At 45.9% G+C, this 57671-nt stretch carries 56 protein-coding genes (2 of these 56 only partly in view); 29 read left to right on the forward strand and 27 right to left on the reverse strand.

Annotated elements, in window-relative coordinates; translation table 11 throughout:
- Positions 1-2234, reverse strand: partial view of a methyl-accepting chemotaxis protein gene (locus WH95_RS21590; RefSeq protein WP_052741756.1) — the 5' portion only. Its footprint begins 55 nt before the window's first position; only the first 2234 of its 2289 coding nucleotides appear in the window; its start codon is at positions 2232-2234; the stop codon falls past the left edge of the window.
- A 146-nt stretch (positions 2235-2380) separates the two neighbouring features.
- On the opposite strand from WH95_RS21590, the gene nth reads away from it, so the two are divergent.
- The 4 genes from nth to WH95_RS03445 all read left to right on the forward strand — a co-directional run bounded on the left by nth (position 2381) and on the right by WH95_RS03445 (position 5670).
- The gene (nth, locus tag WH95_RS03430) at positions 2381-3034 is read left to right on the forward strand and encodes an endonuclease III (protein WP_046502874.1); all 654 of its coding nucleotides are present in this window, start codon (positions 2381-2383) and stop codon (positions 3032-3034) included.
- Between the two features lie 150 nt (positions 3035-3184).
- A complete protein-coding gene (locus WH95_RS03435; RefSeq protein WP_046502876.1) occupies positions 3185-3745 on the forward strand; it encodes a LemA family protein in 561 nt (186 codons plus the stop codon).
- Between the two features lie 29 nt (positions 3746-3774).
- Positions 3775-4806 (forward strand): M48 family metallopeptidase, encoded by a 1032-nt coding sequence (locus WH95_RS03440; protein WP_052741757.1) that lies wholly within the window; start codon positions 3775-3777, stop codon positions 4804-4806.
- A 108-nt stretch (positions 4807-4914) separates the two neighbouring features.
- The gene (locus tag WH95_RS03445) at positions 4915-5670 is read left to right on the forward strand and encodes an SDR family NAD(P)-dependent oxidoreductase (protein ID WP_046502878.1); all 756 of its coding nucleotides are present in this window, start codon (positions 4915-4917) and stop codon (positions 5668-5670) included.
- 137 nt (positions 5671-5807) lie between these two features.
- On the opposite strand, the gene WH95_RS03450 is transcribed toward WH95_RS03445, so the two are convergent.
- Positions 5808-6818: a hypothetical protein gene (locus WH95_RS03450; RefSeq protein ID WP_046502879.1), complete on the reverse strand. Its 1011-nt coding sequence runs from the start codon at positions 6816-6818 to the stop codon at positions 5808-5810.
- A 441-nt stretch (positions 6819-7259) separates the two neighbouring features.
- Between WH95_RS03450 and WH95_RS03455 the strand changes: the two genes are divergently transcribed.
- Positions 7260-8651 carry an aldehyde dehydrogenase family protein gene (locus WH95_RS03455; RefSeq protein WP_046502882.1) on the forward strand — a complete coding sequence of 464 codons (1392 nt, stop codon included), beginning with the start codon at positions 7260-7262 and terminating at the stop codon, positions 8649-8651.
- A 46-nt stretch (positions 8652-8697) separates the two neighbouring features.
- Here the strand turns inward: WH95_RS03455 and WH95_RS03460 are convergent, their stop codons facing one another.
- The 7 genes from WH95_RS03460 to WH95_RS03490 all read right to left on the reverse strand — a co-directional run bounded on the left by WH95_RS03460 (position 8698) and on the right by WH95_RS03490 (position 14785).
- Positions 8698-9279 carry a CatB-related O-acetyltransferase gene (locus tag WH95_RS03460; RefSeq protein WP_052741758.1) on the reverse strand — a complete coding sequence of 194 codons (582 nt, stop codon included), beginning with the start codon at positions 9277-9279 and terminating at the stop codon, positions 8698-8700.
- Positions 9270-10199 carry an NAD-dependent epimerase/dehydratase family protein gene (locus WH95_RS03465; protein ID WP_046502884.1) on the reverse strand — a complete coding sequence of 310 codons (930 nt, stop codon included), beginning with the start codon at positions 10197-10199 and terminating at the stop codon, positions 9270-9272. Before WH95_RS03465 ends, WH95_RS03460 begins: the two co-directional genes overlap by 10 nt.
- Positions 10196-10729 (reverse strand): dTDP-4-dehydrorhamnose 3,5-epimerase, encoded by a 534-nt coding sequence (rfbC, locus tag WH95_RS03470; RefSeq protein ID WP_046502887.1) that lies wholly within the window; start codon positions 10727-10729, stop codon positions 10196-10198. The genes WH95_RS03465 and rfbC overlap by 4 nt, the downstream gene beginning before the upstream one ends.
- Positions 10726-11958: a class I SAM-dependent methyltransferase gene (locus WH95_RS03475; protein WP_046502889.1), complete on the reverse strand. Its 1233-nt coding sequence runs from the start codon at positions 11956-11958 to the stop codon at positions 10726-10728. Before WH95_RS03475 ends, rfbC begins: the two co-directional genes overlap by 4 nt.
- A complete protein-coding gene (gene rfbG / locus WH95_RS03480; protein WP_046502892.1) occupies positions 11955-13013 on the reverse strand; it encodes a CDP-glucose 4,6-dehydratase in 1059 nt (352 codons plus the stop codon). The genes WH95_RS03475 and rfbG overlap by 4 nt, the downstream gene beginning before the upstream one ends.
- Before the next feature lie 79 nt (positions 13014-13092).
- Positions 13093-13866, reverse strand: coding sequence for a glucose-1-phosphate cytidylyltransferase (rfbF, locus tag WH95_RS03485; RefSeq protein WP_046502894.1), 774 nt, complete (start codon positions 13864-13866; stop codon positions 13093-13095).
- A gap of 13 nt (positions 13867-13879) precedes the next feature.
- Positions 13880-14785, reverse strand: a complete 906-nt coding sequence (locus WH95_RS03490; protein WP_052741760.1) for a glycosyltransferase family 2 protein — start codon at positions 14783-14785, stop codon at positions 13880-13882.
- A 131-nt stretch (positions 14786-14916) separates the two neighbouring features.
- On the opposite strand from WH95_RS03490, the gene WH95_RS03495 reads away from it, so the two are divergent.
- From WH95_RS03495 to WH95_RS03510, 4 genes are all read left to right on the forward strand, one after another.
- Complete coding sequence (locus WH95_RS03495) at positions 14917-15528, forward strand: hypothetical protein (protein WP_046502896.1); 612 nt, start codon at positions 14917-14919, stop codon at positions 15526-15528.
- Positions 15529-15711: 183 nt separating this feature from the next.
- Entirely contained in the window at positions 15712-15978 is a 267-nt protein-coding gene (locus WH95_RS03500) for a hypothetical protein (protein ID WP_046502899.1), read from the forward strand.
- Positions 15975-17375 (forward strand): methyltransferase domain-containing protein, encoded by a 1401-nt coding sequence (locus WH95_RS03505; protein ID WP_046502901.1) that lies wholly within the window; start codon positions 15975-15977, stop codon positions 17373-17375. Before WH95_RS03500 ends, WH95_RS03505 begins: the two co-directional genes overlap by 4 nt.
- Before the next feature lie 2 nt (positions 17376-17377).
- Complete coding sequence (locus WH95_RS03510; RefSeq protein WP_157845876.1) at positions 17378-18838, forward strand: alkaline phosphatase family protein; 1461 nt, start codon at positions 17378-17380, stop codon at positions 18836-18838.
- A 28-nt stretch (positions 18839-18866) separates the two neighbouring features.
- On the opposite strand, the gene WH95_RS03515 is transcribed toward WH95_RS03510, so the two are convergent.
- Both WH95_RS03515 and putA read right to left on the reverse strand, forming a co-directional pair.
- On the reverse strand, positions 18867-19361 hold the full coding sequence (locus WH95_RS03515; RefSeq protein WP_046502907.1) for a hypothetical protein: 495 nt from the start codon (positions 19359-19361) through the stop codon (positions 18867-18869).
- A 141-nt stretch (positions 19362-19502) separates the two neighbouring features.
- Positions 19503-22640, reverse strand: a complete 3138-nt coding sequence (gene putA, locus WH95_RS03520; RefSeq protein WP_046502909.1) for a bifunctional proline dehydrogenase/L-glutamate gamma-semialdehyde dehydrogenase PutA — start codon at positions 22638-22640, stop codon at positions 19503-19505.
- A 153-nt stretch (positions 22641-22793) separates the two neighbouring features.
- Between putA and WH95_RS03525 the strand changes: the two genes are divergently transcribed.
- Positions 22794-23273, forward strand: a complete 480-nt coding sequence (locus WH95_RS03525; RefSeq protein ID WP_046502911.1) for an Lrp/AsnC ligand binding domain-containing protein — start codon at positions 22794-22796, stop codon at positions 23271-23273.
- A 39-nt stretch (positions 23274-23312) separates the two neighbouring features.
- Entirely contained in the window at positions 23313-23711 is a 399-nt protein-coding gene (locus tag WH95_RS03530; RefSeq protein ID WP_046502913.1) for a PaaI family thioesterase, read from the forward strand.
- Between the two features lie 35 nt (positions 23712-23746).
- Here the strand turns inward: WH95_RS03530 and WH95_RS03535 are convergent, their stop codons facing one another.
- A complete protein-coding gene (locus WH95_RS03535; RefSeq protein WP_157845878.1) occupies positions 23747-24184 on the reverse strand; it encodes a hypothetical protein in 438 nt (145 codons plus the stop codon).
- A gap of 215 nt (positions 24185-24399) precedes the next feature.
- Positions 24400-25215, reverse strand: a complete 816-nt coding sequence (locus tag WH95_RS03540) for an enoyl-CoA hydratase/isomerase family protein (protein ID WP_046502918.1) — start codon at positions 25213-25215, stop codon at positions 24400-24402.
- A 219-nt stretch (positions 25216-25434) separates the two neighbouring features.
- On the opposite strand from WH95_RS03540, the gene WH95_RS03545 reads away from it, so the two are divergent.
- On the forward strand, positions 25435-26106 hold the full coding sequence (locus WH95_RS03545) for an orotate phosphoribosyltransferase (RefSeq protein WP_046502921.1): 672 nt from the start codon (positions 25435-25437) through the stop codon (positions 26104-26106).
- Positions 26107-26171: 65 nt separating this feature from the next.
- Here WH95_RS03545 and WH95_RS03550 read toward each other — a convergent pair whose 3' ends face one another.
- Positions 26172-27089, reverse strand: coding sequence for a LysR family transcriptional regulator (locus WH95_RS03550; RefSeq protein ID WP_046502924.1), 918 nt, complete (start codon positions 27087-27089; stop codon positions 26172-26174).
- Between the two features lie 366 nt (positions 27090-27455).
- Between WH95_RS03550 and WH95_RS03555 the strand changes: the two genes are divergently transcribed.
- From WH95_RS03555 to chrA, 3 genes are all read left to right on the forward strand, one after another.
- On the forward strand, positions 27456-27752 hold the full coding sequence (locus WH95_RS03555) for an ArsR/SmtB family transcription factor (RefSeq protein WP_046502927.1): 297 nt from the start codon (positions 27456-27458) through the stop codon (positions 27750-27752).
- A gap of 107 nt (positions 27753-27859) precedes the next feature.
- A complete protein-coding gene (locus WH95_RS03560; RefSeq protein WP_046502930.1) occupies positions 27860-28894 on the forward strand; it encodes a permease in 1035 nt (344 codons plus the stop codon).
- 160 nt (positions 28895-29054) lie between these two features.
- A complete protein-coding gene (chrA, locus tag WH95_RS03565) occupies positions 29055-30386 on the forward strand; it encodes a chromate efflux transporter (RefSeq protein WP_046503372.1) in 1332 nt (443 codons plus the stop codon).
- Positions 30387-30393: 7 nt separating this feature from the next.
- Here the strand turns inward: chrA and WH95_RS03570 are convergent, their stop codons facing one another.
- Entirely contained in the window at positions 30394-31317 is a 924-nt protein-coding gene (locus WH95_RS03570) for a LysR family transcriptional regulator (RefSeq protein WP_046502933.1), read from the reverse strand.
- A gap of 142 nt (positions 31318-31459) precedes the next feature.
- On the opposite strand from WH95_RS03570, the gene nthA reads away from it, so the two are divergent.
- From nthA to WH95_RS03590, 4 genes are all read left to right on the forward strand, one after another.
- Positions 31460-32104, forward strand: a complete 645-nt coding sequence (gene nthA / locus WH95_RS03575) for a nitrile hydratase subunit alpha (protein WP_046502936.1) — start codon at positions 31460-31462, stop codon at positions 32102-32104.
- Positions 32105-32149: 45 nt separating this feature from the next.
- Positions 32150-32812 (forward strand): nitrile hydratase subunit beta, encoded by a 663-nt coding sequence (nthB, locus tag WH95_RS03580; RefSeq protein ID WP_046502939.1) that lies wholly within the window; start codon positions 32150-32152, stop codon positions 32810-32812.
- Positions 32809-33165, forward strand: coding sequence for a nitrile hydratase accessory protein (locus tag WH95_RS03585; protein ID WP_046502942.1), 357 nt, complete (start codon positions 32809-32811; stop codon positions 33163-33165). The genes nthB and WH95_RS03585 overlap by 4 nt, the downstream gene beginning before the upstream one ends.
- A 160-nt stretch (positions 33166-33325) precedes the next feature.
- On the forward strand, positions 33326-33844 hold the full coding sequence (locus tag WH95_RS03590; protein WP_204247696.1) for a DUF2867 domain-containing protein: 519 nt from the start codon (positions 33326-33328) through the stop codon (positions 33842-33844).
- On the opposite strand, the gene WH95_RS03595 is transcribed toward WH95_RS03590, so the two are convergent.
- Both WH95_RS03595 and WH95_RS03600 read right to left on the reverse strand, forming a co-directional pair.
- The gene (locus WH95_RS03595) at positions 33826-34779 is read right to left on the reverse strand and encodes an AEC family transporter (RefSeq protein ID WP_046502945.1); all 954 of its coding nucleotides are present in this window, start codon (positions 34777-34779) and stop codon (positions 33826-33828) included. The genes WH95_RS03590 and WH95_RS03595 overlap by 19 nt on opposite strands.
- A 141-nt stretch (positions 34780-34920) precedes the next feature.
- Complete coding sequence (locus WH95_RS03600) at positions 34921-36114, reverse strand: response regulator (RefSeq protein ID WP_046502947.1); 1194 nt, start codon at positions 36112-36114, stop codon at positions 34921-34923.
- 247 nt (positions 36115-36361) lie between these two features.
- Between WH95_RS03600 and WH95_RS03605 the strand changes: the two genes are divergently transcribed.
- From WH95_RS03605 to WH95_RS03615, 3 genes are all read left to right on the forward strand, one after another.
- Positions 36362-37768 carry an aspartate aminotransferase family protein gene (locus WH95_RS03605; protein ID WP_046502954.1) on the forward strand — a complete coding sequence of 469 codons (1407 nt, stop codon included), beginning with the start codon at positions 36362-36364 and terminating at the stop codon, positions 37766-37768.
- A 387-nt stretch (positions 37769-38155) separates the two neighbouring features.
- Positions 38156-39367, forward strand: coding sequence for a 5-aminolevulinate synthase (gene hemA / locus WH95_RS03610; RefSeq protein ID WP_046502957.1), 1212 nt, complete (start codon positions 38156-38158; stop codon positions 39365-39367).
- 118 nt (positions 39368-39485) lie between these two features.
- Positions 39486-40031, forward strand: coding sequence for a hypothetical protein (locus tag WH95_RS03615; RefSeq protein WP_046502959.1), 546 nt, complete (start codon positions 39486-39488; stop codon positions 40029-40031).
- A gap of 114 nt (positions 40032-40145) precedes the next feature.
- Here WH95_RS03615 and WH95_RS03620 read toward each other — a convergent pair whose 3' ends face one another.
- Positions 40146-40982 carry a nitrilase-related carbon-nitrogen hydrolase gene (locus WH95_RS03620; RefSeq protein WP_082113960.1) on the reverse strand — a complete coding sequence of 279 codons (837 nt, stop codon included), beginning with the start codon at positions 40980-40982 and terminating at the stop codon, positions 40146-40148.
- 112 nt (positions 40983-41094) lie between these two features.
- On the opposite strand from WH95_RS03620, the gene WH95_RS03625 reads away from it, so the two are divergent.
- Complete coding sequence (locus WH95_RS03625) at positions 41095-41520, forward strand: Lrp/AsnC family transcriptional regulator (RefSeq protein WP_162199373.1); 426 nt, start codon at positions 41095-41097, stop codon at positions 41518-41520.
- 73 nt (positions 41521-41593) lie between these two features.
- On the opposite strand, the gene WH95_RS03630 is transcribed toward WH95_RS03625, so the two are convergent.
- The gene (locus WH95_RS03630) at positions 41594-43765 is read right to left on the reverse strand and encodes a CHASE3 domain-containing protein (RefSeq protein ID WP_162199374.1); all 2172 of its coding nucleotides are present in this window, start codon (positions 43763-43765) and stop codon (positions 41594-41596) included.
- A 373-nt stretch (positions 43766-44138) separates the two neighbouring features.
- Between WH95_RS03630 and WH95_RS03635 the strand changes: the two genes are divergently transcribed.
- Entirely contained in the window at positions 44139-45899 is a 1761-nt protein-coding gene (locus WH95_RS03635) for a methyl-accepting chemotaxis protein (RefSeq protein WP_052741764.1), read from the forward strand.
- Between the two features lie 38 nt (positions 45900-45937).
- On the opposite strand, the gene modC is transcribed toward WH95_RS03635, so the two are convergent.
- The 6 genes from modC to pdxH are packed head-to-tail and all read right to left on the reverse strand — an operon-like array spanning position 45938 to position 51088.
- Positions 45938-47053, reverse strand: a complete 1116-nt coding sequence (gene modC / locus WH95_RS03640) for a molybdenum ABC transporter ATP-binding protein (RefSeq protein WP_046502964.1) — start codon at positions 47051-47053, stop codon at positions 45938-45940.
- Positions 47050-47715 carry a molybdate ABC transporter permease subunit gene (gene modB, locus WH95_RS03645; protein ID WP_046502967.1) on the reverse strand — a complete coding sequence of 222 codons (666 nt, stop codon included), beginning with the start codon at positions 47713-47715 and terminating at the stop codon, positions 47050-47052. The genes modC and modB overlap by 4 nt, the downstream gene beginning before the upstream one ends.
- Positions 47716-47756: 41 nt before the next feature.
- Complete coding sequence (gene modA / locus WH95_RS03650; RefSeq protein WP_218044432.1) at positions 47757-48626, reverse strand: molybdate ABC transporter substrate-binding protein; 870 nt, start codon at positions 48624-48626, stop codon at positions 47757-47759.
- The gene (locus WH95_RS03655) at positions 48623-49405 is read right to left on the reverse strand and encodes an SDR family NAD(P)-dependent oxidoreductase (protein ID WP_046503389.1); all 783 of its coding nucleotides are present in this window, start codon (positions 49403-49405) and stop codon (positions 48623-48625) included. The genes modA and WH95_RS03655 overlap by 4 nt, the downstream gene beginning before the upstream one ends.
- 14 nt (positions 49406-49419) lie before the next feature.
- Positions 49420-50445 (reverse strand): cation diffusion facilitator family transporter, encoded by a 1026-nt coding sequence (locus WH95_RS03660; protein WP_157845879.1) that lies wholly within the window; start codon positions 50443-50445, stop codon positions 49420-49422.
- A gap of 37 nt (positions 50446-50482) precedes the next feature.
- Positions 50483-51088 (reverse strand): pyridoxamine 5'-phosphate oxidase, encoded by a 606-nt coding sequence (gene pdxH, locus WH95_RS03665; protein ID WP_046502970.1) that lies wholly within the window; start codon positions 51086-51088, stop codon positions 50483-50485.
- A gap of 316 nt (positions 51089-51404) precedes the next feature.
- On the opposite strand from pdxH, the gene WH95_RS03670 reads away from it, so the two are divergent.
- The 3 genes from WH95_RS03670 (at position 51405) to WH95_RS03680 (ending at position 53588) form a co-directional block, all read left to right on the forward strand.
- Positions 51405-51872 carry an RT0821/Lpp0805 family surface protein gene (locus tag WH95_RS03670; protein ID WP_046502975.1) on the forward strand — a complete coding sequence of 156 codons (468 nt, stop codon included), beginning with the start codon at positions 51405-51407 and terminating at the stop codon, positions 51870-51872.
- A 297-nt stretch (positions 51873-52169) separates the two neighbouring features.
- On the forward strand, positions 52170-53126 hold the full coding sequence (locus tag WH95_RS03675; protein WP_046502978.1) for a DnaJ C-terminal domain-containing protein: 957 nt from the start codon (positions 52170-52172) through the stop codon (positions 53124-53126).
- A 138-nt stretch (positions 53127-53264) separates the two neighbouring features.
- Positions 53265-53588 carry a hypothetical protein gene (locus WH95_RS03680; RefSeq protein WP_046502981.1) on the forward strand — a complete coding sequence of 108 codons (324 nt, stop codon included), beginning with the start codon at positions 53265-53267 and terminating at the stop codon, positions 53586-53588.
- Between the two features lie 57 nt (positions 53589-53645).
- Here WH95_RS03680 and WH95_RS03685 read toward each other — a convergent pair whose 3' ends face one another.
- Together WH95_RS03685 and WH95_RS03690 are read right to left on the reverse strand one after the other, a co-directional pair.
- Positions 53646-54641, reverse strand: coding sequence for a questin oxidase family protein (locus tag WH95_RS03685; protein WP_046502984.1), 996 nt, complete (start codon positions 54639-54641; stop codon positions 53646-53648).
- Positions 54642-54666: 25 nt separating this feature from the next.
- The gene (locus tag WH95_RS03690) at positions 54667-55923 is read right to left on the reverse strand and encodes a YihY family inner membrane protein (protein WP_052741765.1); all 1257 of its coding nucleotides are present in this window, start codon (positions 55921-55923) and stop codon (positions 54667-54669) included.
- Positions 55924-56108: 185 nt separating this feature from the next.
- On the opposite strand from WH95_RS03690, the gene fabI reads away from it, so the two are divergent.
- Positions 56109-56948 carry an enoyl-ACP reductase FabI gene (gene fabI / locus WH95_RS03695; protein WP_046502986.1) on the forward strand — a complete coding sequence of 280 codons (840 nt, stop codon included), beginning with the start codon at positions 56109-56111 and terminating at the stop codon, positions 56946-56948.
- A gap of 90 nt (positions 56949-57038) precedes the next feature.
- On the forward strand, positions 57039-57671 hold the 5' portion of the coding sequence (gene aroC, locus WH95_RS03700) for a chorismate synthase (protein WP_046502988.1). 450 nt of this gene lie beyond the right edge of the window; 633 of the gene's 1083 nt are visible here — the first part of the coding sequence; it begins with the start codon at positions 57039-57041; the stop codon falls past the right edge of the window.

The raw sequence follows: 57671 nt of genomic DNA on the forward strand, positions 1-57671 counted from the left end.
CCTTGGGTTTTTAACTCGTCGACCGCTGTCATTACCTGATCAGAAGCTTGCCCTGATTTGTCTGCGGCCTGGCTAACACCTGAAATATTCGCGGAAACCTCTTGTGTACCGCGCGCAGCCTCTTGGGTATTACGGGCAATTTCCTGTGTAGCCGCCCCTTGTTCTTCGACCGCAGCCGAAATACCAGAAGCAATCTCATTAACCTGGTTAATAATTTTGCTGATACCTTCGATATCACTAACAGCTGAACCTGTCTGACGCTGCATCGTCGCAATTTGCTCGGAAATATCTTCTGTCGCCTTAGCAGTTTGGTTCGCCAGTGACTTCACCTCGGAAGCAACGACAGCAAAACCTTTACCAGCTTCTCCAGCGCGTGCAGCCTCAATGGTTGCATTCAACGCCAACAGATTGGTCTGTTCCGCAATATCATTGATCAGGTGTACAACCTCACCAATTTTTTGCGCAGCATCAGATAGTTCCTGAACGGTTTGGCTTGTTTTGGTTGCTTCGCTGACCGCACGACTGGTCACATCAGCAGATTCCATGACCTGTCGACTAATTTCATTAATAGACGCAGAAAGTTCTTCCGCCGCAGAGGCAACAGTTTGAACATTGGTTGATGCCAAATCAGATGCCGAGGCAACGGCAGAGGACTGTGCTTTTGTTTCATCGGCAATCGTTGACATGGTCGAGGCAGTATCCCCCATACGTCCCGTAGAACTTTGTAATCCGGAAAGAACTTCTCTGACCTCACCATCAAAGCGTGCTGCCAGCTCTTCCATACGTCTGGCACGTGCTTCACGCTCTTGACGCTGTTGCCGACGTTCGGCTTCGTTACGCTCGTTTTCGATCAAATTTTCTTTAAAGACCAAAAGCGACCGTGCCATCTCGCCAACTTCGTCACGATTATCCACAGCAGGAATATCAACGTCCTTATCCCCTTCGGACAGACGCGTCGTCACATTGGTAATTTGACGAATAGGGCCAGTCAGGCTTCGTAAAACGACGACCCCAATAGCCACCATCAGAATGAAAATCACAACGGCGGCCCCTATGATCAAACTACGAATAGAAGACGCATTTTCATCGGCTTCTTTTGAAACCTTCTCCACATTGGCAGAAACGGCTTCGACATCAGCAGACACCTTGGCAACACGTTCGGAAATAGCCATTAGCTCTACTTTACTCAAGTTCGCCATTTGACCAATTGGGCCTTCCAATTTACCAAAAGCTTCAACCAACTGGTCTGTTCCGCTATCAAAATTGAGCGTCGTTTTTGCAAAATTTTCAAAATCTTTCAGGTAAGTAGCAACCAGGTCCTGAATTTTTTTCTTCTCTTTTTTCGAAAGCAACGCGTATTTAACATTACGCAGGAATTTTTTACCTTGTTTAAGGACGGCTTTCATATCGTCCTGTTCGTGCGTAATAATAAATGTTTTTTCAACTGTTCTTATTGCGGTCATCTCGCCAGCAAGCTTGATAAGATACGGAGCTTTCAAACTATCTTCGATCGCAAAGGCCGAATTATTTAGTTTCCCTTTCAGGCCAGCATTCTTGGTCATACCCAAGGTAGATTTGTCTTGAACAACAACACCAAATCCATCTTCATAGGCTCTTAATTTTTTTTCCAAGTCCTGAGCTGCAACCTTGATGTCATCATTGGTCGCGTGTTCTTTCAGTTCTTTTATTTTGACGTTAACAATGTCCATTTCCCTAAAGAAGAGATCTTCAAACTTAAGATCGCTTTTCAAAAGGAAATCTTTTTCGTTCAACGCCAGACGATTGATAACGACTTCGATCTCATCAACAAGCTTTTGAATAAGCTGAGCCTCTTCCAACAGGACCTGGTCCTTAGCCAATAATTCCTGGCTTTGCGCTAACTTAACCTGGTTTTGGGCCAGCTGTTCACGACTTTTCGACAGAAGAACATCACCCACAAAATATATCGTACAGATGACACCCAAAGCAATGATACCCAATAGCATCAAAGCCGATATTCTGGTTGTTAAAGAGAAGTTTCCAAGGAATGTTGTTCGGGGAGCTTCTTCTTCATCCACACCAAATTCTGGTTCGGCCACAAGTTCAGCTTCCTGTTGGGCCTGATCACCCGAAGCCCCTACTCCTTCAAGCTGTCCGTCCCCTCCGTCTTGCACGTGAGACGCATCTGAATTCGGCTCATCCATAGTGGCTTCATCTTGGTTTTCATCTGTATTTTTGTTTTGATCTTCTGACACGACTTGACCCGACCTTATTAACAAGTCTCTTTACGAGAGAATTATACTATTGCTTTTGTAGCAGTTAGGACGATTATTCGTGGTGAGCGTTAACATAAAGTATACCAAAAGCTAATAATTACTGAATCTGTGAGATAAGTGATAAAATGTTAAAAAAAGATCGCGTTACGTACATAAACAGACGGCTAAAAGAGATTTATCCAACCCTGCCGATTCCACTCGATCACACAGATCCCTATACCTTGTTGGTTGCGGTGCTACTTTCTGCGCAATGTACCGATGAACGCGTTAATAAAATCACGCCAGCTCTTTTTAAGCGAGCAGATAATCCCTTTGATATGGTCAAAGTGCCGGTGGACGAGATCAGAGAGATAATTCGTCCCTGTGGACTGTCACCGCGTAAATCAAAAGCAATTTCAGAATTATCCAGAATATTGATCGACAAGTATAACGGTGTGGTTCCACAATCGATGGAAGCATTAGAAGAATTGCCCGGTGTAGGTCACAAAACTGCGGGTGTTGTGATGTCCCAAGCATTTGGTGTTCCGTCATTTCCCGTTGATACCCATATACATCGTCTTGCCCAGCGATGGGGTTTAACAAATGGGAAAAACGTAGATCAGACCGAAAAGGACCTCAAACGATTGTTTCCCCGAGACCGTTGGAATGATCTTCACCTGGAAATCATTTATTATGGCAGGGAATACTGTTCGGCCCGGGGGTGTGATGGAACCAAATGCGAAATTTGTACGACCTGTTACCCCAACAGAACCAAACCGGTAAAAACCAAAAAATCCTAAAGACTGCTACCCTGTCCTAATCGATATTTCAGTCATACCCTATTGGGACATGAAACACTTATAACTTGATTTTTAAGAAGAAATCCTCAAATTAAGACTGTATTTTATCGCTCTTATATATCTAAAAGCGTTTCGTCCTAGGGGGAAATCATGACTGAATATATTGTTCTGGGTATTATTGTTATCGCTGGCCTTTATGCCATTACTGTTTACAACGCGCTGGTCGCAGGGCGTAATTCAGTAGAAAATGCCTGGAAACAGATTGATGTACAGCTTAAACGCCGTTTGGACCTTATCCCTAACCTTATCGAAACAGTAAAAGGCTTTATGGCGCACGAAAAGGAAGTGCTAGCCCAGGTTACCGAAGCAAGAACCCGTGCCTATAATGCTGATTCAAAAAGTGAAGCCATCGAAAGCAATAACCTGCTCTCAAATGCCACAGCCAATTTGCTTGCAGTGATGGAAAATTATCCGGACATCAAATCACAACAAAGCGTGAGTGATTTAACAGAAGAACTGACTGCGACTGAGAACAAGGTTGCTTTTGCCCGTCAGCACTACAACGACATTACCACAGCCCAAAATAATAGAATTCAGCAATTTCCCTCAAACATCTTTGCATCTCTTTTCAAATTTAACCTTGAAAACCTTTGGGAGCTTGACGAGGCAACCAGAACTGCTGCTCAGGAACCGCCCAAAGTATCTTTCTAAGATACCCACTCTTCTCATTGGCTTTATAGATGTCCCAAGATACTCTTGCCCTGATTTCAACAGATTTCAAGTCGGCACAGGCACGGAACAAACGCAATTCGTTTATTCTGTGCCTGATCATGATAATAACCGCCACTTTACTAGGTTATATTTCTGGCTGGGCCGCCGAAATTTTAACTGGCACCCACCCCGCGTTGATCACAGCACCTTACGACGCTGATATTATTTACCTTTTAAAAATAACAGCCTTAAGTGAATGGGGGATCATGGCCTCCGTGGGCATGATTATCTTTTCAATTCTGGCGTTAATCTGGACCTACTATGCCGCAGATAAAACCCTGTTACGCATGAACGGGGCAATTGAAGCTGATAACACAACCTATGAAGACTTACATAACGTGGTCGAAGAAATGGCGATTGCCTCTGGCCTGCCAAAACCCGCCGTCTATATTATAGAGGACACTGGCATAAATGCCTTTGCAACGGGTCTACGCCCTGACAAGGCATCAGTAACTGTAACAACCGGCCTTTATGACGTCATGTCACGGGATGAACTGCAGGGGGTCGTCGCGCATGAAATGGCACACATACTAAACCGAGATGTACAATATGCCGTTCTCGTTGCGGTTGGTGCCGGACTTATCGCAGTTTTCTCAGAAATCATGATGCGCTTTAGCCGGATTTTCTTTTATTCCGGCTCCTCAAAATCCAAGAAAGACAGCAAAGGTGGCCATGGAGCCATTCTGATCATTGTCGGCGTTGTATGGCTTCTTGCTGCCATCCTGGCACCGTTGGTTGCCTATCTCGTTCGGATGGCTATTTCTCGGGAACGTGAATACCTTGCAGATGCAACAGCGGCACAATTAACCCGTAATCCCAAAGGATTGGCGTCAGCACTCAGTAAAATTGAGGGTCACGCGCATTTAAAAGAAAAAAATGCCGCAACAGAACATCTCTTTATTATCAACCCAAACCGGACTTTCAGTGAACTCGCCAGCGATTTAACATCAACCCATCCAGCAACATCACTGCGTATTGAACGATTGATGAACCTTAAATAGTTTACCCCAATACAAACACAAGATTCTGGGTTAACTTTCGGGAAAAGGGTGTCATCTGTCAGCACCGAGATAAAAGTATTTGTACAACCACGATGAAATGAGATCCCGATGAGCTTTTCAGGAAAAACAGCAATTATTACTGGTGCCGCAGGTGGTATGGGACTTAACATTGGTCTTGACCTCGCTGATCAAGGTGCGAATGTTGTTCTGATGGATATCAACCCCGCCACAATCAATCTTGAAGCGCACAGTCATAAAAACTTGATCTGTTTTGAACAAGGTGATGTTACACATTCCGAGTTTGTGAAAGACGCCATGGATAGAGCCTTTCAGAGAACTGGGCGGATTGATTACCTTGTAAATGCTGCCGGGGTTTTATGGTTTGACAAAGATCGTTCGACCGAAGAGACCGATCTCGATGCATGGGATCGCATCATGGAAATTAACCTCAAATCCATGATCATTACCTGTCGCCATGTATTTCCCTATATGCGCAAAACAGGGACCGGATCCATGGTTCATATAGCCTCTATTCAGGCAATGCGAGGCGATGATAAGCCGCAAGTAGCATATCAGGCATCAAAAGCCGGGATTATCTCACTTTCCAAAACGGTTGCATTAGAAGGGGCAAAAGACGGAATCAGGTCAAATTCAATTTTACCTGGCCCCACCCTATCCCCAATGCAGGAAAGATGGATAGAAAACCCGGAGATCCAGCGTATGACCGAAAACGTGATTCCACTTGCACGCGCAGGAACAACACAAGACATAAGCAACGCAACACTTTTTCTTTTATCCGATAAGGCCAGTTATATCACAGGCACAGAACTGGTTGTAGACGGCGGCTTGTTGGCCAGACCTTAATCTCGTGGCCCCAAAAAAATAATCACCGAAAATAATTACCAAAAATAATCAAGGGACTGAAACCAGTCCCTTGATTTGCCCATAGGTGCAAAACACATGCACACTGCTTCCCGGGATTTCTCCCGAAACCCGTTTATTCAGGCATTAATATCTGTTCTGTTTCTATCACCGCCAAAGGCTTCGGCAAGAAGCTGTCGGACACCATCTTTTCCTTCGAATTCAGAACCACGAGATCCACTAAAAAGCTGCCCAATCGGCACCAGCAAATCTGCTTTCAGACGCGTAACAGACTCGCCCCTGCCTTCTGATTCTGGCACCTCTTCCCGATCACGGATCGTTAGCAGAGGCCCATCTCTAAATAGCGGCTCCAGAACATTCTCGTTTTCTTTGTCTTTGTCTTTTGGCGGCGGCGCAACCAGTTTACTGATCAATTCACCCAACCCCTGCCCTTGATTATCAAGAAGCAAGTTATCCCCAGCCTCAAGAAGGTTACCACCTTCCAGACCATTCATCACTTTTCCCAAAAGCGCATTTGCCCCCGCAGCAGAACCCGACTGTGCCACAGCTGTGGTACGCGTAACTTCTGCCTGAACAGACGCAAAGTTGAATGACAATTCACCCGTGGTGTTGTTCACATAAATATCCAACGACTGAACAGCTAGATAGCTCTGTTCTCTTGTACCTGACGCAGTCCCATCAGCTCCGGCATAGGAAATAGCCGTTCTTGAGCTCGTCGCAACGGATTGTTCAAAAGAAAAATTAAATTCATCGGAATTTTTAGCGGACTCTTTGATCGAATTCACTAAATTTTGCGCAAACTCCAAAGCCGCTTCTTTTGTATTGCCCAAACGTTCAAATACTTCGGCAAGCGTTCCCACGATAGAATCAAGTGCAGCCCCTAAAGTGCGCTGGACAGCTTCGGAAGGCGTTAAGGCACCTGATTGAGAATCATCCCCCTGATCACTGTCTTGCAACAGCCCCTTGGGGACATCAATCTCGTCATTGATCACAGATCGGGGTGACTGCCCTGCCGTATTTTCAAGGTCTGTGCCTTTGGCAGCTCTATTTTGATCAGCCAGATCCTGTCCTCGAAGACCACGAAGAGTATCAAGACCTTGTTGTAATAAGCCTAGTGCGGAAAGAGCCATTTTCTCCTCCTGAGGTCGCCCCAATCCTGAGCCAGTTGGTCAAGTATGAGGATCGAGCTACATGCTCCGACAATATGATTTATCCATTCCAGCATAAAACTTTATTATTAACGATTTCTTAATTTCCTTATCGTTCGACTGATATATTACTCTTCAAACTTAGGAATAGACTTATTTTCACCTTTTTTGTTCGCACTTGATGTTCATTTTTGTTGTCCTAAAATGACACCGCGGCATGTCAAACACATCCTGTCCTGCAAACTAAAGTATTATAAAAACGTTCAATTAACGATCCAGCAACAGGCAGCCATGCATTTTTTGCGTGCAGCCATGCGCAAAATGCATATCTGGGCTTCCGCTGGCACATCTTGTCGCAGGCTCTACTTCCCTTTAAGAAGGTCTCACAAAATATACTCCACAACACCAAGGAGAGCCCCTTCCATGAGCCAATTGTTAAAATGTATCTCACCTGTAGACGGATCCGTTTACGTTGAGCGCCCGCTATCAAGTGATGGTGATATCCAGAAAGCACTGGACAAAGCTGTCGCTGCCCAAAAAAGCTGGCGCAAAGTACCGATCAGCGAAAAACAAGCCCTGTTAAGCAAGGCAGTTGATTACTTTGTGGCGAACAAAGATGCCATTGCCGAAGAAATCACATGGCAAATCGGTCGCCCGATCTCTCAATCCCCTGGCGAAATCGGTGGCTTTGAAGAACGTGCGCGTTACATGATCGACATTGCCCCGGAATCACTTGCCGACCAGAACGTTGGTGATAAAGAAGGCTTTACCCGCTTTATCCGCAAAGAAGCTCTCGGCGTTGTTTTTGTTGTCGCGCCATGGAACTTCCCTTTGATGACAGCTGTTAACTGTATTGTTCCTGCTCTTTTGGCTGGCAATACAGTTCTACTGAAACATGCTGCTCAAACACCACTTTGCGCAGAACGTTTCAGCGAGGCTTTCAAAGCTGCAGGTCTGCCAGACGGTGTGTTCCAGCACCTGCACATGGGCCACGACAGCGCTGCAAAACTAATTGGATCCGAAGGGGTTGATTTTGTTAACTTCACCGGCTCTGTTCCAGCCGGTCATGCCATTCAAAAAGCAGCTTCCGGGCGTTTCATTGCTACTGGCCTTGAGTTGGGTGGTAAAGATCCCGGTTATGTGCGTGCAGATGCCAATGTTGCGTATGCCGTCGAAAGCCTTGTTGATGGTGCTATGTTCAATTCTGGTCAATCCTGTTGCGGTATCGAGCGTATCTATGTGCACGAAAGTGTATATGATGACTTTGTATCCGGTGCCGTTGATCTATTAAAACAGTACAAACTTGGCAACCCGACAGATACAAACACCAATCTGGGTCCCGTCGTAAAAACCAGCGCGGCAGAATTTGTCCGCGGTCAGGTTGCCGAAGCTGTTAAAGCAGGTGCGGAAGCCCTAATTGATCCCGGTTTCTTTGCTGCTGACAAAGAAGGCACTCCATATCTTGCACCACAACTTGTTGTTGGTGTTGATCATTCCATGCGTGTGATGAATGAAGAGAGCTTTGGCCCGGTTGTTGGCGTGATGAAAGTTTCATCCGATGAAGAAGCCATCAAGCTTATGAACGACAGCGAGTTTGGATTGACCGCCTCCATCTGGACAGAAGATGCAGATGCTGCATTGGCAATTGGCGACGATATCAACACAGGCACATGGTTCATGAACCGTTGTGATTACCTCGATCCGGCACTGGCCTGGACTGGCGTGAAAAATTCCGGTCGCGGTTGTAGCCTATCCAAAGTTGCTTACGAGCACCTGACCCGCCCTAAATCTTTCCATCTGCGAACAAAGATTTAAGGTTAATTACACAGAGGCCCGAACACAGAGTTCGGGCCTTTTCCGATTAAACTCTATGATGTTTTAAAAATTTTTCAACAGGGCCATAAAAAAGATCTTCTTGAACACGTATCTTTTCATCTGACCAACTCCACCATTTAATATCGAGAAGCTCTTTGATTTGTTCTTCACTGAAACGATATTTTATTACCTTGCTAGGGTTTCCGACAACAATCGCATAAGCTGGTACGTCCTTTGATACGACCGCTCCTGCACCAACAATTGCCCCATCTCCAATTGTTACACCAGATAGAATCAAAGCCCGTGCACCGATCCATACATCATTCCCAATGATGATCCCTCCTTTTGTAACAGCATCTAAATTTTCCTTCCCCGGCTCAAAGATCTTTGTTTTAAAAGGATAGGTAGATACAAGGTTTGTTGGATGATCAACTTTTACTAAAAAAGAGACATCTGGACCAATAGAACAAAAATCACCAACAACAACAGGAGTATCATCGGATGCCCCAGCAATCATGTTTTTATTAATACCATAGGTGTGACGCCCCACAGATACACTGTTCGGCAAACGGTCTTTACGTTTTTTCAGGCCAAGAAGCTTGCGAATTTTATTCTTAATTACCCGCAAAACATTTCTCCTGTAACCATTTTATATCTCCAATACTGAATGGCATCTTCTAATCCCTCTTCAAGAGAATATTCTGGTACGTAACCAACCTCATCTCGTAAGCGTTGATTTGCACCAAGCAATTTCAACGGCTCGCCCGCTCTATCGGGAAAAGCTCCCACCTGTAACAGGTTTGGTTTACCCAGAAGTTCACAGATGGTTTTTGCAACATCAACTAACTGGACGCCTTCTCCGCTGGAAATATTAACAGCGCCTTGAACATCGGACATCATTAAAGCAGCGAAAGCTCGTCCCACATCCCGACTATCCAGAAAATCTCTCACTTGAGAACCTGAAGACATCTTAGCGTCAAGATCACGGAGCAATGACGTAATAATAGAAGGAACAAATCGCGTGTGGGCTTCCCCCCGACCATACAGCAAGAATACCCGTCCCCAAGCAAAGCTATGTTCATCATTACTTAAGCGCTCAAGCACACGATAGCAATCCACCTTACATTTCCCATAAACGGTCTCGGGACGCAAAGGGCTTCCATATTCATTCAACGGACTTTTTGAAACTTCTTCGGACCAGTCATATTCGGCACAACTGCCCGCACAAACAGCTCGGTGTCCCCCTTGCTCCCAAAAAGAGGTCACAAGATTTATGCTTTGTTTTTTCCAAAGATGGTTACTTTCAGCATTCCAGAAATGGCCATGCTCTGTCTCCCAAGCCAGATGGAGCAAATACTCTGCTTGAGCTTCCTTAACTATTCTTTCTGGTTCACCCTTTTGAAGGAGATCTCCGCATAAGACATCGGGCATTTTGGCATCATTTTTTTTTCGCGTAACAAGAATAAGTTCATGCCCTGCAGCTTCCAATGCTTTTACCGCATGTTGGCCAATAAACCCCATCCCGCCTGTCACAAGAATACGACTCATGGCTGAATGTAATCAGGATAATTAGCATCACGTTCGGCAATAATCTTTGGCTCAAAAGGCCATTGAATTGCAAACGCGGGGTCATTCCAACGCTGACCTCTCGCCAGATCTGACACAAACTCTTCGCCCATTAAATAAAGAAGCTCACTATCATCCCGCAAGGTTAAAAATCCATGAGCACAGCCCCCGGGAATCACCAGGGCCTGACGATTTTCAGCCGTCAGCTCTGCTCCGTACCACTTTAGATACGTCGGTGATTCTTTGCGTAAATCAACCACGACATCCCAGACTGCCCCTCGGATACAGCGCACCACCTTTGGGTCTGGTTTGGGAGTTGCTTGATAATGAAGTCCTCTCAAAGTACCTTGAGAGGTATTTCCAGATAAATTGATTTGTCGAATTGAAAAATCTATTCCGTTCTCTGCAAACAGTTGATCACAAAAGGCCCGCGCAAAAAAACCTCTTTCGTCCCCAAAAGGCGTGAGCTCAGTTAAAAAGAGCCCTTCAACATCTGTCTGCTCAAACTTCAAGAAATCACCTCTGTTGTTGGCACCGGAACAACAAATTTGCACCCCCAATCACTTACATATGATAGAGACGAGGATATCTCATCCCTTAGATTCCATGGCAAGATCAAGATGTAATCCGGTTTAAGCTGTGCAATTTCAGTTGGTGAAACCACCGGAATTCGACTACCGGGTAACAAGGTATTTTGTTTATGCGGATTAAGATCTGCAACATGAGAAACCAGATCTGTACCCACACCACAATAGTTCAGTAAAGTATTTCCCTTAGCAGCAGCTCCGTAACCGAGAACCAGTTTCCCTTCATCCTTTGCCTTGTGAAGAAAGGTCAGTAACTCTTCACGCAATTTTTGAACTCTGGGTTCGAAATTTTCATAACCAGCAAGGCGATCAAGTTTAGCAGCTTTTTCTTTTTGCCGAACGAGGTGCAGGTTCTCTGTTTCCTCACGCTTGCTCGCTGTTCTGCAAGCCCATACCCGATAAGAACCACCGTGAGTTTCGAGTTCTTCAACATCAAAAACACGGAGCCCATTTCGCTCAAAACACTTTTCAATAGCAATAAGCGAAAGATATGAAAAATGTTCGTGGTAAATCGTATCAAACTGAACTTTTTCAATTAGATTAAGCAGGCTTGGAAATTCAAAACTCACAACACCATTATCAGCAAGAAGAATTTCAAAACCCGAAACAAAATCATTAATGTCCGGGACATGCGCCAGCACATTATTCGCAGCCATTAAATCCGCTGCGCCATGTTGCTCTTTAACCTTGCGAGCCGTTTCCCGGCCAAAAAAGGCAACTTCTGTCGATACGTTTTTCTTTCGTGCCTCTTCTGCAACATTCGCAGCAGGTTCTATTCCAAGCACCCGAATACCGTTTTGAACAAAGTGCTGAAGCAAATAGCCATCATTGGACGCAACCTCCACAACCAAACTGGATTTGTTTAAACCAAAGCGTTCGGATGACTCTTTTGCATATTTTTTTGCGTGTTCGACCCAACTTGATGCATAAGAAGAAAAATAAGCATAGTCAGAAAAAATGTCTTCGGGCGGCACGACATCTTCGACCTGGACAAGAAAACATTCGCTGCACACCCGGGCATGAAGCGGGTATTGAGAATCAGGCGTGTCTTTTTTACCCTTTTCCACATAGGAATTCGCCAAAGGCGTTTTACCCAAATCCAAAAGGGTGTGTTTCAATTCCGTACCGCAAGAGCGGCAAGTCAATATGCTCATTCGTTTGCCAATAAAGTTTGGAAAGTTTCAATTTGTTGCTGCGTAATGTTTTTCACACAATTCCCGGCAGCGTGTTCTTTATACCAGGAAACGATCCAGTTCAGGGTTTCGTCCAAATCCAGACGCGGATGCCAGTTCAAGCTTTGTTGTGCTACAGAAACATCAAGAGCAAGCGCATGTGCTTCGGCAGGTTGCTCCTTCCCCTCTAATACCCAGGAATTGTCACCACCCCATAGTTTTAGCATTTTTTCGGTAACGGTTTGCACATTGTCAGAGCCATGCGGACCAAAATTCAAAGCGGGAAGAGATATTTGACCTGTGGCCAATGCCTGAACATAAAGCAAATACCCACCAAGAGGTTCTAGAACATGTTGCCAGGGGCGCGTTGCCAAGGGGTTTCGAAGAACAATATCCTTTTGTTCATAAAGAGCTTTAACAAGGTCAGTCATCAAACGATCTTCGGACCAGTCTCCCCCACCAATGACATTTCCTGCCCTTGCCGTCGCGACAGGAATTCCCTTATCAGCAAAATAACTTCGCGCAAAGCTATGAGTTACAATTTCCTGGCATCCCTTGGATGCACTGTAAGGATCTTTTCCCCCCAACGCATCACCTTCAGAAAAAGGAACACCCCTTTCATCATTTTCATAGGCCTTGTCACTGGTTACAACCAATACAGCCTCAAGAGACTGACACTGCCTTAATGCGTCCAGCAAGTTTGCAGTGCCCATAACATTTGTCTCAAAGCTTTCCAGCGGATCACGATAAGATCGGCGGACCAACGCTTGAGCAGCTAAATGTAGAACAATTTGTGGTTGATGCTTTTCCACAACGTTTTGTACATCGGAAAGACGCCGCAGATCGCCAACAACGCTTTTTTCATCGTTGTGTGCTAAAAGTGTATGAAGATTAGGTTCAGTTTCTGGCGCTAAGGAAAACCCGACGACATCGGCCCCCATCGAACGAAGCCATTGGTTCAGCCATGCACCTTTAAAACCAGTATGGCCAGTCAGCAAGATACGCCGTCCAAACCAAAACCCCGGGTCAAACTTCATGATTTAGTCTCGTCATCTATCATGAGTACCACGTTTCATCCCCATGCTTTTGCTTCCCCGTGCTTTTACTTCTATGTCTTTATTGCCATGTCTTCCAAGGCGCATTGCCACTTTCCCACATTGCTTCGAGCTCATTTTTCTCGCGCAGGGTATCCATCGGCTGCCAGAAGTCTTCATGGGAAAAAGCAGTTAACTCACCACTGGTTGCCAACTTGGTCAGGGGTTCTTTCTCCCAAACTGTTTGATCATTATCTATCAAGTCAATTACTGAAGGTTCACAGACAAAATAGCCCGCATTGATCCGCCCGCGCTCCCCTTGGGGTTTTTCGGCAAAAGCTGAAATTCCGTCCCCTTCAATCACCGCAGCGCCGAAACGGCCCGGCGGGGACACAACCGTCATTGTTGCCTTGCGCCCTGCCTTCTTGTGTGCCTCAATAGACGCACGAACATCAACGTTTCCAACGCCATCACCATAGGTCAAACAAAACGGCTCATCTGGATTTAAATAAGGAGCAATCCTTTTGACACGTCCACCAGTCTGGGTATGAGGCCCCGTATCAACCAAGGTTATTTTCCACGGTTCGGCCTTGGATGCGTGATATTCCAATTGATTATTTTCCAGATCAATCGTCACATCAGCATTATGCAGGAAATAGTTCGCGAAATATTCTTTGATGACATAACCTTTGTACCCAAGGCAGACAATAAACTCATTAATACCGTGGCTACTGTATATCTTCATAATATGCCAAAGGATCGGCATGCCACCGATTTCAACCATTGGCTTTGGCTTAAGATGGGTTTCTTCTGAAATCCGGCTCCCAAGTCCCCCGGCGAGAAGTACTGCTTTCATTTATAATACCCTTTTATTCTATAACAGCCGGAAGAACTGATGCCCGTTTTCCCAACAAAAACCCGATTGCGCCACAAAAACGGGCAGTATCCCGCCATGCTTTGCTTCGTTTTAGCACAAGCGCGTACCCCAAGGCTTTGAATGCGTAACGACAGGCGTATTTCAAGGCCAGACTACGCGCTGCGTTCATACCACGATGTTTTTTCTCAAAATAAAATCTGGACCAGGAAATGTGCCAAAATTTTTCCCAGTAATACGCTCTGTTTGGCCGCACGGATCCCCCACCGATATGTGTAATCACGGCATCTGGAACATGAACAATACCGTACCCTGCTTTACGAAGACGCATGCAAATATCATCATCTTCATAATAGAGGAAAATCTCGCGATCAAAAAAATCAACTGCGCGACCAGCGTCCATGCGTAAAAGCATCACGGCACCTGTCACAAAATCAGCACTGAGCGGTCCTTCGGGATGAATTTCCCCAATTCTTTTTCCCAATGCGCCCCGTTGAAACAAATTCACATCATGGGAAAGTTCAACAGCACCATCAGGATTAAGAATGGACGGTCCAAACAATCCAGCCTCGGGAAACTGATCCGCTGCCTGTATCAATTTGATGATGGCATCTTCACTCAAAACAGAATCAGGGTTCACAAGCAGTGCAAATTCAGTATTCACATTGCGTAAACCACAATTCATCCCATTACCATACCCCAACCCCACTTCGTTCAGAATTAACCGGGCTTGTGGTGCAACGGCCCGAACGATATCGAGTGTGTCATCGGTTGATGCATTATCGATTACAATTAACGGCACCTGCGAAGGCACTGTTTCTAGCATGTTGCCGATGACTTCACCGCCATTATGAGTAACGGTTAAAACAGTTACTCTGGACCAGATATCTTTGGGTGTCATTTCAAAGGTTTTCCACAAAAAAGATTTCGCACAATTTAGAAACCTTCCCTTGTGATAGCAAGAATTTTTCCATGATCAATATGGCTACAGACCAAGGAATAACGTATAGATGAATATTGAAAAAGAAAGTGGTGACAACATCAGATGCGGAATTAATCAGATTGAATAATAATCCATTGGAACGTGTACGTTCCGAACTTATCGAAAATGAACAACTGATCTGGGCAGACCGCCCCGTCAGCGAACGGTTTTACAGAAAGAAAATCAAAGCCGCAATCGCCGGAAAAGTCATAATTGGCTTGATAGCCTTATGGATACTCGGTGTTATTTTCACCAGTTTTTCCAGCGGCAACTTACCTGCCTTGGCCCTCGTTCTCTTTGCATTACCGCTTGCATTCATCGCCCGAAAAATGTTGAACAAGCCAAACGAAGCCAGACAACGCGCCGAACAGACTTACTACGCCATTACCGACAAACGTTTATTAATAATCAACGATTACAAAAACAAATCCATCGAAAGCTATGAACTGGATAAACTGGAATTCATAGAAAGCACTGAAAACAAAGACGGAACCGGGGATATTTATTTCACAAAAACATTAATCACGACCATTTCCAATAATGATCGTGACGGTAACTCATCACAGAAAAAATCCGTACACGAGGTCAAGAAAGGCTTTCAAGGAATATATGACACCGCAAAAGTTGCCGCTGAAATCAACAGGCAACGACTTGGTAAATAAATTTTGATATTTTTGCGCCCCGACGTTTGACACACACACCTATTAAATAAAATACCGTACATTTTAAAGACTATCTTAAATATCTTCTGTTAAATCATAGAGAAATTGCGCAGAGAAATCGCAGAAAAACATTGGAAAACGACGATAATCTTGCTGCAAAAATCTTAAAATTAACTGGTCGAAATGACCGGGATGGATGATGAAAGTGTGTTCGTGATGAGTTATTCCAAGGCCGTTAAATTATCGGGATTTTTTCTGGTATTCCTGAATACAGCACAACCCGCCCATGCCTATCTCGACCCAGGGACGGGTAGTATTATCATCCAATCCATTATTGGGGGAATTGCAGCAGCAGCAACCTTTGGCGCACTGTATTGGGCAAAAGTAAAAGCCTTTTTCAACAGTATCTTACACAAAGAGACAACAGACAGCAGCAGCGATAGCAAGTGACCAATCCCGATATACTTGACGGATCATTTCGTGACCCAGCTGGGCAGGTTCATGAGATAGATGGCCGTATATTCCGCACGGTAACTCCATACGGGGCGCCTGCCTTCGCAAAAGTACATGCCACAAATTTTTTAAATGATCTGGTCAAAACAGGGGATCTTGTACCTTATGAAATTGTCCAAGACCCAAAAATAATCGAGCTGTTTCCTCAGGCAGAATATGTCCTGGAACATAAACGGCTGAACTATATATCTTATCCTTATGAATGGTCATTCAATCTGCTTAAAGAAGCCGCGTTATTACATCTCTCGATCGCCATACAAGCCTTGGATAAAGACATTGTTCTCACAGATGCCAGCGCCTATAACATCCAGTTTATTGGCCCTAAACCTATCTTCATAGATCATCTTTCCTTTAAGCCCTACACAGACAGGGAATATTGGGTAGGACATCGTCAGTTTTGCGAACAGTTCCTGAACCCCTTATTATTAAGAGCAAAATTGGATGTACCGCATAATTCCTGGTTTCGCGGAACCCAGGAAGGCATTACCAACGAAGATCTTTCCAAGCTACTTGGGTTCCATCAAAAGCTATCCCTTAACGTTCTTAGTCATGTGGTCCTGCCGGCACGCTTCCAAACCCGGGCCAGAAACACACAACGAACAGACACAAAAAAAATAAGTGAGCGAAAGGGGATCGCAAAAACAACCTACAACAGTTTACTCGTTCAACTCAAAAAATGGATATCGACCCTTCGGCCCAGAAACACCCATAACAGTACATGGGGAAACTATGCTGAAGACAACACCTATAATGACGAAGAAAATAGACTCAAAGCGGATTTCATCACTGAGTTTATTCAATCGACGAACCCTGATCTTATCTACGATATCGGTTGTAACAGCGGCGCCTTTTCAGAAGTTGCCCTCAAAGCTGGTGCCCGCCAAAGTATCGGATTTGATTTTGATAAAATAGCAATTGACAAAGCCTTCAAACGGGCAACAGACAAATCTTTGAACTTATTACCGCTGTATCTGGACGCCGCTAATCCCAGCCCCAATCAAGGCTGGAAACAATCAGAAAGAGTTGGCTTTGTAGAACGCGCAAAACCGGATGCAATTTTAGCCCTAGCCTTTGAACATCACCTGGCCATAGGAAAAAACATTCCATTACAACAGGTCATTCAATGGCTTGTCTCACTTGCACCAAATGGAATAATTGAATTTGTGGATAAATCTGACCCCACAGTCCAAACTATGCTCTCAATGAGAGAGGACATTTTTCCAAACTATACCCCGTCGGCTTTTGAAAGTGCGCTATCTGATTGCACAACCATTGTAAATACAAGAGAAATAACAAAAGATGGCCGAACCCTATACTGGTATAAGCGGATATAAAAGTGCAAAAAATCTTGCTACTACCAATAGGTCCCGCGCTCCTTCTTACCTGTATTCCCTATATGAGGTTCTCGGGTGTCTATCCAATAGAAGAGGCACATAGAGCCGCATTGATCATTTTAGGTCTTGTGATTGGCTTGTTCTGGATTACAAACAAGTTTTTTCACCAGAATAACATTCCTGCGATGATCATCGTTATTCTCTCTGCCTATGGCCTAAAGTTATTTAACGGTCCGATATATCCCTCAATACTCATTATATCACTTTTTATTTTTTGGATTCTGGATCGCCAAATACCTTTTAAGAAGGTCGTTATTCTGTCCAACATTTTGGGAATTTTTCTATTCCCGACCTTTATCTATTCTGTTTTTAAGAATGTTTATGCCCACGATGGGGTTGTTAAAACATCTTCGGACTCACTTGAACAGGTATCTCTACAACAAAAGCCATCCATTATACATATCGTGCTTGATGGGTATGGATCCTCAAAAGTTCTGAAGGATCTCTACGGTCATGACAACCAAAGCTTTCGCAATGAGTTGACACGCCGGGGTTTTCAGATTTTTCCAGAAGTAACAGCCCCGTTCAATCAAACATTGTTCACGATGGCATCGGTAACGTCTGGCGGATATATCTCTCTACCTGACGAGACTGATGATCCGCAGAATTACCGATATCGTCTAGGAAAAACCATCACCAATGGCCCCATACACCAAATACTGCGTAGTCAGGGGTATAATTACACCCAAACCAAATCAGGATATGCCTACGTTGATTTTGACGATGCCGTCGAACTAAAGCCGGATCAACAATGGCTAACAGACCTCGAAGTAAGATTATTAAGATTTAGACCTGACCTGATTGCAGATCGACACAACGCCCAACTCAAATCTGCTTTAAAGGCTGAAAATATTCAAAATCTGACGCCACCTTTCTATTACTATCAACATCTTCTAGCACCGCACCCTCCTTTTACAATTTCAAGGGATGGCACACCAATCAAGACGACCGCAGTATATCTGAGCGATGGATCTCACTACATCAAAGGGTCAAAAGAAAAACAAACAAACTACATCAATGGATACCGTGAAAAAGCTTTATTTGTTGAACAATCCCTATTGAAACAACTCAAAAGCATTCCGAATGACCAGCCCCTAATTGTTCTTATACACGGCGACCATGGCCCCGGCGCACATATGCACCAGGAAAGCAGTAGTCTGTCCTGCATACCTGAAAGAATGACAACTTTTTTAGCAGTTTACAGCAATCTTGAAACAATCAAAGAGACTTTTGAAAAAGCACAATCAAAACAATTTAATATCGTTAATTTATATCGATATATATTGTCAGATATTTCAGAACAAGCCTTTCCCGCACTATCCAATGAAGCTAAATATCTAAAGTGGTCAGCGCCTTCACAGGCCACAGAAATTACCCCGGACATGTTAAATGCTGGGTGTTAGCTGGTTTAAAAATTAAGCATAAACTGAACTATTGTTGATTATGAACAATCAAGTCTTTGACCGCTTCGCTATCAACCACACCAAGCAAACGATCCTGAATCCCGGGTAAATTCACATCATCATATCCATCAGAACCTTTGAAAATTTCCGGCATTCCAATTACCTTTAACGGGTATGATTTATATTCAATTGGTTTTGCAGATTCTAAAAAGAAAGCCAACCGGTTGGTTGTCAGGACATACACCAATCGTTGCCCCAGATAGTATATCCAGTAAAGCCTGAGAATAAGGCCACCGAAGATACCAACCATAACGATGCTCAATACCGCCGAAAAGGAAAAGAAGATAACAGTAAGGACATTTAACAGAGCAACAAAAATTGAGCTGTATAAAAAGAACTTTGTTATCGGAGATCTATATTCTTGTTGCCAAACATGGGAAAAGCGAGGTTGACTAAACCACAGGATTTCTTCGTCCCCACGAATAGCCGCTTGGACAAATTCTGTCAGATCATCTTTGAGCAAATTGCGTATCCGTTTTCTTTTGCTGCGCTATGGGAAAAGCACCATCAAGATAGTTCATAAGATACGTAAGGCAATAGAAAACCCGGTAACTTTTGAGACAAAAGAAATTACCGGGTTTTCTATTTATTCAGCACAATAACGTCAGAGCGTCATCAAAGATGTATTTCCACCTGCCGCCGTGGTATCAATCGAGATTGAATGCTCGGTAGCAAAACGGTGCAGATACCTTGGCCCGCCAGCTTTTGGTCCTGTGCCGGAAAGGCCCATACCCCCAAAGGGCTGCACCCCGACAATCGCCCCGATCTGGTTGCGGTTCACGTAGGTATTCCCAACACGAACCCGACGGGAAATATAATCAACGGTTTCGTCAATACGACTGTGAATACCAAGTGTCAGGCCAAAGCCAGAGTTATTTATCTGATCAATAATACTATCAAGTTCAGATGCCTTGTACCTGATAACGTGCAGGACGGGTCCAAAGACTTCTTGTTTTAGCTGACCAAGTCCCTCGATCTCGAAAGCAACAGGTGCAACAAATGACCCGTTTGACGCACTCGGTGGCAAGGGTAATTCACGGATAACCTTTGCCTGTGTTTTCATATGAGAGATATGGGCATTCAGCATTGCCAAGGCTTCTTCGTCAATCACCGGGCCAACATCAGTTGATAGTTGGGTTGAATCTCCGATCGTCAACTCATCCATTGCCCCGGCAAGCATTGTCAGGATTTTATCTGCAACGTCTTCTTGCAAAAACAATACCCGCAAAGCAGAACAGCGCTGTCCCGCAGATTGGAAAGAAGATGCCAGCACGTCCCGGACAATCTGTTCGGGCAATGCGGTTGAATCAACAATCATCGCATTCTGGCCGCCCGTTTCTGCGATAAGCGGAACAATTTCACCTTCCCGGGCTGCAAGTGCGCGCTGAATAAGCTTGGCTGTCTCTGTTGATCCGGTAAAAGCAACCCCCTTGATGCGATCATCCGCAAGCAACGGCCCCGCTACCGTTGGGCCATCGCCTGGTAGCAAGTGAAGAACATCGCCGGGCACCCCCGCCTGATGAAAGAGCTTGATGGCTTTTACCGCGACCAGTCCAGTTTGTTCCGCAGGCTTGGCAATAACGGCGTTCCCCGCAGCCAAGGCAGCAGAAACCTGTCCCAAAAAGATCGCCAGCGGGAAGTTCCAGGGACTAATACACAGAAAAACTCCCCGCCCATGCATTGAAAGCTCATTGCGTTCGCCTGTTGGTCCAGGCATCACCAATGGATCGCCAAAATCTTGACGACATTTCACGGCGTAGTAGCGGCAAAAATCAACTGCTTCGCGGATTTCTGCGATCGCATCGGCAGTGGTTTTTCCTGCTTCGCGCATACACAAGGCGATAAATTCTGCGGTATTTTCTTCGAGCAAATCTGCCATGCGATCAAGGCAATTACCACGCTTTGTTGCCGGGGTTTGATCCCACCCCCACCATGCCCGATCTGCACGGGCCAACGCATTTTCGGCTTGTTCAGTAGAAGCCCAGGCAATGTCACCGACCTTGTTGCGCCGATCATTTGGCGACGTCACGGGATGCGTCGTTCCTATCTGTTCAACACCGCCAATGATTGGACCACCATGCCATCCTTCGTTGGCAAACTTCTGAACATCTTTACCAATTTCAGACAATTGAACAGCATCAGACAGGTCAAGCCCCTTTGAATTCAAACGCTCGGTACCAAAAAGATGCAACGGCAAAGGAATTTGCGGATGTGGAATGTTGAACAGATTGCGTGCCTTGAGAATTGGATCTGCAATGATTTCATCAATAGGGAGCTTTTCATCCTGAATTCTATTTACAAAAGATGAATTCGCTCCGTTTTCCAGCAACCGTCGTACAAGGTATGCCAACAGGTCTTCGTGACTGCCCACCGGGGCATAGATCCGAACGGGATAGCCCTTTCCCTTTTTACCAACGACCTGATCATAAAGAGCTTCGCCCATACCATGCAAACGCTGGAATTCAAAATCCTGCTCTGGTCCCGCCATTTCCATGATTGAAGCAACTGTATGTGCATTGTGGGACGCAAATTGTGGATAAAAAGCTTCTGGATCGGCAAGCATCTTGCGTGCGCAGGCCAGATAAGACACATCTGTAGAAACCTTACGGGTATAAACGGGATAGCCTTCCTGTCCTTCTTCCTGGGCCACCTTAATTTCAGTATCCCAATAAGCCCCTTTGACAAGACGAACCATCAAACGGCGTCCATGGCGATGGGCCATATCGGCCAGCCAATCGATGACAAAAGGCGCCCGTTTCTGATAGGCCTGTACAGCTAGGCCAAGCCCATTCCAACCCTTAAGTTCCGGATCGCCCGAAACCACCTCCAGAACATCCAGCGAAATTTCAAGACGATCAGCTTCTTCAGCATCAACCGTCAGCCCGATATCATACTTCTTGGCATCCAGCGCCAACTCTTTTAGACGCGGGACAACTTCGTTCATCACTCGACTGCGATGGGTAAATTCGTAACGGGGATGAATCGCTGACAGCTTGATTGAAATTCCGGGTGAATCAATTACACCGCGACCAGCGGCTGCTTTTCCAATTTCGGCAATCGCGGTGCGATATGCTTCAAAATAGCGATCAGCATCGGGCATTGTCCGAGCACCTTCGCCCAGCATATCATAAGAGTAACGATAACCTTTTTTCTCGTCATCTACAGCCCGGTCCAGTGCTTCTTTAATGCCGCGCCCCATGACAAACTGGCGCCCCAGAATTTTCATCGCCTGCTTCACAGCCTTGCGAATAACCGGTTCCCCACTTTTTTGAACCATCCGCTGAAATAGGCCAGAGAAGTCTTTGCCTTCGTCCTGTTTGATCTTCACCACGCGGCCTGTCAGCATCAATGCCCAGGTAGAGGCATTCACAAACATGGAATCACTGTGGCCTAAATGCGCTTCCCAATCAGCTGATGATAACTTGTCACGGATCAGTTTATCGATCGTTTTACTATCGGGTACCCGAAGCAATGCCTCGGCCAGGCACATCAGAACAACGCCCTCTTTTGAAGACAATTCAAATTCATGCATAAAGGCGTCAATGCCACCTTGCCCTACACGCGATTTCCGAACTTCCTTTACAAGATCGCGTGCCCGCGCCGAAATCCTGTCCAACGCATCACTTGGCAGATCAAGCGCATTAACCAGATCAGTTACCGCTTGTGTTTCGTCCATACGATAGGCAAGGCGCAAGGCCTGCATTAAAGGCGTGGCGTGTGCCAGTTCTTTATCGATAATCATGTCAGTAAATCCCAGATACCGCGATCAAGGCGCGTATTTTGTATTCATATCTGGAAGTAATATACCCCAATAATAGCGATATATGCTTCTATAATTACAAATTATACGATATTATCTCTAGTAAATTTCAAAATTACTAGTTATATAAACTGAATGACTGAACGAAAACTGGATCGAATAGATCGCAACATCCTTCGTGTATTACAAGAAGATGGTCGGGTATCCAATGTCGAATTGGCCCGCCGGGTCAACCTTAGCCCTACGCCTTGCCTTGAAAGAGTCAAGCGACTGGAACAAAGCAATTATATCAAAGGCTATATGGCTTCGCTTAATCCAGTGAAGATAAACGCAAGCTTGTTGGTCTATGTTCAGATTACTCTTGAACGAACAACTTCTGCTGCCTTTGAAGAGTTTAAAAAATCAATGATGGAGATACCGGAAGTTCTGGAATGTCACATGGTTTCCGGCGGATTTGATTATCTGATAAAGGTACGGGCGGCTGACATGGCAGAATATCGTGGTATTCTGGGGGACAAGCTGGCCGCAACCCCTTGGGTTTCCCAAACCCATAGCTATGTTGTCATGGAAGAAGTCAAAAACACGAATATACTACCCGTAAAAGATAACTTCTAATCTTTGCCTTCGTTAATATCTGTCACCTATGGAACTGTTATGAAGACATCATCTCCGCAAGAAAGCCTGAGCAATTTTGGACAACACATGGGTTACCGCCTTGCAGAATGGACAGAAGGATCAGCCTCTATTGCCTTAACAATCACAGAGTGTCATCTCAACAGTGCCGGAATTATGCATGGCGGCGTTCTCGCGACCCTGATTGATACGGCTTGTGGTTATACCTTGATCCACAATCCTGACCCAAAGAAACGCAATCGCGCCGTAACCCTTTCGCTCAACACACAGTTTGCCGCATCAGCAAAAACAGGGGATGAATTAATAGCGACCGGGCTTTTGAAAGGTGGCGGTAAACACATCAAGTTTTTATCGTGCGATGTCAAAAATCAACATGGACAACTTATTGGGCATGGCGAAGCTGTGATGAAGTTATTCTGACCTTTTCCCAAAAACGCCTCTGATTTATATTCTGCTTACAGCACCACATCTTTCACAGGTGCAACAATAACCACCAAACGACAAACAGCCCCCTGCGAATCACAAAAGGGGAAACACCCCCGATAAAGGTCGATAAAAGCTCGGTCAGCTCTGGGAACCGGGCTTTGGGTATAGGACACGGACCGTTGCTGCGCGACATCTTCCATTTCTTGCCACTTGATCTCGGCCATTTCCGGAGAGAAAGCTTCGGACAAACTCTGCCCCATGGAATTTACACCTGAAGCCTCTATTATTTTCTCCCCCTCAAGCTTAATGATATGGCCCGATGGGTTGGCAGCATCACGTTGGATCACCATCGTCCAGGGGAGTATTTTATGAACGTCCAGTGGATTAAAATCAGACCATTGAGGTAAAGGAGACAAGAGGTCCTGTTCTACCTCTAGCTTTGGCAAATCCGCATAATAGGAAGCCATGTGGGACACCGGGGAATTTTCTGGGATCTCATTCAGATCCAGAACTTGATACATACAAACCAGCCAAACAAAAACACAACAACCGGAAAGAAACGGCTTCCGACCCGTCCGTATAACTATATACACTTTTATAGATATAAAGATAGAGATTTATACTTGTACAACTTGTTGGCGGTACAATTACAAACCCTTAGGATTCAGAGAATTACTTACTTTTACTCGCCTCTAAAACAAGGCTTTCGCTTTTCAAGAAAAGCGGTGATACCTTCTTTGTAATCTGCGGTATCGCAACAAAGGAATGGCTGTGCCAATTCTTGTTCTGTTAATGGCGTAGGGTCCTGTGCACGTGCGGCATGTTTTTTATGCCAACGCGCCACCAGTGGTGCGCCCTGAGCTATTCGTCTGGCAGAATTATAAACCTCAGCTTCGGCAAGATCATTATCGACAATACGACCGATCAACCCTTTGATGTAAGCTTCTTCAGCCGAAAAGATGCGTCCTTCTAAAAGCAGCTCCATTGTAACACTGCGTCCGACCAACCCCACCAAAGCAATCATCGCCGGATAGGGAAGTACATTTCCGATCTTATTGATCGGAATACCAAAACGGGCTGACTTATTGGCTATCCGAAGATCACACTGGGCGGCAATCTCTAACCCGCCGCCCATGCACGCCCCCTCAATAAAGGCAAGTGTTGGATGCGGACATTGGCGAATGGCGTCCGCAGCCCGGTCCATAGGCTTTGCATAGTCGGCAGCCTGTTGCGATGAAAAGCGCACCTTTTTGAACTCTGCAATATCTGCACCGGCAGCAAAGGCCCGTCCACCGGCCCCGCGAATAATTACACATCGCACGCTATCATCGTCCCCAAGTTCCAGCATCACAGTTCCCAGGTCATGCCACATTGCCAAGTTAAAAGCGTTCAGTTTTTCCGGACGGTTCAAGACAACAGTAGCAATATTATCCTCACGCCAGACCAAGACAGTGTCTTGTGCCTTCTCTTTGTTATCCTTTTGAGAAATCTCAGACATTCTTCCTCACGAACCAGTACAGTTTGGCAATAATATCTGCGTAACAAGATAACCAGTATCATCCAATAGCGCTATTGTTTACATGAATGTTTTTTTACCAGTGCTTCCCAAGGGGGAAAAATATTGCAGCTTGTCAACACAAGAGGTAAATAGATCAAAATTATTCGGATAGCTTTGAACAAAGAGCTATCGGCAACTGACCCAAGGATCAGATACGCGATGAGCAAAATTACCGAAACAGCCAGAACAACGGCCTCTATTTTAATGGAAATCGAAGCTGTTCTCTTCCGTCCGGAAGATCCCTTTACCTTTACATCTGGTCGCATTAGTCCTGTTTATGTTGATTGCCGAAAGATTATTTCTTTCCCTCGCGCCCGTGCCAAACTGATGGATATGGCCGTAGAGCTGATCCAGCGTGACATTGGTTATGAGTCAATTGATGCCATCGCGGGCGGTGAAACCGCTGGCATCCCCTTCGCAGCCATGATCGCAGAACGTATGGGACTGCCTATGCTTTATGTTCGGAAAAAACCAAAAGGCTTTGGGCGCGATGCACAGATTGAGGGCTTCATGGAAGAAGGCAGTCGTGTTCTGTTGATTGAAGACCTGGCAACAGATGGCGGCTCAAAGCTCAACTTTGTCGAAGCGATCCGTAATGCAGGTGGAAAATGTGATCATACCTTTGTGTTCTTCCACTATGGCATCTATCCACAATCTGTCACCGATCTGGCCAAAGAAGGCGTGACACTACACGCCCTTGCCACTTGGTGGGATGCCCTGAAAGTTGCCGAAGAAAAAGGCTATCTTGAAAATGACAACCTTGTCACGGTTCGTTCTTTCCTGAGCAGCCCAAACGAGTGGTCAAAAAAGCGTGGCGGCAAAGCGGATTAAGGCGCTAATCCCAAACCAAACAAATTCAAAGGGTGGTAGTTTTTCCACCCTTTTTTCATGCCTAATCAGTTACTTCTTGCTTCTCTGTAATCTGTTTCCCAGTAAGGCGGCGAGCCATACTTTCCGCGGAGAAAATCGATAAAAGCAGTAATCTTGGGTGGTGTGAAATTACCCGGTGGATAAACGGCCCAAATTTCGCCACTACGCGCCACCGGATAATCTGTCATCAACTCCACAAGACGTCCATCGCGCAAGTCTTCCCAGACATGAGCAACAGACTTTACCGTCAACCCCATACCATAGAGCGCGGCATCGTAAGCGTAATCCCCGGAATCCCCCATAATGGAAGAGGTCGCATCAAAAGTAATCTCCCCTTTTGGTCCTTCGAAATACCAGTAGGGCATAAAACTTACCCCGACAAATTCATGTTTATTCAAATCGTCCGGTGTTTTTGGCTCTCCCTTGCGGGCAATATATTCCGGAGAGGCACAAAGAACTCTTGGATTTCCTGCCAATTTTCTGGCACGCAGGGTTGAATCTGGTAACTTTGCCCCGCGAACCGCGAGATCATAGCCCTCTGCAATCAGGTCAACCAAGCGATCTGAAAAACTCATCTCCAAAGTAATTTTGGGATAACGATCCCTAAATTCATTAAGGTAAGGCAGAATATGCTTCCTGCCAAAAAACATATTGCAAGATATACGTAGGGAACCACTTGGTTCTTCGGCTTTTTCGTCTAATTGACAGAGAGCAACATCAATCTCCTTAAGAGCAGCCAAAGCATGTTCTTTAAAAATCTGCCCTGCTTCTGTGAGGGCAATGGACCTCGTTGTCCGCGACATTAACTGACTACCGACAGACTTTTCCAGCGTCACCAGACGGGCACTGGCTGCAGAAGGGGAAAGCCCGAATTCCCGCCCCGCAGCTGAGAGATTTTTTAAGAGAGCCACCCGAACAAAAAACCTGAGATCATCTAAACGCATTATTCAAAAACTTAGGAAAGTGTTATTAAAATTATACCAATTATACAAAAGTTCTAATCATGAGACAGTTCTTTTTAAAGAACAGGAGGTACTCATGCTACATACCCGAAATTCATATGAATACGCCGCCCGTAACGAACGGAGTAAAATGGCACTCAGAATATTACATTATTTCATAAAATCACTGAACACTGCATTCTTCAAGATTGGCCCTAACAAAGCCGACACCCCTTGTTAAAGAGTGGCATCAAACCCTGAATAACCAAGTCAAAGTTACTGTCATCAGCAGATATTTTTCATCATAGCTTGACAAAAATCCCCTCAGATATTATTTCGATAAATATAGAAATAATATCTGAGGGTGATATGGAATTAGATAAAGCAGCAGTCTGTCTTTCCAAATTGGGAAACCCGGCGCGCCTTGCCATGTTTCGCCTGCTGGTGAAAGCCGGAGACGAAGGACTTGCTGTCGGCGATATTCAAAAAGAACTGAATATGCCACATTCCACGCTCTCACATCATATTTCTCACATGATGACATCGGGACTCTTAATCCAGTCACGTGAAGGTCGGGTTTTACGGTGCCGACTGGATTACCAGCTAACAAACAGTCTGCTGGACTATCTGATGGAAGACTGTTGTAAAGGGCTTCAGAAAGCTTAACGACAGAGATTAACCCCGAAATAAACAAAATCGAAAACCAAAAGAAAAGAACAATGTCAAAAAAATCCACCCTAATATTTCGATAATTCCAGAAACAAGGTAATGTTATGTCTTTCCTAGAAATAACAAAATGGAACAGCTTGCGGCTGGATAAAGTCATCCTCGCATTTTTGCTCACCCTCATATTAATTGCCATTTTCGATCAAAGTCAGCTTTGGCCTTCGATTGTTTTTGCAGGCAAAAATATCGTTACGATCCTTCCATTTATTGTGCTCTCAATTGGTGTCGCGGCCTATACAAAGGCGAGTAATCTCGACAGCAAAATCAATACAACAACATCTGGAAACCCCATCGTCAGTATTGGTATTGCCGCCCTATTTGGCACGCTATCCCCCTTTTGTTCCTGTGGTGTCATTCCCTTGATTGCCGGTTTGCTTCGTGCGGGCGTCCCCCTGGCACCTGTGATGGCATTCTGGATTTCCTCGCCCCTGATGGACCCCGAAATGTTCATTCTTACCAGCGCCGTTTTCGGTCTGGAATTCACGACCTTCAAAACCATTGCTGCTTTTCTGATGGGAACAACGGGCGGTATTGTTGCTTATCTGATGGTACGGGCGGGTTATTTTCAGGAAATCATGCGTCCGCAAACATCAGGGGGCTGCGGATCGTCCTGTGCCCCTGATAAGAAACCGGACACAACAATCTATTGGAAGTTCTGGCGCGATCCCAAGCGAACAGAGACCTTTAAGACAGAGGCCATGACCAATGGCTGGTTCCTTTTCAAATGGCTGGCACTTGCGTTCCTGTTCGAAAGCCTGATGGTCGCCTATCTGCCCGTTGACAAGGTTGCTCTGCTCTTCGGGGATGAACAGTGGTGGTCAATTCCGCTTGGGGCGCTTATCGGTATTCCAGCCTATCTGAACGGCTATGCCGCCATTCCAACCATCAACAGTTTGATCGAACTTGGCATGGGCGCAGGCACGGGCATGACCTTTATGCTTGCAGGGTCAGTTTCTTCAATTCCAGCAGCAATGGGGGTCTATGCTTTGGTCAAAAAGCCCGTCTTTTTCCTCTATCTTCTGCTTGGTCTTTTTGGCGCAATCGTATCGGGTTATGCTTTCACAGCCTGGCTAACCCTATAGGGAATACTCAATCTTGATAAGGGCCTTAGCACCATCTAAGGCCCTATCCCTACTACCAAAACTAAAATTTCATCAAAGCTTGATTGACCTCTGGAAATAACCCCATAGAGTTATGGTCAGGAAACTCCCCTTACAAAGCCATTTTAATAAATGAATGAAGATGTCAGAAGAAAGCCTTACATCGCCAAAAGCATCTTTACCCGATAGAGGGCCAACAACGTCGTCCTCCCCCACTATAAGGGAACTATTTCATGTCTGGCTAAAAATCGGGCTATTGTCATTTGGTGGCCCAACAGCTCAGATTGCGTTAATGCACCGCATGATCGTCGAAGAGCGATCTTGGTTAAGCGAACGGCAATACCTCAATGCGCTCAGTTTTTGCATGCTGCTGCCCGGCCCCGAAGCCATGCAGCTTGCCACCTATACCGGGTGGCGATTACACGGCTTTCTTGGCGGATTATTAGCGGGATTACTTTTTGTTATCCCCGGGGCACTGGTTGTACTGGCCCTTGCCACGATCTATGCCTTCTTTGGCGATGTTCCACTTGTAAATGCTCTTTTCCTTGGCGTGAAAGCCTGTGTTTTGATTGTTGTGATAGAGGCCCTTCATCGCGTTGCCCTAAAAGTTCTGCATTTACCGGAATACTGGTTTATTGCCGGACTGGCGTTTATTGGCATCTTCTTTCTAAATCTTCCCTTCCCCATGATCATTGTCGTTGCCGCCCTGTTTGGGTTCCTGCGCAATAATGCTGATACAACGGTTCCCGAAGAAACCAAGAAGCGTACTCGTAATTTAAAGCAAACTTTAGGAACCATTGCCTTATGGCTTATCATATGGGCGACCCCGCTAGTCTTGCTCAACACCTTCGCACCACAGTCGATCCTCAATGACATCGGGATCTTCTTTTCCAAGCTGGCTGTGGTTACATTCGGCGGGGCTTATGCTGTGCTGGCCTATATGTCACAGGATGTTGTTATTCACTTTGGCTGGTTAACAGCCGGCGAAATGATGGATGGACTTGGACTGGCAGAAACAACCCCCGGTCCCTTGATTTTGGTGACAGAGTTTGTCGGGTTCATTGCCGCTTTCCGCGAAGATGGACTAGCTCTTGGACTACTGGGCGCTCTGGTAACATTGTGGGCTACTTTTGCCCCCTGTTTTCTCTGGATCTTTGTCGGCGCACCCTACATCGACTGGATCGGTACTCAACCAAGATTACGGAGTGCCTTGAGCGGCATTACAGCTGCTGTTGTCGGTGTTATCTTAAATCTGTCTATCTGGTTTGGTCTTCATGTTTTCTTTTCCAAAGTACAGGCCAAGCCATACGGTCCAGTCACTGTCTGGGTGCCTGATTTCCATACGCTTGACTGGCGGGTTATTTTACTTTCTTCAGTCTGTGGCTTTTTGATTCTGAAACTTCATTGGAGCCTTACCCGCGTCCTGATGATCTCTGCTTTTAGTGGGGCCGGGCTGGTCTGGACAGGGTTATAGTCAATCCTTAGAAAAATGCCTGACGATGCTTTGGCATCAAAGGAGGATCAGCCCTTAAAAAGTTTCTCAGAAGATCTGAAATAAAGTCAAAAATTCTGACCCGATTAGCATCTCGCAAAGATGTTTTGCTCAGTGACAGTTCAATTGGATATGGTTTCAGCGGAACCGGGCAATCAGAATAAAACAGACCAGATCTCTGCGCCAAAACAAGGGCAGCATGCGCTGGGATAGTCGCAATATAGCTAGTGCCTGCAAGCAAGAGATCTGTGGTCGCAAAATGTGTTGTTGAGGCGGCAACCTTACGCCTTTCACCGGTCATATTTAGAACTTCATCAACAGCCCCCACCAAACCACCGGATGAAATCAAGAGATGCTCACGTTCCAAAAATTCTTTCTTGGTAAAGGCAATGCCGTTATCCGCAGGAACTTCGCTTATGGTCAAATAGCATGATTGCCCAACGGCTTGGCGTTGAAGACGTGAATTGGAAAGCCCGCCTGAACCAATGGCAATATCAAAGGATTTATCCAATAACAAAGCGCTCGTTACGTCGCTAAATGTCTGTTTTATTATGGGCCTGATTTGTGGAAATTCTTCTCTCAATGCTTTGATAATTGCAGCACCGTAAGCAATTTCAATATCATCAGACATGCCCAGTTTAACAAATCCAATAGCTTTGTCATCTTGGGACAATTCCAAACTTTTAAGCGCCGCATTCAAAACATCCTGTACATAGGGCTTAATTTCTATTGCCCGGGACGTTGGCTTTAATCCCCCTTTAACGCGAACAAACAGGGGATCACGATAAACATCTCTTAACCGTCCCAATGCTGCACTAACGGCCGATTGGCTTATTCCCAACTTCACAGCAGCCCGTGTAGCGTTTTCTTCTTCGATCAGCGCATCAAAAATTTTGAAGAGATTTAGGTCCATGATTCAGGCTTAATACTATTAATTTTATTAATAATATTTATTTATCATATTTGTTGTATTTATAGAAATTTCTGTTTCATACTTTTAATTGTTTCGATTTTTCTAGATTGCTTCACAAGCACATATCAAACAGGACCTAATCATGGGACATGATCATTCTCACGACCATACAGCCCCTCCCTCTGATCCTGCCCTCAGGGTCAAGGCCCTGGAATCCCTTCTTGTGGAAAAAGGGTTGGTTGATCCCGCCGCCATCGATGAAATTATTGAAACCTATGAAACCAAGGTTGGCCCGAGAAACGGGGCAAAGGTTGTGGCAAGAGCCTGGACCGATCCAGACTTTAAATCGCTGTTACTGTCAGATGCGAACAAGGCCATTCATTCAATGGGCTATACAGGGCGTCAGGGCGAACACATGAAGGTGGTCGAAAACACAGCGACCCAACACAATCTCGTCGTTTGTACCCTTTGTTCCTGTTATCCCTGGACAGTTCTTGGCCTCCCCCCTGTCTGGTATAAATCTGCCCCCTATCGCGCCCGGGCGGTATCCGACCCCAAAGGAGTTCTGGCAGAGTTTGGAACAACACTTCCCAAAGGGATGAAAATATCTGTCTGGGATTCAACATCGGAAATGCGTTTTCTCGTCCTTCCCCAGCGCCCTGCAAACACAGATGGCTGGACAACAGAAGAGCTTGAAAAACTGATTACCCGGAATTCCATGATCGGCGTTGAACACGCGCTAACACCGGAAAAACTGCGCGCAATAGAAGCAAGCAAGACCCCTTGACCACCAAGCCTGGATACAGAAAATATTCATAACAGGAGAAACTTTATGAACGGTGCACACGATCTGGGGGGCATGCATGGATTAGGGCCAATTAACCCGGAACCTGAGCTGGAAGAACCTGTTTTCCACGCAGAGTGGGAAAAACGTGCCCTTGGCTTGACTTTGACAGCCGGATGGCTTGGACAGTGGAATATAGACATTTCCCGCTTTGCGCGGGAACGTCAACACCCCATCACTTACCTTTCCAATAGCTATTATGAAAACTGGCTCGCTGGTCTGGAAACACTATTAATAGAACGCGGTGTTATCTCGCCCGAAGAACTGGCACAGGGAAAAGCAATAGATCCAGCGCCCGCAGAGCTTATAGAAAAATGTGCACCAGCATCAGCCGTTCAAGATATTCTTTTAGCTGGCGGGCCATGCGATTTGGCAACAGATGATCCGCAAAGCTTTCAAATCGGTGACAAAATCAGGGTTATACAATTCAACCCGACAGGACATACGCGCGCCCCCAGATATATCCGCGGCCATAAGGGCACAATTACCGATTATTACGGCAGCTTTATTTTTCCCGATGAAAATGCACAGGGTAACAAAATAGGTCAGCACCTCTACAATGTATCGTTTGACGGCAACCAACTGTGGGGCGAGGGCAACGATACAACCATACACGTTGATCTCTGGCAAAGTTACATGGATCCGGCATGAGCAATACAACTCAACACTTTTGTAATAGTCTTCCACAAATCCCCACCGACGAGGATGGCCCCGTCTTTGCTGAACCATGGCAGGCACAGGCTTTTGCCATGGCTGTGCGTCTTTGTGATGAAGGTCATTTCACATGGTCGGAATGGGTGAACATGTTTAGTCAGGAAATCAAGCTTGCCCAAGCAAATGGAGACCCCGATCTAGGCAATACCTATTACGATCATTGGCTCAACGTGCTTGAAAAGATGGTTTCACAAAAACAAAGCATCAAGCCTGAAGAGCTGCTTGCCCGCAAAGAAGAATGGCGCAGTGCTTATCTGCGCACACCACACGGACAGCCAGTTGAGTTATAGCCTGTTTTTAACAGACAATACATTGGCAAAAAGATCACTTGCTTCTTGCAGAACGACCACCGATACAATCGATTATTTTCTATGATCACAGAAAACCATTGAAATAAAAAAACACATGCATAGATATGAGTCTCAAACTTTATATTGAATAGCTATTCATTTGATAACAAAACACTTTTCACTTAATGAAAGCTCGAAAGCACAGCTTCTGGCACCGCGAGAGAAACTCAATTTTTATGATACCCAATCGGCCACCCTATCCCGCGAGATTACGGCCTTGGAAGCATGGCGAATAATTAGCTCAAACCCCGCCCCCTTAATGAAATTCGCATTTCGCCTGCGCGACAGGATATCAGGTTGGTTTGGCATAAAACCCATCAAGGGTTTTTCTGGTCAGTTGCCAGAAAATCTGCGCGTCGGTGAGCGTCTCGATTTCTTTATGGTCGAACACCTTGCACCGGATATTCTGACACTAACGGCCAGAGACAAGCATCTGGATGTAATGACCTGTATAACAACGGATAAAACCACGCTAACCGTTACATCATCAGTCAGAACTCATAATCTTTTGGGACGTCTTTATATGATTCCTGTGGCCACAGCCCACAGGTTGATTGTACGGGCAGACTTAAAACGTATCAAAACGCAAATGGATCAAAATCATAACCCGTTAGCGTAGGTTTTAGCCAACCATAACACCAAAGGAATACTAAAGAACGAAACAACTGTCTGTACAGTTGACGTTGCAGCATACAGATCCGCATCGCCCCCCATTTTTTTGGCCAGCAAGTATCCGTTCATTGCTGTTGGAACAGACGCACAAACCATAAGGACGGAAAATGATAAGCCTGAAATACCAAACCACAACGCCCAACCAGCCATCACAGCGGGTGTCAACATCAGCTTGCCGATCAACCCGACCAGAAGTTCACGCGAAGGCCTGAGAGCGGCCTTGAGGCTTAATCCCGCCCCCAAAGCCAATAGTGACATGCTCAAGGCGGCCCGCCCCAAAAGATCAGCCATTGTCATGGCTGGTTCCCACACCGCCACATCAAGCAGGTTAAGTACAAGCCCGGTTAGAACACCCCAAAGCAAAGGGTTCACAACTATTGTTTTCACAACTTTTGGCAAAGAAGGGCCCGACTGACCTTCATCATCCGAGAAGGTGGCCAGAACTAAAATATTCGTTATTTGTAAAAACGGCACCATTATCGCCATAGCCAAAGCGATCAATGCCCCTCCTTCAGAGCCATATAGCTTTAAAACAATGGCCAGAGCGATAAAACCATGCCATCTGGTGACGGTCTGGTAAACTGTTGAGAACTGCCCCCTGCTCGTCCCCCATAGTTGTCGGAGTAAGGGCCACAGAAGCAAGGTAAGGATACCAAGACTGACCATCATCGCCAGCGCTGAAAAAACATAGGGCCCCAGCTCTATTGCAGAAAGATCAGCCTTGATCAGAGTGGTTGCCAAAATGCAGGGGAAAAATATCCAGAAACAAAGTTCTTCCAGAACCCGCCAGTGCTCCTTGGGAACAAAATTGCTTTTACGCAACCCGAACCCAAGCAAGATAATTGCAAAGATCGGAAAGATACTTTCAAAGACAACCAGCATGAGGTCTGCATCCGAGGGGTAAATAAGGGAAGGAAGTGTTTTATAACCTTAAACCACTTTTTCCTTACACTTCAACCACTTCCCTTCGATCACGACACGGAAACTTAAAAACCATGGGCAAAACAGCAGATTATGCCGTAGTTAGCGGGTCAGCTTTTCAATAACATTCAGCAAGATTTCGGGCTCAATTGGCTTGCCAATGCATTGGGTCATACCAGCTTTCTGATAGCTTCTTTGATGTTCCGCAGAGTAATCAGCGGTTAACGCGATAATCGGGACATTCTTAACCCATGACTGATCCAATAGACGAATAGCTTTTGTGGCCTCGACGCCCCCCATCTTCGGCATCACGACATCCATCAAGACAATATCAAATATCTTTTTACGACAAGCATCCAGCGCATCAACACCGTTTTCCACCAAGGTTACAGTACAAGGTTGGTCATCCAAAAACCGTTGAATAAGAATTTGATTGATTCGATTGTCTTCGGCCAAAAGGATTTCCAGTTGTCCGGATCGCCCTCCCTTCATCTTTGGTTTTCCTTCCTCTGAACGCGTCACAACAGGCCGAGGAGAAAAGACTTCGATAAACTGCTGAACATCCCGAATGAAATCTTGTCCGGTAGAAATCAGATTCACACTTTCGATCAAGCTGACGAAACTTTTATGGTTTTTAGAACGACTTGTCAGTATGGCAACGGGTACGTTTCTTAACTTTTCCAACGCCAAAAACACCCGCGCCAACTCTGCCCCCGAAACCAGTGGTAACTCACCGGAAACGATGACACCGTTTGGCGGGCTGGCTAAAGCATTTTCAAGCAAATCGAGTGTGCGCGCAAAAAAAATCAGACGCCATCCAGGTTTTTTTAAAGCACTTTCCAGCCGTTGCCGATGCAGCTTGCTGGACGTCACCATCATAACCTCGACATCCTCGAAAATCGTCCCTCTTTCAAGCTCACTATGCCCTGCAAAACCAAAATGTGGTAATGACCTAAGCAGCTCATTGACCTCTGCTTCGGATGGCAGCTGATCGCGCACGACAATCCCTCTGATATGATCAAGATACACATTAATGTCATCTATTCTGCTGATATCAAGGGCCTGCTCTTTGACCAGATAATCCTCTAACCGGTGGGCAATCATGGATATCACCGGATATCCCAATATACCGCCCTGTCCTTTTAGATTATGCATTTCACGGCGAATAAGCTCTATGGCCTTGCGCGGATCCTGTTTACCGTCATAGACATTATTCAATAAGCTCTCAAGTTCATCTGTCACCATCTGGCACTGATCAACAAACTCTATTCTTAATCGTTGATAGCCATCATCCATGGAACTCTAACTCATCCGCCTCAAGAACTTATTCTCATACTGTCACACTGTTTTACGCCTTATCGCTAAATAATAATCCCAAAAGTATTACCATAATTATAAGCTTGGTTACTTGTTTCTTCGGAACAGAAACACAGATAAAATTCTTAAAAAAATATGCTGTTCCACCATTTCCCGACTTGATGTCCCATTTCGTCTCGGGTGTAATCAACCAATAGAAAATAAACACCTTTGAGCAGGATTTAACATGAGTGATTCCCCCAAGTCAGCTAGTTCGGGCGTACCTAATTCCATGGCTGGACGAGATGTCGCCTATTGCCTTCACCCCTATACAAATGCCCGCGCCCATGAGGAAAAGGGCCCATTGATCATCACTCATGGCAAAGGCATTAACGTATTCGATGACCAGGGGAAATCCTATATAGAAGCAATGGCAGGGCTGTGGTCGACATCTCTGGGTTTTGGGGAAGACCGCCTGATCAAAGCTGCAAACAAGCAAATGAAAGAGCTGCCCTATTATCACAGCTTCACTCACAAGACGCCGATCCCCCCTATTGAATTATCTGAAAAGCTGCTTTCCATGGCCCCCGTCCCCATGTCGAAAGTCTTCTTTGCCAATTCGGGGTCAGAAGCAAATGACACAGTCGTCAAACTGGTTTGGTACTACAACAATGCAATTGGCCGCCCGAACAAAAAGAAAATAATCAGCCGAATGAAAGGGTATCACGGTGTGACCGTGGCAAGCGCCAGCATGACAGGCTTGCCCGCAAACCATACTGATTTTGATCTGCCAATCGCCAATATTCTTCACACCTCTTGCCCACATTACTGGCGTTTTGGAAAAGACGGAGAGAGTGAAGAAGATTTCTCAACCCGAATGGCAAATGATCTGGAAAAAATGATTCTCGACGAAGGACCAGAGACCATTGCAGCCTTTATCGGTGAACCCGTTATGGGAGCAGGTGGTGTCATTGTTCCGCCAAAGGACTATTGGGAAAAGATTCAAATCGTCCTCAAAAAATATGATATTCTGCTTATTGCCGACGAAGTCATCTGCGGCTTTGGTCGTACGGGAAATACCTTTGGCTGTGAAACCTTTGGCATGAAACCTGATATCATTTCCGTTGCCAAGGCCTTGAGCTCTTCCTATCTGCCAATTTCTGCTGTCATGATTTCCGATGAACTCTATCAGGGCATTGCCGATAATTCTGCCAAAATTGGTGTTCTGGGTCATGGTTATACCTATTCAGGACACCCTGTTTGTGCTGCTGTCGCGCTGGAAACACTGAAAATATACGAAGAGCGTAACCTATTTGATCAGGCAGCCAAGGTCGGTGAGCACCTTCAAGCAGGCCTCGCCCAATTCAAAGACCACCCCCTAGTTGGCGAAGTTCGGGGTGTCGGCCTAATTGCGGCTGTCGAACTGGTCCAAGATAAAAAAACCAAAGCAAGCTTTGATCCCGTTGGCAAAGTCGGCACCTATCTGAACGAACGCGCGATTGAAGAGGGACTGATTATCAGAAACATGGGGGACTCAATTGCCTTCTGTCCGCCGTTGATCATTACCGAAGATCAAATCGACCAAATGCTCGACCGTTTCAAAACAGCTTTGGACAAAACGCTGGATTGGGTTAAAGCAGAAGGGCTGATTTAGCTTTTACCAAATATTATGCGCCACGGACGACCATCATCAAATACTGATGGCGGCCCTGTGGCGCATTTTCTCCAACACGCAAACACCCGAAGACATAGCTCACAGAGCACACCACTCGTAAAATTGGAAAAGAATTCCAACAATTGACATCGATCAATTACGCCCCGCCTAAACCGCGATAACACTGTTGTGTATAAAGAAAGTAAAACTTTATGCGTCGTTCAGTCGCGTTGGTGATATAATAGGGGCGCGATAGAGTGCGAATTGTTGTTGAATTGCGATAAACTATTCATTAATTCAACAGCTGATAAGCTTGTTACAGCAAAGCCTGTGTACAAGTAAAAGAACAAGCCGGATCAAACGGCTCACGTTAGGCGAGAAGAGCAAATGAACTACGAAGAGTATTTCAGTACGGCGATAGAGGACCTGAGAGAAGAAGGTCGCTACCGTGTCTTTGCTGACTTGGAGCGTAAAGCTGGTAAGTTCCCAAATGCGACTCACTACGGCACGGATGGTACCCGTCCAGTAACCGTGTGGTGTTCCAATGACTATCTGGGAATGGGGCAAAATCCCAAAGTTATTGCCGCCATGCACGATGCCTTGGACAGATGTGGTGCGGGTGCGGGTGGTACACGGAATATTTCCGGTAACAATCATTACCATGTACTGCTTGAAAGAGAGCTTGCCGACTGGCATCAAAAAGAAGCTGCGCTGCTCTTTACCTCTGGTTATGTATCTAACTGGGCCGCCCTAAGTACACTGGCGTCAAAACTACCAGACTGTGTTGTTCTCTCTGATTCCATGAATCATGCGTCTATGATCGAGGGTATTCGTCACAGTAAAGCCGACAGGGTTATCTTTGAACACAACAGCCCCGAAGATCTAGAAGCCAAGCTCAAGGAAATAGACCCCGCCCGTCCAAAGATTATTGCCTTTGAATCCGTCTATTCTATGGACGGTGATGTTGCCCCTATCGAAGCATTTTGCGATCTGGCCGATAAATATAACGCCCTGACCTATTTGGATGAAGTGCACGCAGTTGGTCTTTATGGCCCCCGCGGTGGTGGCATTACCGACAGAGAAAACCTGACCCATCGTCTGGATGTTATCGAAGGCACACTTGGCAAGGCCGTTGGTGTTGTTGGCGGCTATATTACAGGTTCTGCAAGCCTTGTTGACTTTATCCGCAGCTACGCATCCGGTTTTATCTTCACAACCTCTCTTCCCCCTGCGGTTGCAGCGGGAGCACTGGCATCCATTCGTCACCTGAAAGAAAGCGCCTTTGAAAGAAGCCGCCATCAGGATCGCGCACAGGAAACCCGAAAGCGTCTTAAGAAAGCTGGCCTGCCAGTTCTCGATTCGAAAACACACATTGTTCCTGTCATGGTTGGTGATCCCAAAACATGCCGACAGATAACAGATACTTTAATGTCCCGTTATGGCATCTATGTTCAGCCAATCAACTACCCGACCGTACCCAAAGGTACTGAACGATTGCGGCTGACACCATCCCCGGTTCACAGCGATGATGACATTGATTATCTGGTAAAGGCGTTAAAGGAAATCTGGCAAGAGCTAGAACTAAAAATCGCTGCCTGAAAATCGCCTTAATTGCGAATAGTTCTCATTTAACTGGACAGATAAAAAACTTCGGGATATTTTAACTGTAGTTTGATATCTTAATCAGTGACGTCTTCTATTCAGGAGTGAGAACTCTATGTACCGCGACAATACATTGGTCCCCGCAGAAGCAACACGCCTTCTCGCACTTGGCCTGCTGATGGAAAAACCCATGAGCTATGCCATGCTGGCCCAAACTGTTCGTGGCTTCACCAGCCTTGTTGTGGGTCCATCGCTGGATCTTATTGGTACTCCCCTTGAGGTCCTTAAGGTAGAAGGCCTTGTCAGCCTTGATAAAGCTTCCGAAACCGAGACACTTTCACTCACCGATGCCGGGCAAGAAGAGTTCTCTTACTTGATGGGATCAAACCTTCGCGCACCTGTTACAGATATGAGCAAGCTGATCATTGCGATAAAAATGCGCTTACTCCACCTCGCAGATCAGACGACACAGACAATGCAGGTAAACCTGCTCGTCGATATCTATGAAAGACAACTCAATCGTCTTCTGGAGCTAAAACAGGGTTATTCGACGACAGAAGGGCAATTTGATAGCTGGCTCGACCTGGATATCAAGCACACTACTGAACAGCTAAAAACCTATGAAAATATGGCTGAAGATATGGCAAAAAGTGTGGCCTAGGATAACAAAGTTCTCAGCACATCATCCATAGTTTTAGATTACCGCAAGAGGCACCAAACTTGGCGCCTCTTTATTTTTTCGCAGAAATATTATGTATTCAAAAAAACAGAACCCTTAATCCGCAACATATCGTGGATAGGTCTTTTTTGATTTTTCGGCAAAATCAATATCAATCTCGACGGTTACAAAGGGATCTTCGGGCGTTGCTGTCGCCAAGACATTCCCTTCAGGATCAATAACCCACCCCAAACCACCAAGGTTATCTCCTTCGCCCTTCGGGTTATAAAGATTTGAAGACAAGCAATAAGCACCGGAAACAACAGCTGCCGCACGCCCCCCTGCTAGCCACTTTTCCGTAGAACCATGTGGCGTCGCCCTTGGCACACACAACAGATGCGAACGTTGCTTTGCATAGGATCGGGCGTGTTCAAAGAACCACATCTCGGTACAGATCGTCACCCCAATGCGTACATCATCATACCGAGCAGTAGAGAAATTTTTCTCCCCCCGGTCATACCACGTTGCTTCCCAGTAATCTTCTTCGTCTGGCAAGTTCCACTTGTCATGAAATTCGGTAAGATCTTGACTTTCCAGCCACAAATAAGCGCGATTTCGGCGTCGCCCTGCATCCAGAACAGGTCGCGTCCCAAGAACAGCTTTTGCACCAAGCTCCGCCAAACGTTCAATCATTTCCTGATGCGCTTCCACAGCATTCAACCACGCCTCAGCAGACGGCACATTTGATGCCGCTAACCAGGATGAAAAAGACATTTCGGGAACCAAGACAAATTCCGAACTATGCTTTTGCACATGATTAGCCAACGATGAAAAACTGTCCTCAATTCGTTCCGCTCGATTATCGAATTGGCAAACGGTCACTCTCATTTCATTTCTCACTTTTTGGCAATGACAAAACAGCATCACTTTTATGCGAAGTATCTTTTGTCTCATTTAGGATATGCCTTGAGTATCGCGCGATGCACTGCCAACAAATAGATACATAATTGCCAACAAATTGATTTATTTCTTTCAAAATGTACAAATCATGTATCATTATGTGCAAATGATAGATAATACAGACCAAGAACTAATCGCTCTATTACGCCGAGATGCACGACAGCCAGTTGTATCCCTTGCCCACAAGCTTGGCATTTCCCGGGCAACGGTTCAGAATCGTATTCACAGACTTCTACAACAGAACGTCATTCAGGGCTTTACAATTAAAAGCTCAAACACTGATGCTCAGGCACCAATCAGGGCACATGCAAGAATTAAGATGCGATCAAAATCCAACAAACGGATTATGGCTTATCTTTCTGGAAGAACGGAAATAGTTGCACTCCATACCATCAGTGGTCCCTATGACATCCTTGTCGAAATTCACACACAATCACTCGAAAATTTGGATAGTGCCCTTGCCGATATAAGAACGCATGAGGACGTTATGGAAACAGAGACAAATATCCTTCTCGCTACCCATTATCAATAACCCTGAATTTAGAAGCTCGTATCAGGGAATGGAAAAATGAGCGCTCCGCTTAATCCCCGAAATAAAAGATCATCTAAGCTGATCGGATCGCATTAAGGAAGGTTTCAACTTCACCTCGCAGATTATCTGCTTTGGTGTTGAGCTCTCGCGTTGCCGACGAAACCTGTTCGGATGCGGCCCCGGTATCATTGGCTGCCTGACTGACAGATTCAATGTTATTCGTTACTTCACCCGCGCCATTTGCCGCCAGCTCAATATTCCGAGAGATCTCAGAAGTGGCCGCCCCTTGTTCTTCAACAGCGGAAGCAATTGCAGCCGCAATTTGGTTAATCTCGTTAATTGTTGTGGTAATAGACTGTATTGCAGTCACCGCGCTCTTGGTATCCGTTTGTACGGCATCAATCTGGGCTGATATCTGTTCTGTTGCCTTGGCTGTTTGATTGGCAAGGTTTTTCACCTCGCTGGCCACCACAGCAAACCCCTTACCCGCTTCACCAGCACGGGCAGCTTCAATCGTGGCATTAAGCGCAAGAAGATTGGTCTGTTCTGCAATATCCGAAATAAGACGCACCACATCCCCAATCTGATCAGCTGTATTAGCCAAACCCTGGATCTGTTGATCTGTTTTACCCGCCTCGGCAACCGCCTTGCTGGTAATTTCAGAAGATTGATTGACCTGTTGGCTGATTTCTTTAATGGAATAAGACAGCTCTTCTGTTGCACTGGCAACCGATTGTACATTAACCGATGCTTCCTGAGCAGCCCCGGATACGACAGTCGCACGTTCTTTTGTTCGCTGGGCAATATCCGACATGGACTTGGCCGTCCCTTCCATGTCGGAAACCGCTGTTCCCACTGATTCCAGAAGCACTGAAACCCCACTATCAAAATCTTTCGTCAAGGTAGAAATTTTATTGGTGCGCTCATCACGCATCCTCTGGATTTCTTCCTGCTCTCTGGCCAGTTCCTCGGTTCTAATCATGTTGTCCTTAAAGACCTGAACAGCCGTGGCCATTTCTCCGACCTCATCCTCTCGATCAAGCCCGGGAACATCCACATCCTTTTCGCCCCCGGCCAAGCGGCCCATGGCACCCGTCATCTGTTTAATCGGTTGTGCAATACCACGACCGACCAACATTCCCAGGCCTCCACCAAGCAGGATTGCAACAACAGTGGCCAAAATAATGACTGTATTTGTTGTTGTTACTGTACTTTCTGTTTCCACCTTAAGGTTTTCTAACTGAGCAAGTTCATTTGTTGCAAAAGAAGCCATCGTCGCACGAAAAGCAGAGAAATATTCTTCCCCCTTGGCCTCTCCGACCAGATCGGCCATGTCATCCATGGTTTTTGCAGAGCCAATTTTCCGCCTTAAAGAGATCAAAGGCTCTACAACTTTTTCTTGCCATTCCTTAACCGTCGCTTCCAACTGGTTAAGCAATTCAACCTGTTCCTTGTTATCTTTAAGGGCAGTTTTCAAATTGGCCGTTTTTTTGAAAAGTTCCGTACTTCCATCCAAATAGGGTTTAAGGAAATCTTCCTGCCCGGCAAGTAAATATCCGCGCATTCCCGTTTCCATATCCACAACCGCTTTGAAAACGGCATTAGCCTCGATGATGACAGCATTGGTATCGTTTACTTCTTTCAACATCTTTCCAACAGAAGCCGCATCCAGCTTGGTAAACATTAAAACAGCATCAATTTTCTTCTGCCGTTCTTCCCGTTGCGTAACAACCTGTTTAATAAGCCCTGCTATCTGGCCTTGGACTTTTTCAAAATAAACTTTACCTTTATTTTCCGCCACCAGCCGCGCCATATCATTCATGGTCTCGGCATCGCCAATTTGCCGACGCAGTGCAATGGATGGGCCGGTGACGACGTCCTGCCATTCCTTTAAAGTCGCTTCGGCCTCATTTAACAGGGCCAATTGTTCCGGATTATCGCCTACAAATTCTTTGAGCTTGGCAATCTTGCCATAGGTTTCTTCCTGTCCCTGTTCGTAAGGGGCAAGAAAACTATCCTGACCTGCCAGAAGGTATCCCCGCATAGATGTCTGCATATCCACTGCAGAAGCGATAACATCTGTCATCTCTTCCAAAGTAGTGTGAGCTGATTCTACATTCCTTGTCGCCGTTGAAATATTACCTATAGACGTAAAACTAACCAAGCTGATAATAACAAGTAAAACCAAAGGAATTGCCACACCAATAAGAATTTTCGGCATGGTCTTAAGAGATGACCATTTCATAAAACTACTATCCGGGACGTAATTATTTTTTTTCAAAAACATACCGAATTATAATTACCAAGACATTAATTCTATTTATTGGATAGATTTCAAAAACTTAATATCTACAACTCCTTTTATACTTCAAAAATTTCATCCTTTGCTTCGTAAACCATGAAAAAACTACACACTGATAACGATTAAAACAAAGCCCCCTTACACTTCCTAAACCTTTTATCCCTATTCTTTCTGCAAAAAAAATCAGAAAAAGATTGGAATTAGCAATCTATTAATAAGATTAGCTTAACGTCCTGCATACCATAGTATGAATCCATATATATGTCTTTGTATTACAGCAAGTTAAGATATCACATACTCCTAGGAAAAATATGCGATGATTGCCCAAAAGCCCCAAACTTTATCAGTAAGTGCAAAAATTCTGGCCGTGGTGGGGCTTTGTCTCCTTTCATTGCTTAGTGTCTCTGGATTTTCTATCTACCAAATGCAACAGATCGGGACTGAGCTGGAAGGAATTGCCGAACAGGATATTCCCTTAACCAATATTCTGACAAAAATTACCACACACCAGCTGGAACAAACAATTAGCTATGAACGCGCAGCAAAGTATGGTGAACACCGCACCGATGATGCTCATTTTGGCGCGTTATATGACAAGGCAAAAAAATCCTTTCAAAATTTAACGACTCTTATTGATAGCGAAATCCTCAAGGGTGAAGAAATTGCAGCAGTCGCGATATCCCAAGCTCATACTGAAGATCAGTTAAAAGAGTTCACTCATGTCCTGGAAGTCTTGAAAAAAGTCGAGAAAGAACATCACGACTATGACAAGCACGCCAATGAAATATTTAACCTGCTAGAAACTGGAAAATTCAAAGAAGCTTTCGCCGCAGAAGAAAAGTTTGAAGCCGAAGCAGAGCAGCTAATACATGAACTGGAAGAAATCCTGTTTGAAGTTGAAGAGTTTACCGCCAAGGCAGCCATCTCAGCAGAACAACATGAAATTTTTGCCCTACGTGTTCTTGCTGTTCTGACCATAATTGTTTTAATAACAGCCTCATCAATTTCCTTCCTTCTTGTTAGAAGAAATATAACCTCACCTTTGAAAAAGATTGTTACGTCAATAGAAGCTCTGTTGTCAGGGGATACAAAAACCCCCATAGAAGTAAACAATGGCGACGAAATAGGAAAAGTCGCCCAAGCCCTGAATATCTTTCGGGAAAAGCTTGCTGAAAACGAAAAACTGCAATCCGAAGCAACGGCACAAAAGAAACGGGCAGAAAAAGCCGAAGAACAAGCACGGCTCGATATGGCACAAAACCTAGAAGACACCGTTGGCCATGTCATTCAGTCCGTTGCAGCCGCAGCCACAGAAATGAATTCATCTGCTGAATCCCTAAGTACGATAGCGAAAGCAACTGATTCCCAGGCTCTCGCCGTTGCCGCCGCATCAGATCAAGCATCACAGAATGTACAAACAGTAGCTTCGGCGACGGAAGAGCTATCCTATTCTGTTCAGGAGATTACGCGCCAGGTAAAGGAATCCTCTGAGATAACGGAACAAGCTGTATCAGAAGGAGAAAGCGCTAACTCGACAGTTCAGGGCATGGCAGAAATGGCCGATCGTATTGGTTCTGTTGTTAGCCTGATCAACGATATCGCAGAACAGACGAACCTTCTCGCCCTGAACGCGACCATCGAAGCGGCACGGGCGGGTGAAGCTGGAAAGGGTTTTGCTGTCGTTGCCAGTGAAGTAAAGAACCTCGCCAATCAAACGGCGAAAGCAACGCAAGAGATTTCAGACCAAATTGCAGAGATGCAAAGTGTTGCCGGTAACACAGCCGAAGCGATTGGAAACATTAGCACAACCATTAATAAAGTGAACGATATCACAAAACAAATTGCCAGTGTTGTGCAAGAACAAGAAGCAGCAACTCAGGAAATATCCCTTAATATTCAACAAGCATCGCAAGGAACCCAGGATGTTACGAACAGTATTTCCGAGGTTAAAAATGGTGCATCACAAACAGAAACCAACGCGCAGGAAGTTTTATCTGCAACTGGAGAGCTTTCACTACAATCAAATGTTCTGAGCACAGAAATTGATAAATTCCTTGTAAACCTGAGATCAGCGTAAACATGCCCTCAAGAACGTCAGGCGTTTCCGGTTCAGCTTCAGTTTCCGTTTTTGCCCCCAACCATAGAGACTGATTTTACCTGGGCATAAATTTCTTGCCCAACAGTAAAATCAAACTTCCGCAATGATCTCTGTGTAATTCGGGCCAGGAATTTAGCGCCATTCTGTTCCTTGTGGCCAACCGACAAAAGCAAGTTACATCGGGCGCCATCCAACAGATGGATATCTAAAATTCGTGTAGGGACCACGTTCAAAATGGTCGTCTCTGATGGTCTTTCCTGTGCCAGACTGACATCCTTTGCTGCAATAGATATCCTGCGTTTGCTACCAACGGGCCCCAGCTCACCAGGAATTAGAAGAACACCACCTTCGACCCCGACTTCGGTTATTCTGTCTTTATCAGAAAATGACAAAACTTCGACATCAAGCACAGAGGACGTCTTTGGCCCTTTGGCAATAAACAGGGTGGGATCGGAAAGAACCTCGCTTAACGGGCCGCTCGCAACAACTTTTCCCTGATCCATTAAAACCATGCTATCCGCCAGTCTTTCGACCTCTTCAGTATCGTGGCTGACAAATATTACGGGAACATCAAGGGTTTTAAACAAACGATCCAGATAAGGGATAATCTCGTTTTTGCTGAACCTGTCTAATGCCGCTAAAGGCTCGTCCATCAACAAAAGCTCTGGCCCGGACAACAAGGCCCGTCCAATCGCAACCCTCTGACGTTCCCCCCCAGAAAGGTGATGTGTTGAACGCTCAAGTAAATCTTGCAGCCCCAGAAGCTCTACCAAATCATCTATCGGAACAATATTAGCCCGCGCGCCCGCACGCTTTTGTCCAAAGATCAGGTTTTCATAAACCGAAAGATGCGGGAACAGGCTCGCATCCTGAAAAACAAAACCAACTGGTCTTTTATACGTTGGCACGAAGTGATTATCGTCTTGCCAGACCTGCCCCTTAACCGACAGATGACCACGATCCACATCCGACAATCCAGCTAAACAGCGCAGAACAGTCGTTTTACCACAGCCAGATCGACCAAACAGGGCTGTCACACCACGCGCGGGTAATTCAAATGCGACCGAGAGATCAAAGTGATCCAAAGGACCAGAGAACTGGGCAACAATGCCATTATCAATGGAATGCGTCATCGTAATCGACGCCCCAGTTTTTTCTCTAGAATCATCATGCTAAGAATGACAAGGAACGAGAACACCAGAAGTCCCGCCGAAAGAACATGTGCTTGCCCCCATTCCAAAGCCTCAACATGGTCATAAATGGCAACAGAAAGCACCTTGGTCTCTCCCGGTATATTACCGCCGATCATCAAGATAACACCGAATTCCCCAACTGTATGCGCAAAGCCAAGAACCGCCCCGGTAAGCAGACCCGGTCGGGCCATTGGCAACGCAACAGAAAAGAAGCTGTCCAGCTTCGACGCCCGCAAGGTCGCAGCAACTTCCAACGGGCGATCCCCAATTGCCTCGAACGCATTACGGATCGGCTGTATCACAAATGGCATGGAATAGATGACAGACCCAACAACTAACCCAGCAAAAGTAAAGGGCAAGGCCCTGCCAAAAACTTCTGTCGTGATTTGCCCGATGGGACTATCTGGCCCCAAGGCAATCAAGAGATAGAACCCCATGACTGTTGGGGGAAGAACAATCGGCAGGGCAACAACCGCAGCAACAGCCTCTTTCCACCAGGCCTTGGATCGAGCCAGCCACCACCCGACAGGCGTGCCCAACACCAACAAAATAACTGTTGTGATAAAAGCCAGCTTTACAGTGATCCAAATAGGATCCCACATGTACAAAACTCCCCCTGAAAGGCTTTTTGGCGTTTTAAATCTTACCTTGGTTCAAGAGTGTACCCGAATTTTGTAATGATAACAGCCGCATCTCTACTTTTCAGATATGCCATAAAAGCCAAAGCCGCTTCATTGTATTGCCCCTTTTTCAAAAGAACAGCTTCCTGCCCCAAAGGCTCATAGCTCTCTTGCGGAATAAGCCAGCTAGTTCCTCTTGGCTTACCCAGAACCTGTGCATAGGCTACAATGGCGACCTCGGCATTGCCAGTATAGGCAAACTGATAAGTCTGGGCGATATTCTCGCCATAAACTGTCTTGCCCTTAATCTGATCGTATATGCCGATTTTTTTTAAATACTGTTCAGCCGCAAGACCATAAGGGGCCGTCTTGGGGTTGGCCACGGCCAAACGTGTTAACCTGTTCTCCTCTAGCAAAGCAGGAATAGTCACATCACTAAACTCTTTATCACCCAAAAGAGTTTTATCCCGTGTCCAAAGAGCAATCTGTCCGTAAGCATAGGTAAAACGGGACAATGGGACACCATGCCCATCTTCTTCTAACTTCCGAGGACGTGTGCGATCCGCTGATAAAAATACATCGAAAGGTGCACCATGAATAATTTGCGCATAGAGCTTGCCAGTCGATCCAAAAGAAAGAATCGCTTTATGACCTGTTCTTGCCTGAAAATCCTTTGCAAGCTCGTTTGCCGTCGCGGTAAAGTTGGCTGCAACAGCAATTTTGGCATTCTCTGCAAAGGCGGGAACAAGACTAAATCCTATTCCGGCCACCAGAACAGCTAAGAAAATGAACTCTTTATAAAGCTTGCCCAAAAAAGCTTGAATTGCCTGTATCCTCGTGAAATATCGCTTTAAAAGATGTTTTTCGGGTAGCGCCCCAAACCCAATAATCAAAATAGATGCTGCCCACCTGTGACAAAAATTTCAGTCCCGGTAACATAGCCAAAGTTTGGCGTACACAATTGATAGACAGCAGAGGCAACTTCACTTGGCTCACCCATTCTGTTCATCGGAATCCTGGGGATCAATGCTTCGTATTCTTCGCCAATCATTGCCGTTTCAATTTCGCCCGGTGCCACAGCATTAACCCGTACACCAAACCGGGCAAACTCGACGGCCAGTTCCCGGGTAAGAGCAGACAGTGCCGATTTAGACGTCGAATAGGCAGAACCCGCAAAGGGATGGACACCATGCCCGGCGATAGAAGTAATATTAACCACGGCACCTTCCCCCCGCCCTAGGGCAGAAGCAAACCCACGACAAAGCATTAGGGGGGCAAAAAAGTTCAACTCAAACACTTCCCGCCATGTATCAACATCACCATTCAAACATCCCAAACGCTCTTTATAAGATGTTTTAGGTGAAACAGCCGCATTGTTGACCAAGGCATGGATAGGTTCGCCATCCAGTATTTCATTCGCACGGTCAATAAAGCTCTGGGTACTTGCGGTATCATTCAAGTCGGTAACAATGTGATCTGCCCAGTTCGGATCACGTTTACAATGATCCGGCACATCTTCGCGGGAACAGGTAATAACTTTCCAGTTACGTTGGCTGAAATACTGAACCGTAGCATGGCCAATGCCCCGGCTCGCACCTGTTAAAATCAAGGTTTTACGGCTATCAGCATCAACAGCCGTGTTTTCAGTCTTGTCGTTAGGTTTAGTATTCATACGTCCATTTTCCTTCACCCAGCATTTGCCGTCTCATCGCCCGATGTAGCCTCTTTATTAGGAATAGCTGTGGCAGAAGAAGCACTTTCCTTATTCTTCAACATCTTCTTCTGAACCTCTATCCCGTATGGTTCCTGCAAAACAATGATCTCTGCATGCGGATAGATCTGACAAATTTCCCGATCCACTTCTTCAGCTATATCATAGGATTGCGCCAGACTGATGGCACCATCCAGTTCCATGTGGAACTGAATAAAAAGATCGGGCCCGGATATACGCGTTCTGATGTCGTGCACGCCCAAAACCTCTTCATGGGCAAGTATCAGGCCTTTGATCCTTGTGCGCTCGTCATCATCCAGTTCTCGGTCCATCAACATATCCAGCGCCTTTTTCAAAACACCCCACGCATAGGTAAGAATATATAGGGAAATTGCCAGGGCAAAAACTGGATCAATCCACGGAAGATCAAAGTAATACCCCAAAACCAAGGCCAGAATCACAACACCATTAACGATCATATCGCCAACATAGTGCAAAGCATCAGCCTGAATGGCGACGGACCCTGTTTCCTTAACTACATAGTGTTGATATCTGGTCAGGGCAAAAGTGGTCAGGATAGAGAAAATCATGACCCCAACACCAACGCTACTGTTCTCAACAAGATGTTGATTAGAAAATCTTTCCCCAGCTTGCAAGATAAGGAAAATGGCCGATCCGGCAATAAAGGCAGCCTGAGCCAGGGCGGCCAATCCCTCGGCTTTACCATGCCCAAAGCGGTGCTCGTTATCCGCCGGGGTCAGGGCGTGCCGGATCGCCAAAAGATTTAAAAGCGAAGCCCCGGCATCCAGAAGTGAATCAACCAACGTTGTTAAAACCGATACAGAACCTGTGTAGGCCCAAGCCGATAGCTTTGCCGCAATCAAGATTAAAGCAGCGGTAACAGCCGCATAGCCAGCGCGCTGCATTAGCTGTGCAGTTCGTTGCCTGTGTTTTTGAGGCCTGTGTTTTTGAGGGCATAGCTTTTCGGCGTTATCGACCATGGAATGGGTTCACTCTGCCTTTATTAGGGAAAAGTTATTAAGGGAAAAGTCGTTCGGTATTCCATTGCCCACTTTGTTTTGCATCGTCCGTCGAATAGACCAAGCGATCATGTAATCGAAAAGGGCCATCCTGCCAAAACTCAATACGAAGAGGACACACCCGAAACCCCGACCAGTGTGGAGGGCGAGGAACTTTGCCAAGACCATATTTAGCCGCGTATTTTGCTACGCGTTTTTCCAGTTCAAAACGCCCCTCCAGAGGGCGAGACTGATCACTCGCCCAGGCCCCGATCTGGCTTTGTTTGGGGCGGCTGGCAAAATATTCATCGGCTTCTTCCGGTGTTACCTGTTCCACAAGCCCTTCGATCCGAACAGACCGACGCACAGATTTCCAGTGGAACATCAGGGCAGCCTTGGGATGTGCAAGTAACTGCTCTCCTTTTCGGCTTTCATAGTTTGTATAAAACACAAATCCCTGTTGGTCCCAGTCTTTGAGCAAAACCATCCGCGACGAAGGCATCCCGCTTGCGTCTACCGTGGACAAACTCATCGCCGTGGGATCATTGAGCTCTTTTTCCTCTGCCTCTTTTAACCAGGCATCAAAAACATCATAGGGATCAGAAGGAGTATTATCGCGGATCATAATAAAAACAGCCTTTTAGCAAGGAGCTATAAGTAAGAACAGTACAAGAATGCTTTATCAGAACAAAGTGAAAGTCACAACATTCTCAAGTGCGACATCTTTGTGAAACAGATGGCTTAGGCAATTCATCAGAACAAATAATTCAGCTCGACAAACGCGCATAAACACAGATATGTCACAGAAAAGATTTTGGAGCCATAATAGTGCCTCAATTACCTTTTATCTGATATATTGAAACTTAAGCATCTGTGTGTGAAAGAACAAGTTATGGTTCTTCACTCATAATGCAGACAGATAACTACAAGAGAGCAAGACGATGAAAGTCAAAGCAAGTATAGCGGCCCTATTGATAGCCTTGTCGACGACAGCATGTTCAAATGACCGTGGCGTAAAACAAACCGTCGGCGGTCTTGGCGGTGCCATCGCCGGGGGCCTGCTGGGTGCACAATTTGGTAAAGGTTCTGGCCAAATCGTCGCAGCCGCAGCTGGTGCAGTCGTTGGTGGTTTTCTGGGTAGTGAAGTCGGTCGCTACATGGACGAAGAAGACAAGCGCAAAGCCGATACAGCTTATAACCGTGCTCAAACAGCTCCGGTTGGACAAACAATCGCATGGAATAACCCTGATTCAGGGAATTCAGGCACAGTGACCCCTGTCCGCGACGGAACCTCTTCCGAAGGAAAATACTGTCGCGAGTACCAGCAGACTGTGGTTATTGGCGGCAAAACCGAAGAAGCATACGGTACGGCCTGTCGTCAGGAAGACGGTTCCTGGGAAATCCAGTAAACCTTCTTAATTTTGTTTTTGATCTAAAGCCCTGCTCATCAAAAGCCAGCCCCGCTCTATGCGGGGCTTTTTCTATTTGGGGCGGGGCTTTTTCTATTCTGGGGCCGAAGAAGCGACTTTATCCTATAGCCTATATCAATAAAGCTTCGTTACATCAGGGTCAGACACACAGGATTAAAAGAGATTTCGTTCCCCCTTTTAAACTTATGTTTAATTTATTACATTAACTTGGCACAAACGTGTATAACACGGCTTATGTATTCCCTTTACAACATTTGAATGGTTTCACCCACGACAATGAAAGACCTCTATCAAATCCTCGGCACCAGCAGGACCGCTTCTGATGCGGAAATTAAATCTGCATACCGTAAGCTCGCCAAAAAATACCATCCCGACTTAAATCCGGATGACAAGGCTATTGAGCAAAAGTTTAAAGAGGTATCTCAGGCATATGGCATACTTGGCGATGCCAAGAAGAAACAACAATATGACCGGGGCGAAATTGATGCGACAGGACAACAGACAAACCCGTTTCATTCCGGCTATACGCATCAAGGTCGTCCACGCAGCGGAGCCGCAGGCCATGGCGGCGGCGGTGGTTTTGACTTTGGTCAGGAAATGGATATCGGCGATATCTTTTCTGACCTTTTCGGCGGTCGGAGACAAGGCCCCCGCGGTGCAGGTGGTGCCAGAGGCGGTGTGCCAAAACGTAAAGGCAGCGATGTAAAGTACGAATGTACCGTCAACTTTGTCGAAGCTGCTGCTGGCGCAAAAAAACGCATAAATCTTGCCGATGGGAAAACACTGAATGTAACCATCCCCCCCGGGACTGATAACAAACAGGTTTTACGCCTGAAAAATCAAGGCTTGCCCGGCAAAGGTGGCGCACCAAATGGTGACGCCCTTGTCGAAGTAAAGATCGAAGCTCACCCGATGTTCACACGCAAGGGCTATGATGTTCATCTGGACGTGCCCATTACCCTTATGGAAGCTGTCGAAGGAACCACCCTTACCGTTCCAACTGTCACAGGAAAAGTAAAGGTTAAGGTTCCCGCAGATTCAAACACGGGCACAACCCTGCGGTTAAAGGGCAAAGGTGTAGATGACATCAAAGGACACAATCGTGGCGACCAACTCATTCGTCTATTGGTTACGCTGCCCAATGAAACAGACAAAGAACTGCGAGATTTCTTGCGCAACTGGTCCAAGTCAAAAGACTATGACCCGCGCAAGGACACAGGTATTTTTGACTAACCCAAGCTGACCCGATACATCCCTTGCATTTAAAGCGTGTACCGCCTAAATAGTGCCGCTGAGATTAACAGACCAGCAAGACAAGGTTGCCCATCTTTGTATATGAGGGCGCAGCTTTGGATAAAGGACCCAACAAGTATGAAAACCTTTGATGAAATCGTCATTGATCAGGACGTCAGCGGTTCAGAACTATCCAACTGGATCGAGAGCAACTGGGTCATGCCAACCCAGGAAGACGGCACACTTATTTTCACTGATGATGACGAAGCACGGGTAAAGCTCTTGCGCGAGCTTATCCACGAGATCGGTGCCAACTATGAGTCCATGCCCGTTATTCTCCGCAGTATGGATCAGGTTTATAACCTGCGTAAATTGCTGGGTGCACTGGCCTCTGCCATTCAGGAACTCCCCGCCGATGCACGGCAGGATCTGGAAGACATTATTCGTAATCAAGGGCTATAGCCCCGTATCTTGCTTTCCCGGATACTCTTCTCTCAAAGGCGCTTCTATGGAAGCGCCTTAGCTTTTTCGCGAAAGCCAAAGCGAAGCAGCTTCAAGATACCGTGTATCGCGGTAATGGTGATATTCTTCAAGACAGCTATAAACAAACTTGATGTCATGGCTATCCGTTGCAGAGGCACCGCGTTTTTGCAACTCCTCTACAGTCAAGATCTTATACTGGCCAGCAGATGTAGGAATAGTGAAATCATTATTCGGAATTGTCAGAACCGCCGCCGTTACCCCTGCATTAAACTGTCTGATAAATGTTTCCTGATCACGAATATACGGCAATACAAGTCTTGCGGCATGCGAAGCCGTAACAGTATGCAGTGCCGTGAAATTATTACTATGCAGAAATAGTTTTAAACTGAGTTGCCTCAATTCATCGAGAAATGGGTCTGTTACATTAACGGCCCGTTGAATGTAGGACTGTCGCAGTTCATCCCCGGCGGTGATCCCCATCTGCCCAAATATTGCTTCATTGCTGGGCAGTTGTTCCAACTCGCCATCCAGTTTGTTTTGCAAGATTTCGTCACCCAATGCCGCGATTGTATCTCTGGAAGACGAAACACTGGTTTTATCCTCAGCTACAACAACCAGATGGGAATCAGCCCAATAGGCCAGCCCCGCTGCGATCTCGGAAATATCCTGCGCATCAAGACCATACGCAGTACGAATAAGCGCATGAAAAGCGCTCGCAGATACCCCCGTGACAAGAACATCCAACTTTGGCAAATCTTTCCCGATCACGATGTGTTCTTTGAAATAAGCCAAATAGCCAAGATAATTCTGACGTTTTCCAAGCAACGCTTCAAAATTATCCTCTTTAATCTCCGCAATGGTTTGTTCAGAAGGGTTACGCTCAAGATTTTTTAGAGATTCTGATTTGAAACTGTGCAACTGCTGCTCACCACCGCCCAGTCTTTTCAGTGCAAGTAAAGCCATGGGGCTATGATTGGAAAAATGCGAGGGGCCATACTCAGGCGCATAAACTTCAGCGTGAGGTTTCGTCATTGTACGGTTTCCATATTAAATACATCTACTCTGCTTTTTGCAGAATTTCCTTCAGGCTTTTATCCCGAATGTCTTTCGGATTTTCTTCGAGAATATCAAGTACGTCCCTGACGCCATCTGGCCAGTTGCGCTTGGGATCATAATTCATGTCCATTTCCTGAAGCAGATCCCCCAAGCTCACCGTTTCCAAGTCACGGCAAAGCACCCAGCGTCCACGGCCTGTTCGTTCTGCGATACGCATGTCTTTCAAGTCGGCCAAAACCTCTGCCGTAGCCTGTAAATCTGCTGGAAGGCCCCGCATCATAACCGTCTCTTTCAAGGTTGCGCCAACGCGCCCCGCCCCTTCGAGCTTCTGCAACAAGGCAATGGCCAACGACAATCGATCTCCCATCCCCTCGCGCTTTATGTCCTTTCGCAAGACAGCCCGTCTTTCGGGTAACGCCGCCGTAATTTCGGCCCCCAAAAGAACAACCACCCAAGAGAGATACATCCAGATCAGAAAAATAGGGATCGTCGCCAAGGCGCCGTAAATTGCCTGATAGGAAGGAAAATATTGCAAGTAAAGTCCAAAGCCACGCTTGAGTAACTCGAACAACGTTGTTGAGACAATACCGCCTATCAATGCGTGAGAGAACAGAACCGGTCGATTGGGTACCACCAGAAACAAAACTGTAAAGGCGGTACAGCCAAGAAAGATTGGCGCAAGCAACGTAACTATTGAACTGGTCCGGCCAGATTGGTCTGCCAATTCTGCAATCGCAAAACCATAACTGGACACCGTTAAAGACGCCCCCAACATCAATGGCCCCAATGTCAAAAGCGCCCAGTAAACTAAAATCAAATTGAAAATCGGGCGACGTTCCTGAACCCGCCAAATACTGTTGAAAGAATTGGAGATGGTATACAGCAGCATAATCGCCGTCACAGCAAGCGCCAGTACACCAATTGTGGTCATATTCTTTGCATTATCAACAAAGGCATTTAGCTGTTCACTGATTTCTAACTCTGCTGATGGCAGAAGGTTATTTAGAAGTGACGCCTGTAACTCGCCCCTGGAATCCTCAAAACCTGGAAAGGCAGAGAGCAAAGCCAATGCAATTGTCATCATCGGCACAATCGCCAAAAGAGAAGAGTAACTCAAAGAGGCAGCAACACGCGTGCCCTTGTCTTTCGCAAAACGTCTAAAGATATAGCCCAGGAATAAAACCAGCTTATTCAGATTCTCTTTCTCTAATATCCCGCGCAAGAAGATTAATAGGCGCTGGTTTTTCGAATCTACCATCTAAAGTTGCCCTCAAAATTCAACCATTTTGACATTTCTTGTTAACTATCGCTGGCAGAAAGGGAAATTCCCAGCTAAAAGTCAGAAAAAGTATTCTACATGTCGCCAAATCTTTGACCAATCCCGGCAATGTAGTAGGATGCTGCACTTTTATTTTTCAGGACAATCTCACAGTGAGGAACCCGATGTCCAACCCACAACCGTTGATGGCTGGTAAACGCGGCCTAGTAATGGGCGTTGCCAATGACCGCTCTATCGCCTGGGGGATCGCCAAGGCGGTTGCTGATCAAGGCGCTGAACTGGCTTTCACCTATCAGGGCGATGCCTTGAAAAAGCGTGTAGCGCCGCTCGCAGAATCAGTTAACTCAGATATTCTTCTACAGTGTGACGTTACCGATGACGCCAGTGTCAAAGCTGTTTTTAAAGAAATTGAAGAAAAATGGGGCAAGCTGGATTTCCTGATCCATGCGATTGCCTATGCCGATAAAGAAGAACTCAAAGGCAAGTATCTCAATACAAGCCGTGAAAACTTCCTACAGAGTATGGACATTTCCTGTTACTCCTTCACCTCAATTGCTCAGCACGCTGCGCCATTGATGACAGATGGCGGTAGCATGGTCACCTTGACCTACTATGGTGCCGAACAGGTTATGCCACACTATAATGTAATGGGTGTTGCCAAAGCAGCACTTGAAGCATCTGTGCGCTATCTGGCTGATGATCTTGGCCCGGATAACATCCGTGTGAATGCCATCTCTGCTGGCCCGATCAAGACACTTGCCGCTTCCGGTATTGGTGATTTCCGCCACATCCTGAAATGGAATGAACTGAACTCTCCGATGCAACGCAATGTTAGTATTGAACAGGTCGGTGGCGCAGGCCTATATCTGTTGTCCGACATGTCTGGCGGTGTTACAGGTGAAATTCACCATGTTGATTCCGGCTATCACGTTGTCGGTATGATGAATGTGGACAAAGCCAAAGAGCTTTCTGAATTGCTGAGTAATTTTAACCCGCAATCTTAAACCTCTGCTAAAACGCAATATATTATGGGGGAGCGCGGCTGAGCTGCCGCTCCCTTTTTAATTCAAACGATCTAACGCTGCGAGAGCATCATGGCCGGTAATACTTTTGGTGAAATTTTCCGTTTTACAACTTGGGGCGAAAGTCATGGCCCGTCGATTGGTTGTGTTGTTGATGGAACACCGCCGCTCATAGATATAACCGAAGAAGAAATTCAGGTATATCTGGATGCGCGCAAACCCGGCCAGAACCGCTTTACAACACAGCGGAAAGAACCCGATAGCGTCAAAATCGTTTCCGGTGTTTTCGAAGGAAAAACAACGGGTACGCCAATCGGCCTGATTATCGAGAACACAGATCAGCGCTCAAAAGACTATGGCGATATTGTCAAAAAATTCCGCCCCGGCCATGCCGATTTCACCTACTGGGAAAAATACGGTATCCGCGATTATCGTGGGGGAGGACGTTCCTCTGCCCGTGAAACAGCCATGCGCGTTGCGGCCGGTGCAATCGCCCGTAAAGTTCTGAACACACAGATAGATGGCGGCGTGCAGATACGTGGCGCACTGGTTCAAATGGGTCCTCATAAAATTGATCGCGCGCGTTGGGACTGGAACGAAGTGTCCAACAATCCTTTCTGGTGTCCCGATCCTGTAGCTGCAAAAGAATGGGAAACCTATCTGGATTCCGCCAGAAAAGCAGGCTCTTCGTTAGGTGCGGTCATT

Origin of the sequence: Kiloniella litopenaei (assembly GCF_000982415.1) — a bacterium.
Lineage (GTDB): Bacteria > Pseudomonadota > Alphaproteobacteria > Kiloniellales > Kiloniellaceae > Kiloniella > Kiloniella litopenaei.

Coding starts and splice junctions, on each gene's coding strand:
- WH95_RS03500 (WP_046502899.1), top strand. CDS start 15,712: ATGACCGGGATGGATGATGAAAGTGTGTTCGTGATGAGTTATTCCAAG.
- WH95_RS03685 (WP_046502984.1), bottom strand. CDS start 54,641: ATGACGAAACCTCACGCTGAAGTTTATGCGCCTGAGTATGGCCCCTCG.
- WH95_RS03530 (WP_046502913.1), top strand. CDS start 23,313: ATGAAGACATCATCTCCGCAAGAAAGCCTGAGCAATTTTGGACAACAC.
- WH95_RS03630 (WP_162199374.1), bottom strand. CDS start 43,765: ATGAAATGGTCATCTCTTAAGACCATGCCGAAAATTCTTATTGGTGTG.
- WH95_RS03455 (WP_046502882.1), top strand. CDS start 7,260: ATGAGCCAATTGTTAAAATGTATCTCACCTGTAGACGGATCCGTTTAC.
- fabI (WP_046502986.1), top strand. CDS start 56,109: ATGTCCAACCCACAACCGTTGATGGCTGGTAAACGCGGCCTAGTAATG.
- WH95_RS03540 (WP_046502918.1), bottom strand. CDS start 25,215: ATGTCTGAGATTTCTCAAAAGGATAACAAAGAGAAGGCACAAGACACT.
- WH95_RS03600 (WP_046502947.1), bottom strand. CDS start 36,114: ATGGATGATGGCTATCAACGATTAAGAATAGAGTTTGTTGATCAGTGC.
- WH95_RS03465 (WP_046502884.1), bottom strand. CDS start 10,199: ATGAGTCGTATTCTTGTGACAGGCGGGATGGGGTTTATTGGCCAACAT.
- modB (WP_046502967.1), bottom strand. CDS start 47,715: ATGTGGGATCCTATTTGGATCACTGTAAAGCTGGCTTTTATCACAACA.
- WH95_RS03615 (WP_046502959.1), top strand. CDS start 39,486: ATGTACCGCGACAATACATTGGTCCCCGCAGAAGCAACACGCCTTCTC.
- WH95_RS03555 (WP_046502927.1), top strand. CDS start 27,456: ATGGAATTAGATAAAGCAGCAGTCTGTCTTTCCAAATTGGGAAACCCG.
- WH95_RS03625 (WP_162199373.1), top strand. CDS start 41,095: ATGATAGATAATACAGACCAAGAACTAATCGCTCTATTACGCCGAGAT.
- WH95_RS03675 (WP_046502978.1), top strand. CDS start 52,170: ATGAAAGACCTCTATCAAATCCTCGGCACCAGCAGGACCGCTTCTGAT.
- rfbG (WP_046502892.1), bottom strand. CDS start 13,013: ATGAAGTTTGACCCGGGGTTTTGGTTTGGACGGCGTATCTTGCTGACT.
- WH95_RS03445 (WP_046502878.1), top strand. CDS start 4,915: ATGAGCTTTTCAGGAAAAACAGCAATTATTACTGGTGCCGCAGGTGGT.
- WH95_RS03680 (WP_046502981.1), top strand. CDS start 53,265: ATGAAAACCTTTGATGAAATCGTCATTGATCAGGACGTCAGCGGTTCA.
- nth (WP_046502874.1), top strand. CDS start 2,381: ATGTTAAAAAAAGATCGCGTTACGTACATAAACAGACGGCTAAAAGAG.
- WH95_RS03655 (WP_046503389.1), bottom strand. CDS start 49,405: ATGAATACTAAACCTAACGACAAGACTGAAAACACGGCTGTTGATGCT.
- WH95_RS03570 (WP_046502933.1), bottom strand. CDS start 31,317: ATGGACCTAAATCTCTTCAAAATTTTTGATGCGCTGATCGAAGAAGAA.
- WH95_RS03595 (WP_046502945.1), bottom strand. CDS start 34,779: ATGCTGGTTGTCTTTGAAAGTATCTTTCCGATCTTTGCAATTATCTTG.
- modC (WP_046502964.1), bottom strand. CDS start 47,053: ATGACGCATTCCATTGATAATGGCATTGTTGCCCAGTTCTCTGGTCCT.
- hemA (WP_046502957.1), top strand. CDS start 38,156: ATGAACTACGAAGAGTATTTCAGTACGGCGATAGAGGACCTGAGAGAA.
- WH95_RS03670 (WP_046502975.1), top strand. CDS start 51,405: ATGAAAGTCAAAGCAAGTATAGCGGCCCTATTGATAGCCTTGTCGACG.
- WH95_RS03550 (WP_046502924.1), bottom strand. CDS start 27,089: ATGCGTTTAGATGATCTCAGGTTTTTTGTTCGGGTGGCTCTCTTAAAA.
- nthB (WP_046502939.1), top strand. CDS start 32,150: ATGAACGGTGCACACGATCTGGGGGGCATGCATGGATTAGGGCCAATT.
- WH95_RS03535 (WP_157845878.1), bottom strand. CDS start 24,184: ATGGCTTCCTATTATGCGGATTTGCCAAAGCTAGAGGTAGAACAGGAC.
- WH95_RS03585 (WP_046502942.1), top strand. CDS start 32,809: ATGAGCAATACAACTCAACACTTTTGTAATAGTCTTCCACAAATCCCC.
- rfbF (WP_046502894.1), bottom strand. CDS start 13,866: ATGAAAGCAGTACTTCTCGCCGGGGGACTTGGGAGCCGGATTTCAGAA.
- WH95_RS03450 (WP_046502879.1), bottom strand. CDS start 6,818: ATGGCTCTTTCCGCACTAGGCTTATTACAACAAGGTCTTGATACTCTT.
- WH95_RS03690 (WP_052741765.1), bottom strand. CDS start 55,923: ATGGTAGATTCGAAAAACCAGCGCCTATTAATCTTCTTGCGCGGGATA.
- WH95_RS03440 (WP_052741757.1), top strand. CDS start 3,775: ATGTCCCAAGATACTCTTGCCCTGATTTCAACAGATTTCAAGTCGGCA.
- putA (WP_046502909.1), bottom strand. CDS start 22,640: ATGATTATCGATAAAGAACTGGCACACGCCACGCCTTTAATGCAGGCC.
- WH95_RS03435 (WP_046502876.1), top strand. CDS start 3,185: ATGACTGAATATATTGTTCTGGGTATTATTGTTATCGCTGGCCTTTAT.
- nthA (WP_046502936.1), top strand. CDS start 31,460: ATGGGACATGATCATTCTCACGACCATACAGCCCCTCCCTCTGATCCT.
- WH95_RS03605 (WP_046502954.1), top strand. CDS start 36,362: ATGAGTGATTCCCCCAAGTCAGCTAGTTCGGGCGTACCTAATTCCATG.
- WH95_RS03635 (WP_052741764.1), top strand. CDS start 44,139: ATGATTGCCCAAAAGCCCCAAACTTTATCAGTAAGTGCAAAAATTCTG.
- WH95_RS03560 (WP_046502930.1), top strand. CDS start 27,860: ATGTCTTTCCTAGAAATAACAAAATGGAACAGCTTGCGGCTGGATAAA.
- pdxH (WP_046502970.1), bottom strand. CDS start 51,088: ATGATCCGCGATAATACTCCTTCTGATCCCTATGATGTTTTTGATGCC.
- WH95_RS03490 (WP_052741760.1), bottom strand. CDS start 14,785: ATGACACCCAAAGATATCTGGTCCAGAGTAACTGTTTTAACCGTTACT.
- WH95_RS03525 (WP_046502911.1), top strand. CDS start 22,794: ATGACTGAACGAAAACTGGATCGAATAGATCGCAACATCCTTCGTGTA.
- WH95_RS03475 (WP_046502889.1), bottom strand. CDS start 11,958: ATGAGCATATTGACTTGCCGCTCTTGCGGTACGGAATTGAAACACACC.
- WH95_RS03545 (WP_046502921.1), top strand. CDS start 25,435: ATGAGCAAAATTACCGAAACAGCCAGAACAACGGCCTCTATTTTAATG.
- chrA (WP_046503372.1), top strand. CDS start 29,055: ATGTCAGAAGAAAGCCTTACATCGCCAAAAGCATCTTTACCCGATAGA.
- WH95_RS03620 (WP_082113960.1), bottom strand. CDS start 40,982: ATGAGACAAAAGATACTTCGCATAAAAGTGATGCTGTTTTGTCATTGC.
- WH95_RS03660 (WP_157845879.1), bottom strand. CDS start 50,445: ATGGTCGATAACGCCGAAAAGCTATGCCCTCAAAAACACAGGCCTCAA.